The sequence below is a fragment of the Desulfocurvibacter africanus subsp. africanus DSM 2603 genome, from assembly GCF_000422545.1.
Classification (GTDB): Bacteria; Desulfobacterota; Desulfovibrionia; order Desulfovibrionales; family Desulfovibrionaceae; genus Desulfocurvibacter; species Desulfocurvibacter africanus.
On record NZ_AULZ01000023.1, the window covers coordinates 1 to 56,846 of the forward strand.

The window sequence follows — 56,846 nt, forward strand, 5'->3', positions numbered from 1 at the left end:
GATTGAGATCATCTGCTCTTCCTGGAGCCGCGTAAATATTCTATCTAGAACACCGCTTTTGCTCCAACGGTTCATGCGAGTATATATGGAATGCCAGTTTCCAAAGTGCTTAGGCAATCCGCGCCACTTGCAACCTTGTTCTAGAACATACAAAATGGCGTTAATAACTTGCAGGTTATCTAGAGAGACATTGCCCCGCTGCCGAGGGAAGCTATCCGCGATGCGTTGATACTGCTCTCTGGTTATTTGCATACCAACAAGCTAGCCAGAGATTAGACAATGACAAGTAGAGTTAACAGGCCCTAGATCACAAGGCAGCCATGGCCAACTCCGGGCGTTTATCGGAAGCCGCCTTTCGGGCTGAGCTTGTTCCCAATATTTCGGAAAGTAACGTGTCGAATTCGTCCAGATCAATTGGCTTGGCTATATACCCGTTCATGCCGCTTTCGAGCAGCAATTGCTTGTGCTCCTCCAAGGCGCTGGCCGTGACGGCGATGATGGGTATGTCCGGGTCAACGCCCGGAGGCGGCGAGCGCCGGATGATCTTGGTGGCTTCCAGGCCGTCCAGCTTGGGCATCCGCCAGTCCATGAGCACAAGGTCGAAGGGTTCCCGCTGCAGGGCCTGCAGGGCTTCCAGACCATCCTGCACTCGCAGCACCTCATGCCCCCTGCGCCTTAGCAGCTCTTCGGCGAGCAGCGCGTTGACGTCGTTGTCCTCGGCCAGCAGCACCTTGACGCCTCGCCATTGCCTTAGGATGGTCGGTTGGGCCTGGAACGCCGGTGCCGGGGCTTGCACCACGGACCCGAAGGCGGCGGTGAAGGAGAACGTGCTGCCCTTGCCGACCTCGCTCTCGACTTGGATTCGGCCGCCCATCATGCGCACGAGTTCCTTGGATATAGCCAGCCCGAGACCCGTGCCGCCCTGCTCCAGATCGGGAGCGTGATGCACCTGGGAGAAGCTTTCGAAGATCCTGTCCAGTTTCTCCGCGGGAATGCCGACGCCGCTGTCGCGCACCTCGAACAGCAGGTGGGCACTTTCCGTTTCCTGCTGCCCCTGGAGTGCGACTTTGACCTTTATGCCGCCCTTGCGCGTGAACTTGATGGCGTTGCCGATCAGGTTGGTGAGCACCTGCCGCAGCCTGCCGGGATCGCCGAGCAGTTGGACCGGGACGGCCGGGTCCATGTCGCTCTCGAAGGCGAGCCCCCTTTGTGCGGCCATGATCTGCAGGGGCTTGAACGTGGCCTCCAGGGTCTGGCCGAGGTCAAAGTTGGTATGCTGGAAATCTATTTTGCCGGCCTCGATCTTGGAGAGATCGAGGATGTCGTTGATGATGTCCATCAGGTTTTCGCCCGACTGCCTGACCAGCTCCAGGCACTCCCGGACCTGCGCCTCGCTGCTCATGTCCAGCGCCAGCCTGCTCATGCCCAGCACGCCGTTCATGGGCGTGCGTATCTCGTGGCTCATGTTGGCCAGGAATTCGCTCTTGGCCCTGTTGGCCCGCTCGGCTTCCTCCTTGGCGAGTGTCAGCTCCTCTCTCTGCTGCGCCAATTCCCAGAATAGAAAATCGAGGGGCCTGCGCAGGCTCGTCTCCACCAGGGCCTTGTAGAAGAAGAAGTACGAGCCGACCTTCAGGACGTGTCCTAGAACGTTCAGGATGCCGTAGACGTCCACGTAGAGGGTGAAGGCCAGGTGGGCAATCACGGAGAGCACCATGGAGGCCAGGAGATATCTATAGACGTAAGGGGCGAAATTCTGGCGGCGAAGGTGCAGGAATGCCGCAGCGGCCACCAGGATGAGGCTGATGATGTACTCGCTCCAGACCTTGAAGGGGGTAAGGCCGACTCCCTCCACGTAGCATTCGGGGAACCACCCGATGAATACGCTTGCGAGCAGCGCCGCGGTCAGGGCGAAATAGGTCAGGAGCACCTTTTCAGCCCATAGCTTGCGGACGAGGAACACTGGAGCGATCAGCAGCGAGACGGCCTGCATGTAGCTGGAAACGATCCACAGCTCCGTGGCCAGATTGGCCCCATGGCCGGGAAAGACGTTCATGCCCTTGTAGGCCAGGATGTGCACGATATCCAGGACGGCTATGAAGAAGAAGGAGATACCGACAAAGGTGATGTAATGGTTGCGGGCGATGGCGCGCGTGTTCCAGGCCACGAAGAAGATGCCCAGGGCCACGGCCACGCTGAACATCTCCACCAGTCCGTGGAAGAGCAGATAGCTGTGGAGTCTGGTGAGGAACAAGCCGGCGATCGCCAGAGTCGCCAAGGCCAACAGGGGCGCCTGGCGATGGCGATCTTGCCGGTGTGCGGTAATATCGTAAGCCATTTCAATTGCCTATGGATAAAATATGATGGAAAGGCCTCCCGCGACGCAAGGCGACGAAAAGACCGGATGCGGTGGTCGAGTACTCGTCAGTGCTCTTGAGATTCCTTACTTAGAAAGCCCATCCAGTTCTGGCAAGTCAATTCCATATGATTTTGGTTTTTAACTTAGCCAGCCTCGGCGGCAGGCGGGAACCAGCCGAGGTCCGCCGCTCGCCTTTCCGGCGCGTTGCGATCCATGCGGCGCCGCTCGAAGCCGGAACGCCGGTCCGAGGGCAGCAGCCCGCCCACCTGGCGCTCCACGAGGTAGGCATAGTAGCCGCATCGCGCCAGCAACTCGTCATGCGTGCCGGATTCCTCTATGCGCCCGCCGCGTATGACGCAGATGCGGTCCGCGTCCACCACCGTGGACAGGCGGTGGGCAATGACGAAGGTCGTGCGTCCGCGGATGAGCCGCGCCACGGCTTCCTGAATGCGGGCCTCGGTTTCGGCGTCCAGGGCCGAGGTCGCTTCGTCCAGGATGAGGATGGGAGGCTGCTTGAGCAAAGCCCTGGCGATGGCGATGCGTTGGCGTTCGCCGCCGGACAGGCGGCTGCCGCGCTCGCCCACTGGCGTGTCGTAGCCCTGCTCGAGGGCTGTTATGAATTCATGGGCATTGGCCATGCGCGCGGCCTCCTCGATTTCCTCCCGGCTGGCCGAGGGCCGGCCGTAGGCGATGTTGTCGCGCACGCTCTCGTTGAACAATAGAGCTTCCTGGAGCACCACGCCGATCTGGCGGCGCAGGGTCTTCTGCCTGAGTCGTCGGACATCCAGGCCGTCCACGAGCACGGAGCCCTGCTGCGGGTCATGAAATCGTTGCAGTAGCGCCATGAGCGTGGTTTTCCCCGCGCCGCTCGGGCCTACAAGGGCGATGGTCTGGTCCGGCATGGCGCGCAGGTTCACGTCCTGCAATACAGGCGCACGGCCATAACAGAAGGTCACGTGGCGGAACTCCACCAGCCCGCTCAAGATTGGCGCGTCCACGGCGTCGGGCGCGTCGCCCAAAGCGTCCTCGCGGTCCAGGATCTCGAATATCTGGGAGAGCGAGACGCCCGCGGTCTTGATCGTGCGGTATATGCCCGTGAGCCCCTGCACAGGGCCGAACAGACCGCCCACGTAGCCCAGGAATGCCACCACCGTGCCCAGGGTGATGTCGCCCTGGTACACGAGCACTCCGCCCAGCCCGATGGCCGTAATGCGCGCCGCCGCCACCACCATGCCCTGTAGCGCGCCCACGGAGGTGTCGAAGCCCACGCCGCGCGTAACCACGCGGTTGGCTTCGCGCACCCCGCGCAGGAAACGGCGCTTCTCATAGTCCTCCATGGCGAAACTGCGCACTGTCATGATGCCAGAGAGCACCTCGTTGAAGCGGGAGTAGATGCCGGCCCAGCTGTCCAGGAGAATTTTCTCGCGCCGCGTCTGGTTCGGGGCGGACAGGGCCGCGATGATGGCCGGGAGAGGCGCGAAGGCCACCACCACCACGGTCAGCAATGCGTCCAGGCGCAGCATGGCCGTTAGTGCCAGGGCCAGGTAGAACAACGAGGGCAGCACGCTGAAGGATATCTCGCTCACCGCGCCGATGAAGCCCTGGATGGAGCGGTCCAGGCGGGTCATGATGGCGCCCACGCCCTCCTTGCGCTGGTAGTCCTGGGGCAGGCGGTGCAGTCGGCTCACGGTTTCGTCCAGGAGCCGGTAGTGGATGCGCAGGCGCGTGCGCCAGGTGAGCCAGTTTGACAAGGCCTGCACGATCTCGCGGCCAAGGGCCAGCCCGGCCAGCAGGGCCACACCGAAAAACAGCCCTTCGGAGGCCTGCGGCCCCGTGAGGCTGTCGAAAATGTATTTCATGACCAAGGGGTCCACGGCGCCGGCTCCGGCCACGAGCAGGGTCAGCACGAGGATCACGGCGGCCGCGGCGGCGTGCGGTCTGGCGAAGCTCATGGCCCGGGCCAGCAGGGACCAGCTGTTCATGGGCGCTCCTTTTCCCCAGTCAGGGGAAAGGCCATGCTACACCAGCCGGTGGCCTTGGTCCAAGAGAAGACGAATCAGGGCTGCCGCCCCGAACCCCGCCCGGGGGAGGCGATTTCCCCGGACCCCTGCAGTGCGGCAAGGGGACGATTGCATGGCATGCATTGCGGCGAATCGAGGCGGACATTGCGGCCCGATCCGGTCGGGAGGAACCTTCCGGATGCGGGCTGCACGACTCTACGGCGGAGTAAATTCTTGCATTTCACGGCATATAGTTACAGAAACTTAATGGGGAGGATATTGTCAGGAAAGCTAGGATGCTTACGATTTCATCGACATGCGCTGCAAAGGAGTAGATATGAGTCCACGCGTGCACAGGTTTTTCCCTATAGCCCCGATCTTGACCCTGACCCTCGCGCTTGTCACGGCCGCGGGCGTACAGGCTGCGAGCCTCCCCGAATTCACCGACCTGGCCGAGAAAGCCGCGCCGTCGGTGGTCAACATCAGCTCCAAGGTGGCGATGCCCGAAGGCGGGCCGGCCATGCGCCAGGGCCCCCAGGGACCCCAAGGTCCCCGAGGCCGCAATCCGTTGGAGGAATTTTTCCGCGACTTCTTCGGCGAAGGCATGCCCATGCCCAGGCCCCAGGCCTCCCTGGGCTCCGGGTTCATCATCTCCCAGGACGGTTTCATCGTCACCAACAACCACGTGGTGCAGGACGCCGCCTCCATTGAGGTGCTCCTGGATGACGGCAAGGATACCTATCCTGCCAAGGTCATAGGCACCGATCCCGAAACCGACCTGGCCCTGATCAAGATCGAGCCCAAGACTCGGCTCGTCCCGCTGGAGTTCGGCAATTCCGAGCAGGCCAAGGTGGGCGAATGGGTGCTGGCCGTGGGCAACCCCTTCGGCCTGGACCACAGCGTCACGGCCGGCATCATCAGCGCCAAGGGCCGGGTCATCGGCGCAGGGCCCTACGACAACTTCATCCAGACCGACGCCTCCATCAACCCCGGCAACTCCGGCGGTCCGCTCATCAACATGGCCGGCAAGGTAATCGGCATCAACACGGCCATCGTGGCCACGGGCCAGGGCATCGGCTTCGCCGTGCCGAGCGACATCGCCAAGAGCGTGATCCAGCAGTTGCGCGAACATGGCGAGGTACGCCGCGGCCTACTGGGCGTGGCCATCCAGGACATGGACGCCAACACGGCCAAGGCCCTGGGCCTTAAGGAGGCGCAAGGCGCGCTGGTGGCTTCTGTCAGTCCCGGAAGCCCGGCCGCCGAGGCAGGCATCCGGCAGGGCGATGTCATTACCCGCGTAAACGGCCAGCCGGTGGAGGACTCCCGCACGCTTACCATGCGCATAGGCGCCATGCCTCCGGGCGAGCGCGTGAAGCTCACGGTCTGGCGCGGCGGTAAGCAGAAGGAGTACACGGTCAAGCTGGCCAAGCGTTCGGCCGAGGCCCTGGGCCAGATGCAGCCCGGCCAGCCTGGGCCGCAGCAGCCCGGCGGCGAGCTTTTGGGCATGTCCATGCGCAAGCTTACGGACCAGGAAGCCAGCGCTCTGGGCGTGGAGCCGGGCCGAGGCGTGCTCGTACAGGCCGTGGCCCCCGGTTCGCCAGCCGAAGAGAACGGCGTTGCCCCCGGCGACGTGATCCTGGAGATCAACCAGCAGCCCGTGAACAACCCGGCCGAGGCTCAGCGCATCATCAACGAAGATGCCAAGCGCAAGGGCGTAGCCCTGCTGCTGCTCTCACGGCGCGGCCAGAACCTGTTCGTGACTATTCCCATGGGACAGTAAGGCCGACAGGCCCGCACATAGCACCCCATCGCCTCCTTCACACGACCAGCGGAAGGCCCCGGGAAACCGGGGCCTTGCCGCTTTGGCGGTCCGGCAAGGAACCCATCTTGTTTGTTTGCAAAAAGAAAAGCGGGGTCCAGGGCATCCTCTTATCTTGAAAGGCTCCCGGTGGGACGGGGTCCGGGAAGGGCAAAGCCCTTCCCGGTTATCATGCGGTATGTTTTAGCCCCTGGCCACGGGCAGCGGTCCAAAGGATTGGCAGGTGGGCATGACCTCAAGGCGGTTGATGTTCATGTGCGCGGGGAGCGTGCAGACCCACCAGATGCACTCGGCGATGTCCTCGGGCGTGAGCGGCTGGCATTTGTCATAGACCTTGCCGGCCTTCTCGGCGTCGCCCTGGAAGCGCACCAGCGAGAATTCGCTCTCGGCCATGCCGGGCTCGATGTTGGTCACGCGCACGCCCTTGCCGTGCAGGTCAGCGCGCAGGTTGCGGGAGAACTGCTTGACGAAGGCCTTGGTGGCTCCGTACACATTGCCCCCGGGATAGGGATAGTCGCCGGCGATGGAGCCCAGGTTGACCACGTGGCCGCGGCCTCGCGCCACCATGCCCGGCAGGACCAGCCGGGTCATGTGCAGCAGGCCCTTGATGTTCGTGTCCACCATGGTTTCCCAATCCTCCAGGCTGCATTCCCAAGCCGGCTCCAAGCCCAGGGCCAAGCCGGCGTTGTTCACGAGCACATCGATATCCCCGAAGCCCTGGGGCAGCGCATTCAGTTCGCGCTCGCAGGCGGCCTTGTCGCGAACGTCGAACACCGCCAGATGAACGGGCACGCCGGACAGCTCGGCGCGCAGGGCTTCCAGGCGCTCGTGCCGCCGGCCCGTGAGCACGAGACGCCAGCCGCCGGCGGCGAACTTTCGCGCGCAGGCCGCGCCGAAGCCCGCCGTGGCGCCTGTAATACAAATGGTCTTTGTCATTTTTTGCTCCATTGCTGTTTGTCGAGCTACGTGGGCAGGCTCCCATAAGCCTCGGATCGCTGATCACGTGCGGAGAGGTATCCTCGCCAAGCCTTTCCAGGTTTCCGTCCCTGCGAACGGAATTAGGCCTGGAATGCCGGAGTGGCATAGCCTGACTCCTTGCCCTTCTTGACGAAAAAGCCGACTTTAGCACAATCTGTCGGGAAGCGGAACAATCAGGATGCCTTGCGAGCGACCGGGGCCGCGAAAGATCATGCAGCCCGTGCGGCCGCATGTGGCGGAGCGTGGGATCGCTGGCGGGCCAGGTTTTTGCAGCTAGAATTGTGGCCGCGTGGCGGCCTCTGCGGTTGATGGATCGGCCGCAAGCTGCGGACAGGAACCGAAAGACTGACTTTCAGAGAGGTTGAGCGACGTGCAGCGACTCGTTATGATTATTGGCCTCGTGGCGGCTCTGACCGCCTGGTCCGTTTCCCCAGGCCTGGCTCTGGCCAAGCGCTCCTTCGCAGCCATGGACAAGGACCACGACGGATGGATTTCCTTCGAGGAGGTCTTTGTCACTTACCCCGGCGTGGACGAGGAATACTTCGAGACTTTTGACAAGAACAGGGACGGGGTGCTGGACGCGAACGAGTGGAAGCGCTTCGTGCCCCGTAGCCGATAATGGCGAGCGCGCCGACAGTTCGGCGCGCTCCGAGGAAAACCGCTTAAAGGATCAGGGACAGGCAGCTGCAGACGGCGGGATCGACCTTGATGGGGCGGTTCTCCAGCAGCCTGGAGCACAAGGTCGTCAACCACGGCCGCGAGGTCTTGATCTCGCTCAGCAGAATATGACCCGTGCCGTCGCGCACGGTCATCTCGAACTTGCCTATCTCCAGGTCGATGGGCTCGGATTCACCCTCCAGCAGCACCTTGGCCTTCAATGACTTTGTCTTTGGATCGAACTCAAGCTTCAACACCTTACCGTACCCTCGCGCTAGTGTCAGGTTGAGCGCTTTGCAGAGCATAAGCTGCAGCGCCTTGTGCGGTATCAGTCTCATTGCAAATCTTGCCTTCCTGCGTGGTGCACGCTCATGGTTTCAATGACCAGCGACCGCGCAAGTTTGCGGCAGCAGGTTCCGGTCCTCGAGCAAGGCCATGAGCCCGGCGCAGTCCCGAGCCAGGAAGTCCGGCCCGCTGGCGTGAAGCTCCTCCGGCAGGGTCCGTCCGCTGGCCACGGCCGCCGTGGCCGTGCCCGCGCGCCGGCCCGTGAGCACGTCCATGGGATGGTCGCCGATCATGAGCGCGGCCTCGGGCGGCACGGCCAGCCGCTCCAGCGCGGTCAGCAGGTGCTCCGGATCGGGTTTGACCCTTACCACGCTCTCGCGTGGAAGCAGGCAATCCACACGCTGGGCGATGTCCGGGAACACGGCTGTCACTGCGGGCGTGCAGTTGCGGGTAATGACCGCGGTGCGCGCGCCGCAGCCGCGCAATCGGGTGAGCATGGAGCGAGTGGTGGGGAAAAGGGAACCCTGCGACGCGGCCTTTATCTCCATGTCCATAATCAGGAAGCGGCAGCGGGTGTGGAACTCCAGGGAGAGTTCCCGGCCGTGGCGGGACATGACCGTGGCGGCCAGCTGTTCGACCCATTCCAGGGCGGGCAGGCCGTCGGGCGAGATGGATTCTTCCAGGAAGACCTCGGCCAGGGCCGCCAGCCGCTGCTTCATGAGCGCGAAATCGATGGTCAGGGCGGCCAGGGTGCCGTCGAAATCGAAAATCAAGGCCTGAAAGGGTGTGCTGCGCATCGGACTCAATTGGCCATTAGGTCTCCCGGAGTCAAGAGCGGTCAGATGTCGAAGTCAGCCGCCAAGGCTGGCCTCGGGCCGAAAGGTGCGTTACACGAGTATGGTTGGGCCTTCGCGAACCAGAGACCGCGCGCCTTCGGGCCGCCAGGCGAGCATGTACGACCTCATCGTCATCGGAGCCGGGCCGGCCGGATCCATGGCCGCCCGTCAGGCCGCCCAGTCCGGCCTCAAGACGCTGCTCCTGGACAAGGACCTGTTTCCCCGCGCCAAGCCGTGCGGCGGAGGGCTTACCCTACGCGCCCTCGATGCCCTTGCCTCGGTGGGGCTCCGGCTTCCCGAGTCCGTGATCGAGCGTCCGCTCATGGGTGCGCGCATCACTATCGCGGGCCGCAGCGTAGAGGTGCGCAAGCCCTGGCCCGTGGCCGTGACGGTGCTGCGCGAGCGTTTCGACAGCCTGCTGCTGCATGCGGCGGCGGCCGCCGGCGCACGCGTGGAGCTGGGCCGGCGGGTGGAGGCCGTGACGCAGGACAGGAGCAGCGTCGCCATCAGCGCTGGCCGCGAGACGTGGTCGGGCCGCCTGGCCGTCATCGCCGAGGGCGCGTCCGGCAGGCTCAAGCGAGTGGTGCGGCCGATTAACGGCGAGCGTTTCTGGATCTGCGTGAGCACGGATTCGACTCTGAACGGCCAAGTGGACGACCACGGCCTCATGCACATCGAAACCGGCCTGACCCGCACGGGCTACGCCTGGATATTCCCCCGCCGCGAAAGCGCCAGCGTGGGTCTGAGCGCCATGCCCGGACATTGCCATGGTCCCCGGCGGATTCTGGGCGGCTATCTCGGCGGACACGGATTCGACGCGGACCTGCCCCTGCGCGGGCACATAGTTCCCCTGGGCGGCCTCAAGCGGCGTCTGGCTTCGGGTCGAGTGCTGCTGGCCGGCGACGCGGGCGGCTTCGCCGACGCCTTCACCTGCGAAGGCATAGCCTACGCCCTGCTCTCGGGCGCGGCAGCGGGACATGCCGCGGCCCTGGCCCTGGCACATGGAGATCTGGATAAAGAAAAGGACGGGGCGGGTGGGCTGGAACGCATCTACACTGACCTGTGTCGGCCGCTGCTGCGCCAACTGCGCCATTCGCTTCTGGCTCTGCGTATCCACGACCTGCTGCCCGCCAGCTTGTATCAGGCCATTCTGCTGGATCCGGGTTGCCTGTCGGCCTTTTTGGACGTGGCCGCGGCCAAGCGCGGCTACCCGAGCTTCCTGGCCTACATCGCCCGGCGTCTGCCCGGCTTGACCCTCAAGGCCCTGCCCGACGCGTAGCCGTTCAGGAAACCGAAGGCTGCCAGCCTGCCATCGTCCTGCGCGAGTGCCTGGCTTGCCCCAACCTCGTTCCAGCCCTATATGAATGTTCCATTGGCCTGTCGGAGAATCGTTTCCAAAACAGCCAAGGACCAAAGGAGGCCCGGCCCATGCTGAAACGAATGAAGCGCACCGTGCGCGAGGTCATCCACGACCGGCCCGGAGCGCGTTTTCGCAACTACCACCGCCGGAGCAGGGACAGCCAGATGCACCCCGCCCGGCGCACCATGTACTACGTCCTTGCCGCCGTGCTACTAGTCGTGGGTGCGGTGTTGTCCGTGCTGCCCGGCCCGGCCTTTGTCTTCTTTCTGCTTGCCTTTGCCATCCTCGCCGCCCGTTCGCGCCGCGTAGCCTGCCTGCTCGACCGCGCGGAGATCCAGGGCTGGCGCATCGTGAACAAGTTCCGCGCCAGATAAGGCGAACCGCATAAGAACTGGGAAGGGCTTTGCCCTCCCAGACCCTGATTTATTTCCCCGCCGCTGGACGCACCCGCTACGTTCCACTATAACTGGCCGATGCTGGGAATACCCGAAAGAGCCTTGCGCAACGGCATGGTCCTCCCGCCGGTCACGGAACGTCCCAGGACCCAGGGACGTTCCGGGCCGGACCGCTGGACCATGCTGACCTTGTACGGCTGGTGGAGCCTCGTCTTTTACCGAGTTTTCGCCGACCTGGCTTCCGAGGTGCGGCGCTACTACATCAGCTATCTGTGGTGGGTTTTCGAGCCTGTGCTGAACATGGCCGTGCTCTATCTGGTCTTCGGCATCTTCATGAACCGCGATACGCCGAATTTCGTGCAGTTCCTGCTCGTCGGGGTGAGCGTGTGGAAGTGGTTCGGGAGCACCGTGGCCAATGGAAGCAACTCCATCATCAACAGCAAGGGCATCGTGCTCCAAGCCTACCTGCCCAAGAGTTTCTTTCCCATGGTCGTGGCCCTGACCGACTACTTCAAGTTCCTCATCGTGCTCGGCCTGCTGCTCCTGTTCCTGTGGGCCACGGGCTTCCCTCCCACAAGAGCCTACCTGGCCCTGCCGGCGCTCATGGCCGCCCAATTCCTGGTTTGCTACGGCCTAGCCGCGGTGCTGGCTGCGGTGGTTCCCTTTGTCCCGGACATGCGTTTCCTCGTCGCCACGGCGCTGCAGGTGGGCTTCTTCGTCTCGGGCATCTTCTTCGACATCCGCACGGTGCTCCTGCCCAAGCACATGCTGGTCTTTCATCTGAACCCCATGGCCACGCTCATCGCCGGTTACCGTAGCGTGCTCATTGAAGGCGCCTGGCCAGACGCGCAGGCCCTGGCCTTCGCTGCGGCCGTCGGTCTGGTCTTGTGCCTCGTCGCCGCGCTCTTGCTTGCGCGCCTGGACCGAGTTTATCCCCGCATTCTGTAGTGCTTAGGCATCCAAGACCAGGATGATATTAGGGGCCACGGCTTCCTGGAAACGCGAATAATTGCAGTATTGCGCAAAAGGGTTTGCAGCATCCGAGGAGGAGCTCCGGGAGCGCGGCAAGACCATGCGATTTTGCCTACTCCCGCTCCATGCACTAGATCCGTTTGGATTTGACCTGGGCGAGGGCGCCGCCTCTCTTAGACTCTCTCCCGCCAAAGAAATGATTTCCCTGCACCCTCATTTTATTTGCAAGGTGCTTTAACCGTTGGTTTGGCCGAAGCCAAAAGCGTTCGCATACGAAAGAGGCGGTATCATTACGAGATGGGGAAGAGGCCGTGGAGATACATCCTGAAGGCGGCAAACCCCGTCGAGGCATAGCTTGACGGGGTTTGCCGGGGGCTGTCGCCCCCGTGGCTGTTAGAGGATGCTGGCTACTGCAGAAGGAGCATGTTCGGCACGGAAATGGGGCAAGGCCTGTGCTCGCCGCTGGCGACGGAGACCTGCTGCAGAATCACGTCGCTGGCGGTGCTGATGGTGAAGCCGATGGTCAGGTTGTTGGTGGGGATGTTCAACCCCTGCAGGCTCGTGGTGTTGAAGTCGAAGGTTACGGGCAGAGGCTCCATGTTGTAGCCTTCGGGGAAGGTCGGCCAGCCGCTGAACTGCACGGAGCCCACCTGCGCGCCCATGTAGCCGGAGCCCATGTCGGCCCATATGGGATGGTCGTAGCGCGGGCGGAAGTTAGCGGGCTTGATGGTCTCATGATACGGGTATGCGCCCGTGAACGGAGCCTGCAGCGGAGCCGTGAACCTGTGCAGCGGGTACAGCCCCGCGTCGCGGTTGAGACCGAACTGGGTATTGCTGACATACGTGTCGATGGGCGTCCAATCCGTCTTGTCCGGATTCATGACCACCACGTATTCCCACACGCCGTCGGAGTTCGTGTCCAGGAACAGGTCGCCGGGATACAGAACGAACCACACGTTGCGCCACAGCTCCTCGGTCCAGTCGGCTTCCCGCGTGATCACGATGTTGAATTGCACTGAATCGAGCCCGTCGGTGGCGCTGGCCACGCCGCCGGTTATGTCGGGCGTGCCGTAGTGGTCCTGGGTGTTGTGGTCGGTCGGTTCGGGATACGCGTCCTCGGCCTCCGGAGAACCTGGCCAGTAAATGGTCCCATCACCGAATGTCGACTCCGCCGCATAGGCTGGAGCTGCAAGGAAAGCGCCCATGATCAGGGCCAAGATGAAACGTGCCATGTTTTTCCTCCCCTAACCCTTGTGCATACGCATGGGCGCAGCCATGCGCACTGCTTTGTCGGTTTCGGGCGGAACCCAAGCGTACCCTCCTGCGCCAAACCGCTTGTGTACGGCTCCACCCGTATGCTTGTTGTATGTAAGCTCAGGGGTCGGAGCCATGATTATAAGCCGAAACCTCTTTCAAGGTCCTGCTGATCCCGAGACGACAAAAAAGAGTGAGCCCGGCCAAGGTGGCCGGGCTCACGGGGCTGGATTATACTTGGGGGCACTTTGCAAACGAGTTGCGCGGGTCCAGGGGGTCGTTACCCCCTGGTGGGTGGGGTATGGGGAGGGCAAAGCCCTTCCCAGTTCATGCTCCGTATGCTTTAACCGCAGCCCTCTCCGCCTCCGGAGCAGCCAGCGGCGCAGGTCTTGCGTTTCTTGGGCCGCAGGGCCTGCAGGGCGCGTGGATCGACCGAGTTGTACACGGCGTCCAGGGCCTCCTCGATGAAGCCTTCGGTTTCCACGGGCAACAGGCCCTGCTCTTCCATGATGGCGCGCGGGGTTTCGCCCAGCCGAGCCACGAGTACGGCGCGGCAGTCGCTCAGGGAATCGGCCAGGGCGTACCAGCGCTTGGGTCCCGCGCCGATGTCCGGGGCAGGGCGCTCCTCGATCATCTCGTAGCCGTTGTCCGTGCGCGTCCAGATCTGGAATTTCTCGGACTCGCCCAGGTGCTTGTTGACCAGCAGGCCTTCCAGCGAGGCCACGGCCACGTGCGGACGGTCAAAAGCATGTGCGCGCGCGGCGGATACGGCCGAGGCCACGGGCAAGGCTTTCAGGCCGCCGCAGGCGCTGTCCTCGGTGCGGCCGCACTCGGACAGGCAACCGGCGAACTCGCCCGAGCGGTCGTTGCCCAGCAGGCCCACGGCGTCGGCCCGGCAGCGGCGACAGTGGCGCATCTGCGGCAGGTGTTGCTCGGCGGCCTTGCGGAGTTTTTCGACAAAAGCCTTATCCGGCTCGCGGATGCCTTCGAAAGGCGTATCGGCCGTGGGATGCAGGGGCATGACGTTGAGCATGTCCACGCTCATGCTGGCCATGGCCTTGGCCAGCTCCTCGATATGCCCGTCGTTGTAACCGGGCGTGAGGATGGTGTTGACCTTGACCGTGATGCCGCGCTCCTTGAGGCCCCGGATGGATTCCAGCTGGCGCATGAGCAGCAGCTCGGCGGCCTCGCGGCCGTGCAGCGTGCGCTCGCCGTCGCGCACCCAGGAGTAGAAGCGCTTGCCCACGGCCGGGTCCACGGCGTTGACCGTCACGGTCATGTGCGTGATGCCGGCGTCCTTGACCCGGTCCAGGTATGGCGGCAGGCCCAGGCCGTTGGTGGACACGCAGAAGAGCATCTCGGGATGGCGCTCGCGGATGAGCCGGATAGTCGCCAATGTCGCCTCGGCATTGGCGAAGGGGTCACCGGGACCGGCGATGCCCACCACGGTGATGCGCGGCTCCTTTTCCAGCACGCGGTCCAGGTAGGCCGCGGCCTGCGGCGGCGTGAGCACGCCCGAGGTCACGCCCGGCCGCGATTCGTTCACGCAGTCGTACTTGCGGTTGCAGTAGCGGCACTGGATGTTGCACGCGGGCGCCACGGGCAGGTGGATGCGGCCGCACTGGCCGGATACGCTCTTATTGAAGCACGGGTGGCGCGAGATATCGGGCGTCATGGTCATGGCGAGTCTCCTCTAGATATACATGAAGCCCACAGGAGATTCCTCCTGGCGCTTCTCCAACACGGCGTTGACGATGCGGTCGAACAGCTCCTGGGTTCCGGCGTAGCCGATGTGGCGTACGCGCTGCGCGCCGAAGCGGTCGTGGATGGGGAAGCCCACGCGCACCAGCGGGATGTTCAGCTCGCGGGCAAGCACGCGGTAGCCCTTGGAGTTTCCGACCACGATATCAGGCGCGAGTGTTTTGGCCTGGTCGACGATATCGTAGAAGTCCACGCCCTTGAGCGCCAAGGGCATGGGCACGAGCCCTTCGGTCACGGCCGCGACCTCTTCTTCGAAGCGCGCGGGCTCGCCGCCCGTGGCCACGAGCACGGGATGGATGCCGACCTCGGCCAACAGGGCCGTCAGGCCCACGGCCAGGTCCTCCTCGCCGTAGACCACGGCCTTTAGGCCCGAGATGTACTTGTGCGCATCGACCATGGCGTCCACCAGGCGACCGCGCTCCTTGACCAGGGCCTCGGGCGCTGGGCGGCCGGAGATGTGCTCCAGGGTCTGCACAAACTCGTCGCTGGCGCGCAGGCCCATGGGCAGGCCCATGCGCTGCAACGGCACGGCGTGCGTGTCGCGCAGCACGCTGCCGGCCAGGAGCGAATCCTTCTGGCAACGCGAGAATTCGATACAGGCGCGCGAGCCGCCCAAGGCCTTGATGGCAGCCACGGGCGTGCCGCCGGGGGGCAGCTTCTCGTAATCGGCCGCGGCCGTGCCATCGAGAGACTCGGAGTAGTCGGGCAAAAGCGTTATGGGCAGGCCGAAGTCCGCGAACAGGGCCTTGAGCCCGCGCAGGTCCTCGGCCGAGACGAAGCCGGGCAGGCAGGCCACGGGACCGTGCTTGGGGCCGAAATCAGACTCGGTGAGCTGCTCGACCACCGCGCGCACGGCGGCGTGGAAGCCTTCCATGTGCGTGCCCTCGTAGGAGGGCGTGGACACGTGCACCAGCTCGGGCAGCTTCAGCTCCTGGCCGAACTCGGCGCGGAACTCGCGCAGGATCTGGCCTACGTCGTCGCCGATGGTTTCGGTCAGGCAGGTCGTGGCCACGCCGATGACCTGCGCGCCGTACTTCTGCATGACGTTGAGCAACCCCTTCTTGAGGTTCGGGCCGCCGCCGTAGACCGCATGCTTCTCGCCGAGAGCCGAGGACGCGATGTCCACGGGCTCGCGGAAATGGCTGATGACGTAGCGCCGCATGTACGTGGCGCAGCCCTGGGAGCCGTGCAGGAAGGGCACGCAGCCCTCGATGCCCCGGAAGGCTACTGCCGCGCCAAGGGGCTTGCACAGCTTGCAGGCGTTGGTGGTGGAGACGTAGGGCTTGCCGTCCTTCATGGCCTAGGCCTCCTCGTTGGTTGCGGTAAATGTTTCGCTGGCTGGGGCCTTGCCAATGGGCACGCCGGAGCGGCGGGGCGTGAAGCGCCAGACTGGGCAGGTTACGGTGCGGTGGACCTCCAGGGCGAAGTTGTACATGCCCTCGAAGCCCTCCAGGGCCAGCTTGCGTTCGTGGTTGTGGTCGCAGAAGCCCACGCCGAGCTTGTAGGCGATGGGCCGTTCCTTGACCCCGCCCACCAGGATGTCCACGTCCTTGTCCTTGACGATGCGGGACAGTTCCAGCGGGTTGGCGTCGTCGATAATGATCGTGCCCTCGTCGGTGATCTCGGCCAGCTCTTTGTAATCTTCCTGGGTGCCGGTCTGGGAGCCGACCATGACGGTCTTCATGCCCAGGTGGCGAAAGGCCTTGACCAGGGAGAAGGCCTTGAACGCGCCGCCCACGTAGATGGCGGCCTTCTTGCCTTCCAGGTCCTTGCGCAGGGCCTTGAGCCTGGGCATGAGCCCGGACAGCTCGTTGCGCACCAGCTCCTGGGTGCGGCGCAGGATGTCGGGGTCGTGGGGCAGGAAGACCTTGGCGATGTCGTACAGGGCCTGGGCCATGTCCTCGATGCCGAAGTAGGACACGCGCATGAAGGGCACGCCGTACTTGTCCTGCATGATCTTGGCGAGGTCCATGGTCGAGCCCGAGCACTGCACCACGTTGAGCCCCGCGCCGTGGCAGCGGCGGATGTCGTCTACCCGGCCGTCGCCCGTGATGTTGGCCACGACCTGGATGCCCATCTTCTTGAAGTATTCGCGCACGAGCCAAATTTCGCCGGCCAGGTTGAAGTCGCCCAGGATGTTCACGGACATGGGCGATATGCCCGTGGTGTCGCCCGTGCCCACCAGCCTGGCCATGGCCTGGCAGGCGGCCAGGTAGCCGGCGCGCTTGTTGCCCTTGAAGCCTTCGGACATGACCGGGATGACCGGGATGCCTTTCTCCGCTGTGACCTTGCGGCACACGGCCAGAATATCGTCGCCAATAAGGCCCACGATGCAGGTCGAGTAGACGAAAGCGGCCTTGGGCTGGTGGCGGTCGAGGAGTTCGACCAGTGAGGCGTACAGCTTCTTCTCGCCTCCGAAGATGACGTCCCTTTCGCGCAAGTCGGTGCTGAAGGACAGGCGGTGCAGCTCCGGCCCCGAAGACAACGCGCCGCGGATGTCCCAGGTGTAGGCCGCGCAGCCGATTGGCCCGTGAACCAGGTGCAGGGCGTCGGCGATGGGGTAGAGCACCACGCGCGAGCCGCAGAACACGCAGGCCCGTTGGCTGACCGCCCCGGCGAGGCTGTCCTTGTTGCAGGCGATCTCGAAGGCCGTCTCGGCGTTCGTGACCTGTATCTGGTCCTGGCGTTCCTCGAAGATGGTTTCCATTTTCGGCTCCTTGGGCCGCTTTTCCGGGTCGACTCCCGCAGGCAGGCTCGCCTGCCGTCACGAACCCCCCGGCCCTTGCGACATCCTGTTAGTACAAGGAGCGTTCCATGCAGGTTTTTGCCTGTAATTAAAGGATATTTTTGATATGAAGGCCGTGGGCTAAATTGAAGCCCTACATTTGTGAAGGTGGAAGCCTTCAAAAACGTAGCAGATGCATTGCCTGGCGGTTTCCTATAAAGGCAGGACTTGGATTTTCGGTTGGGCAGGGTTCTTGCTGTCATTCCGGCGCGAGCCGCGACAGTCCGGGACCCCCCTGTCAATCGACAATGGATCGCGGCTCCGCCATCCCGCTCCGCAGCGACGCATGGCGGCTCATGCCGACAAGCCGCCATGCGTCGGCTGCGTTTCGCCGTCCGCACTCAGGACGCCAGCCGGCCTTTGGGCAGAAGCCATGAGCTAGCCGCACCAGCGGAAGGAGATCAGGCACATGACCAAGCGCGTGATAACCACCTGCACCCGCGACTGTCCCGGCTGCTGCGGCCTCGTGGCCGAGGTGCGCGGCGGGCGGGTGGTTTCGCTCACGGGCGACCCGGACCATCCCGTGACCCGCGGCCGGGCCTGCGGCAAGACGAACGCCTACGTGAAACGGCTGGCGCACCCCGAGCGCGTGCTGCACCCGCTGCGTAAAAGCAACGGCAAGTCCGGGTCATGGCTGCGCGTATCCTGGGAACATGCCCTTGACGAACTGTCCGAGCGGCTGCAAACGGCCTTGGACAGCCACGGGCCCGAAAGCATCCTGAACTACCAAGGCTTCGGCGAGCGCACGGCGCTCACGATCCTCAACGCCCGCTTCTTCGCCCTGCTCGGCGGAGTAACCACCCTGACCGGCACCCTGTGCAGCGGCACGGCCATCGCGGCCCAGAACCTGGACATGGGCCGGCGCATCTCCCACGATCCCCTGGACCACATGAACGCGAGGGCCATCGTGCTCTGGGGCCGTAATCCGGCCGTGACCCAGGCCCCCATGATGCCGCTCTTGCGCGCCGCCAGAGAGCGCCGGCAGGCGCCCATCCTGCTCATCGATCCAGTGCGCAGCGAGACCGCCAAGGCCCTTGCCGACCACTTCATCCAGCCCAGGCCGGGCACGGACGGCTTTCTGGCCCTGGCCGCCGCGCGCATCGTCTTGGACGAGGGGCTGGAGGACGGCATCTTCCTGGCCAACCACGCGGACCATGCCCATGAGTACCTGGATCTGCTTAGGCAACAGGACCTGGGCCGGCTGCTGGCGGCCTGCGATGTGCCCGAGGCCGACGCGCAACTGCTGGCCAGGACCATGGCCCGGCGACCGGCGGCCGTGCTGCTGGGCTGGGGCCTGCACCGCCACAAGCAGGCACACCACAGCGTGCGGGCCATCGACGCCCTGGCCGCCCTCACGGGCAACATCGGCCTGCCGGGCGGCGGCGTGTCCCAGGGCTTCGACGAGTACGGCCCCTACGATCAGTCCTTGTGGGGCGAGGACCTGCACCCGCCGCGCAGGAAGCTGTCCATGCCGCGCATCGGCGCGGAGATCCTGGCCGCCCAGCAGTCGGAGACGCCCCTGCGGGTAGCGGTGGTCAGCGCGGCCAACCCCGTGTGCATGGCCCCCAACTCCGGACTTGTGGCCAAGGCCCTGGACTCCATCCCCTTCGTGGCCCATCTGGGCCATTTCCTGGACGACACCTCGGACCACGCCGACCTGTTCCTGCCCTGCGCGGCCTTCCTGGAGGAGACGGACATCGTGACCGGCTACGGCCACAACTATGTCGGGCCGGTGAACAAGGCCATGGAAGCGCCGGGAGAGTGCCGGCCCATGTTCCACATCTTACGCGACCTGGCCCGGCGCAACCCGGCCGCGGGCCTGCTCGACCGGCCCGACGAGGAGTGGCTGCGCCGCCTGGTGCGGCCCCTGGAGGACGCCGGCGTGAGCTTTGAAAGCATCATGGCCGGGCCGGTGCGCATTCCCTGGGCGCCCATGGCTCCCTACACTGACCGGCGTTTCCCCACGCATACGGGCAACTTTCGTTTCCTCACGGAGTTCGGCCTGCGGGAGCCCGCCAAGGATGGCGGCTACCACTTCCTGACCACGGGCGGGCCGCGCCAGATCTGCTCCGAACGGACCTTGGACAGCCACACGCCCCTGCCCGTGGTGCGCGTGCACCCCGAGGAGGCTGCCCGGCTGGGCTTGGCCGACGGCGACGAGGCCATGCTCGGCAACGACAAGGCGGAGTTGCGTGTGGCGCTCAAGCTGGACGCGGGCCTGCGCCGGGACACCCTGGCTGCCGAGCGCGGCGGCTGGCTCAAGGCAGGCCACGGCGTGAACCTGCTCACCACGGACGAAGAGAGCGACCTGGGTCGGGGCACGCCCTACTACGGGGCGCGGGTGCGGTTGCGTCAGGGCTGAGGCGCGTCCGCGAAGCTGTTGCAAGTCGAACCTGCTCTCTATGTCGTAATACGCATGAGTTGGTAATCCCCTGCGTCTAGAGCAGATTGCTTTTAAGACGCCCGCTCCGGCGTTGACGGCGCAAGTGAATTGCGCCTACGCCGAAGCTAGCGGCAAGCCATGCCGAGGCATGGCTTGCAGAGCATTTTCAAAAGCAAAATGATCTAACGTAGCATGAGCGATCAAGCCACAGGCAGGCTCTTTGGCAAATCTGGCGATGCATCCATCGTTGTTGCAAAATTTCGGCTTAATGAATCTTTTCGCTTGTTGCTTTTTCCTTCCGCATCATATGATCACGCACCCCTGTCATGCAGCCATTGGAGATTCGCATGCCTTTGCAGCACCCCCGTACGCACATGCGCGGACAGGATAAGTCTGGCCCGCAAACCGAGCAGCGCGCGGCCTCGCCCATATGGTCCCGCCCGTGGGGAAGCTATGCCGCGTTCGTGGGCTTCACTACTTTTACCTTTGCCGCGTTTATCGCCGTGCTCTTCATCTGGATCCATCGCGAGAGCCAGAACCAGATGCGCGAACTCGTGCTCGCACAGGCCCGCTCCCTATTTGAAAGCATCCTCGTGACCCGGCATTGGAACGCCAACCTCGGCGGTGTCTACGCCGTGAAGACCGACGGGGTGCAGTCCAATCCTTACCTGGAGCACCCGGACGTTCAGACCGCGGACGGCCGCACGCTGACTCTCAAGAACCCGGCGCTCATGGTCGTGGAAATTTCTGAACACTCGCGGCAGGAACGGCTGTTTAGCTTTCGCATGGTCGGCGACAGGCCCCTAAACCCGCGCAACGGCCCGGACCAGCTGGAGCGCGTAGGACTGGAGGCCTTCCGGGCCGGGGATGCCGAGTTCTGGCGCATGGAGGATCTGGGGCCGGCCGCGCCGGCCGTGCTGCACTACATGGCGCCCTTGCGCATCGATGCGGGCTGTCTGTCTTGCCATGCCAAGCAGGGTTATGAGGTCGGCGATATCAATGGCGCCATTAGCGTGCGCCTGGATATCAAGGGCGCGCTCGCCCGCCATGATCAATGGTTCCGGCAAGCTGCGACGGCCGCCGCGGCTGCCTCGATGCTCCTGCTTGCCCTGGTGCTGCTTTATTTCCGCAGGCTCAGGAGGCAGATCGCCCAGGCCCAGGACCTTTGCGAGCTGCTGGCCAACACGGACGTGCTCACGGGCGTGCCCAATCGCCGTCAGCTCATGGCCCGCCTGGAGGAGGAGTTGGCTCGCGCCATGCGCACCGGGCAGCCGCTGGCTTGCGCGCTCATGGATGTGGACCACTTCAAGCGCGTCAACGACACTCACGGCCACCAGAAGGGCGACACGGTGCTCAAGGCCTTGGCGCGCATCGCGCGTGAAGCAGTGCGCGGCTACGACGTGGTTGGGCGCTTTGGTGGCGAGGAGTTCCTCCTCGTGCTCCCCGGCACGGACTCGGAGCACGCGATGGAGCTGGCCGAGCGCGTGCGTCTGGCCGTGCATGATCGCCTGGCGACCGAATCCGGCCTGCCGAGCGTCGTGACCATCAGCCTCGGCGTTGCCATGCTGCGGCCCGGCGACAATGTGGAGTCCTTGGTCAAGCGCGCCGACGATGCCCTGTATCGGGCCAAGGAGAAGGGCAGGAACAGGGTCGAGCGGGAAGAGTAGGGCCCCGGGCCTTCATCAGTTGTCTTCCACAAGCATCTCCTCCAACTCCTCCGGCTCGACCTCCTCGTCCAGGTCCAGGTCGAACTCGTCGAAGCTGCGGTCGTCCAGGCGCGGATCGGCCGCGCGGGTGAACTCCTCGCGCGACAGCCCGCCGCTCAGGTCGATGTCGTAGGCCGAGAACTCGTTCATGGGCCCGCGCCAAGCTTCGACTTCGCTCTCGGGCAGTTCCTGGGCCGAGGCCTGCGCAGCCCAAATAGGCAGAAGCAGGCTTGCCGTTAAAATAATGCTCATCGTGCGTAGCATGGCTCCTCCTGTGCGGGTATGGCTTGCCCAACATGCCTTTAGAGCATTTTGCTTTTGAAAATGCTCTGCAAGCCATGCGTCGGCATGGCTTGCCGCTAGCTTCGGCGTAGGCGCAATTCACTTGCGCCGTCAACGCCGGAGCGGGCGTCTTAAAAGCAATCTGCTTTAGTCTAGCGCGGCATGCGGCGATGTCGAACTTTTTCGGGCCAAGGAAGCTGTCTGTCTTCGAGCCAATTTTTATTCCGGGCACGAAAATGCCCGGCCCCCTGAGGAAGGGGGCCGGGGCGGGGGGAGGGGTTAGGGTAAGGGAGCTATCGAAAGCTTATTGCTGCTGGCTGCCGCCGGTGGTCATGCCGTCGGTTTGGCCAGATGTCTGGCTGTCCGTCGAGCTTGGCTGCTCCTCGGTGCTCATTTCCTGCTGGCCTTGAGGAGAATCGGTCATGCCGGGCTGGCTGCCCGTCTGTCCCTGCTCCTGGGTACCCATCTCCTGCTGACCCTGCTGGCCGCCGCCTTCGATGGGAATGGCTTGCTCCTGCATCTGCATCTTGGCCTTGTCGAACTCTTCCTGGTCAAGCACGCCATCCTTATCCACATCGAATTCCTGGTAGAGCCGCTCGGCCTCGGTCTGCTGCTGCGCGGGCACGGCCATCTTGAACTCTTCCTGGCTGACATTCTGATCCTGGTCCACGTCAGCGTCATCGAATTCCATGTCCTGGATATTCTGCTGGCCCTGCTGGGATGCGGCGTCGAACTCGCGCTGGCTGATGACGCCATCCTTGTCCGCATCAAGCTCCTGGAATTCCTTCTGCAGCGGCCCGCTTTGCTGGCCTTGCTGGGTCTGCTGCCCTGCCGGCTGCTCCTGAGCGCCCATCTCCTGCTGTCCTTGCGGGGCTTGGCCGCTTTGCTTGGCCTTATCGAACTCGTCCTGGGAAATGTTCTTGTCCTGGTCAAGATCGTAGGTGGAGAAGTCCGACTGATCCTGACTCTGTTGCTCTTGTTGCTCTTGCTGATCAGTCTCTTGCTGGCTGCTTTCCTTGTCCTCGCCGATGCCGAAGAGCGCGGCGTAGGCTGGAGCCGAAATGAGCATAAGAGCTGCAAGGATGCTGCACAGTTTGGCAAGTCGTTTCATATGACACCTCCATGGATTCGCTTCGATCCGGCTACATGTCTACTTTAGCGTGATAGTCCAAAGCGAATTACAGGGGAAATGATAAAGTCATTGCCGATGAATAAGCCTGTCGGAGAATGGCGGACATTATAATAAGAAAAAATATCCATGCAGTTAATATGCTCCACATGCGTCTAGAATATATCCTGATCGCCAAATAAAACATCCCCATGTCAAAATGAATTGGAATATGTGTTGATATACCAAAATGCTTGCAGAGTGAAATGACGCGTCAATGAAATGATCAAGGCAGTTCGGCGTGTAGGATGCTCAGTATGCGTTAGAGCACCATGCTGCTATCGGAAGGTGGGCTGACTACGGCCGTCAGTGGCGCATCATGGCAAGTCCAAGGCTGGCGAGGGACGATTCTGGAGGCGAGAGGGTTCGACCTTGTCGGCAATCTACGCGCCACGGGCGGCGAAAGGCGCGCCCAATGGCTGTAATGCTGCATGGGCCGCACTGGTAAGGGCTGTGAGCCCTCCAGGCTTGGGGCTTGGGCTGCAGCTGATCACCGGCAAGGGACGCAAAAAAGCGAGCCTTCGGAAGGCTCGCTTTATATGCAGCTTGTCTGTCTCGTTGGCGGAAAGCCCCGGCGGGCTTCCCGACGATCCGTCAGGCCATGGCGACCTTTGCTTGCAGGACTTGGGTCGGAGACACGGCTCGGCCAATGCGTCTGCCGCGCGGCAGGACCTTCATGGAGTGGCCTTCGGCGCGCAGAAACTTGCAGAGCAGATCGCAGGCCTTGGAAGGTCGCGCGGCGTCGCCGGACGTGAAGATGTCCACGGCGGCGTAGCCCAGGGTAGGCCAAGTATGAATGGATATATGGGATTCCGCCAGAAGCCCTAGAGCCGTGACTCCTTGGTTCGGGATCTTGTGGCTGCTCAATTGAAGCAGGGCGGAAAGGGAAGATTCGCTGACCTTGGCGATGGCTTCGCGAATGCGCTGCTCATCGCTCAGAATATCGACCGGGCAGCCGGTCAGTTCGAGAATGCAGTGATTCCCGAGGCTGGCGCTTTTCATCATGGGAATAACCTCCCAGTGCTTAAGTTCGGGGCAAAATCACCCCCTTGAAGATGGGACCTGCCGACACGCGTCGGGGGCTGGGACTGTCTACGTCCACGAATGCAACTCCCTGTTAAAGTTCACAAGCTTCCGGCGGAGGGACTTTCCATCCGTCCGGACGCCGGTTACAGCCGGCTCTGGCGCAACGGACGCAAAAAGGCATCACGTCGCCGCTTCCGATTTTTAAGACATAATTTGGATTGAATCAAGGCGAAACATGGCCTGCGGCCTGTCCAAGCAGATTGTGTAGCATTTCCAGATTCACGCGGTCCTGCTCCAGCCCGTCACCCGAGTCCTTGGGCGTCTCCAGGACCATGGGAAGGTTTACGAAGCGCGCGTCGTTCAGCAGCCGGCGAAATGCCTCCAGCCCAATATTGCCCTGCCCGATGTGCTCGTGACGGTCCACGCGTGAGCCCAGGCTCGTCTTGGCGTCATTCACATGGAACAGGCGCACGCGTTCCAAACCGAATGTCCCGGCAATGGCCGCGAAGGTAGCGGCGTAGCCCTCGTCTGTGCGCAAGTCGAAGCCCGCGGCAAAGGCGTGGCAGGTGTCCAGGCACACGCCTAGCCGTGCGGAATGACGCGAGCAGGTCATGACCTCGGCCAGTTCCTCGAAGCTGCTGCCCAGGCTGCTGCCCTGGCCGGCCGTGTTCTCCAGCAGCACCGTCACGCTTTCCGTGTCTTTGTTCAGGCTGGCCGCTTGCTCCAGGGCGGCGTCCAGGTTCTCCGTCAATTTGGCCAAGCCGTCTGCCACACCCGTTCCCAGGTGTGCGCCGGGGTGCAGCACGAGCAGGGGGATGCCCAACTTGCCGCAGCGCGCCAGCTCCTCGGCAAGGGCCGCACGAGACTTGTCCGCGATCTCGGGCTGGGGCGAGGCCAGGTTGATGAGGTAGGAGTCGTGGCTGGCCATGTGGTGGCCATATCCCCAGGCCTGCACGGCCTGGCGGAAGGCCTCGGCCTCATGGTCCGTGACGGGCGCGGCCTTCCACTGGCGCTGGTTGCGCGTGAAGACCTGCAAGGCCTGGCCGCCAATGGCGGAAATGCGCTCCACGGCCTTGTGCAGGCCGCCGCTCGCGGACATGTGTGCGCCAAGAAACGGCATTGCTGTTCCCTTGTCCTCCTCGGCTCAACCATGCGTTAGGGCCGGGCGGTTTCTCGTTTAGTCGCTCAAAAGGCGGGGATCCGGGGGCCAGGGGTAGTCAATTGCAAGCGCCGAAGGCGAAAGCTGCGACTTACAAATGACTACCGGAGGACCCCATGGTTTCCAAGGCCTTTTCGTATCTGAAGTCGGACATGTATGTGGGGTGAGGTAGACGAACGATGGGGGAATTGAGGTTCGTCCAGGTAACCACGTTACACTTTTTATTCGTTGTTATCTTTTCTTGCCTGATATGATCCATGCATAATTATCTGAATGTCCCAATACATTAATATCAATTGCCTTCAGTTGAAATGATAATCAGAGTAGCTACAAACCAGGCAAGGCGATTACGTTTTTCTTACTATACAGTTAGATACAAATCATAAAATAATCATTCAAAAAATTATGCATCCTTGCTACTGATTAATTAATTTCCAAACTTTTCAGCGCACTAGGAGGTTCTGTAGCCGCGTTATCAGCTCAACCGATTGCCTTGAATCAGAACGAATGCCGAACGCATGGGAGGAGCAGCTTAAAACCCTTGCTGGGGAACGGATTCGATGCTAGGCGGTGTGTGGCTACTATTGTACGACTTCAGTGTCGATAGCCGGCAGCGCAAAAGCCCTCACTCCCCCTAGTAAGGCTCTCTTGGGCCTGGTTATTTATCCAAACAATTAGTGCCTGGTATTTCAAAGCAATTCTTTGCATGCATTTCCATGCTGGGATGCAAATGAAAACCATGATTGCAGATTAAGCATGTCGTCATGCGTATGCTCGAGGCGCAAACTCTGTCTGTATCATTTACAGGCCCTGCTACAGCATTATGTTTCTGAAATACTTTTTATTTAACCGACTTGCCTGGACGAGTTCTGGAGTATGCCGAGTATCGAAACCAATTCGCAAGGCATGCGCTAATTTCCTTGTATCGCCACATTTTGAATACTGTTTTTTATACAGCCACTGCTCTCCTGTAAACGAGCAGGCGTGTCATGACTAATCTAAAAGAAATCAACTCAACGGAACGGCTGCTCAAGGTCATTCGTAATTCCGGGCCGGCGCCGCAGGGCATGTCTCAGCTAGGTTCCAAGTCCGAAGCCGCTGGCCGGACAGGATTCGCGCGGCGAATCATGGATGACGTGCGAGATCTTTCAAGTCGCTTTGCGCTGCGTTCCGCCTCGGCAGTGGGTGTGGAGGTCGAGGACGGCGAGCTGCGCATGGTTAAGATGACAGCCAAAGCCGGCACACGACAGGTCGCCGCCGTGTGCAGAGTGGCGCTGCCGTCGGATATGACCCAGGAAAGCCAGCGTTATCCGGCCTTTCTGCGCGAGCAACTCTGCAGGCATTGCGGTTCCGCGCGCGGGCTTGCCGTATGGACAACCATACCCTCGGACAAGGTTGATGTATGGAACCTCAAGGTTCCGGCGTTGTCCGGCGCGGAGCTGGCCAATGCGGTCTACTGGACGGCCAAGAAGGAACGCTCCTTCGCCGAGGAGCAATCCATTTTCGATTTCGAGGTTCAGGGCGAGGCTGGTGAGCCCGGCAAGTTGCTGGTCACGGCCTATTCGGCCCCCAAGGCCACGGTGGAACGCCTGCGCGAAACATTCGCCAAGGCCGGCTATCCCCTGGCCGGCATCGCCATCCCGGCCTTCGCTCTGCAGAATTACATCCGCTCGGGCTGTCTGGATGATCAAGCCGAGTGCATCGCCATTGTCGACATCAATACCCGCTTTACGCGTATCGACATCGTGCGCCAGGGCAGGCTCCTGCTCAGTCGGGTCATCACCGCAGGCCTGGGCAGCATCATGGAAGAGATCGCCCAGGGCTATGCCGAGCAAGCCAGGGCCAACGACAGCCACTTCAAGGCTCCGCCCCTGAACATGCAGCAAGCCGAGCAGATTTTTTTCCGCGGACTCGGGATTGTGCAAGAGCCGAAACCTGAAGTAGTCGGCAGCGAGCTCACGTCCCAGGAGGCCTTGGAATTGGCCGCTCCTGCAGTGCAGCGGCTGTCGCGCCAAGTGGAACGCACCTTCGACCATTCCCTGCGCATCATGGGCAACCCCCAGGCCACCCGGCTCCTGGTCAAAGGCACGGCAGGCCTGCATCAAGGTGTCATGGACATCCTGTCCGGTCATCTCGGGCTGCCCCCGGAAGTCCTGGACCCATTTGCCAGCCGTTGCCGGCTCATGCCCACGGCCGCCCAGCGGCGTGCCACTGATAAACCTGCCTTGGCCATAGCCTGGGGCCTGGCTCTGGCCAGTGACCGCTGGACGCCCAACCTGCTGAACACCTTCGCCGGCCGGGAGAGCGCCAGGAGGCGGAAGCGCATGGAGGGCCTGGCCACAGCCGCCTGTGTGCTGGGCATGCTGGTCGCCGGCGGATTCTACACCCTGGAGCGCATGGAGCGTTTCGGGCTGGCCCAGGAGGTTCGCGCGCTGGAAACAAGATTTGCGGCCGCCGAGCAGGGGCTATCCCGGAACGAGATGCTGAGCTTGGCCAGCGAGATCAGCCGGCAGCGCAATGAGCACCGGGACGTCCAGCGCAAGCTTTTGCCGGCTGCGGCCGTGGGCGAACTGATCGCTTCCGTGCCGCCTGGCGTAGCCTTGCTGGGGCTGCGCCTGGAGCCCGGCCGGGATACGGAAGGCAAGCCTCAGGAGGGCGTCGTTGCAGTGACCCTGGAGGGCTTGGCGCAGGGCGACCCGGCGGCCAGGGAATCGGCTTTGGCCGTCTATCTGTTGAATCTGCAGGGCTCGTCTCTGTTGCGCGAGACGACTCTTCGCCGCCGGGATGCCGGATCGATGGAGGAGGCCGCTCTGCGTTTCACGATCGCAACCGCCCTATAGAGCCCAAGAACTGTGAACGTCGTTAACATGCGTATCTCCAGGCAAAGCATGGTTCTGGTAGGGATCAGCCTCGTTCTGATCCTGGCCGTCATCCTGTTCGGCATCCTGCCCGAGCGGCACAGCCAGGACGAATTGCGTGCGCGCATGGTCGAGCTCCAGACCGAACTCGACGCCCGCAAAAAACTGCGTCCCCTGCGCAAGTCCCTGGAGCGCGAAAAGGTCGAGGCCAAACTCTTGAGCAGCCTGGCGCTTGCCAGCGAAAAGCGGCCCAGCCTGCCGGTGCAGGATATCGTGTCGACCTTGGCGAAGCTGGCCGACAAAGCCGGATTGAAAGACGCGCGTATCCTGCCGCAACCGGAAACTCTCGATGCCGCGGCCCTGACCATGCGAGTCACGGCCGTCCTAGGCGGCGATCTGGAGTCCTTTCGGAGATTCCTGCTGGTTCTGGCCGCAGCGCCTTTCGTGCAGGATGTGGAAACGCTGGAAATTAGCCGTCCGGATCAGCGGCTGGAATTCGCGGTGGGGCTTCGGCTCAAGCTGGAAAACACGCGACCGGGCAAGGACAAAGCGATCGGGAACGCACGGTCTGGGCAAGCAAATGACCAAGCGTGAGAAAGTGCTAGTCGCCCTGACCATCTTCGCGGCCCTTGGCAGCGGCGCGATGTTGCTGGCCAGCCCCGCAAGCAGGCCACCGGATGTCCGCCAAGAGACCCAGGCCGAAGCCGGCCAAGCATTGGATATCATGGCCGAGCTGCAGTCGCTCGCGGGCCGGCGACAAACCGGTGTCAGACAGCCAGTGGAACTTCAGGCGGCTCTGGAATCCTGGGCCGCCACGGATCCATTCCGATCGCTACCCGCACAGCCGGACGCCCAGGCAGGTAAGCAGGACACTCATGCCGAACCCAAGGCGACAATGGCTTTCAACGGATACATGGAAGCTGGCGCTTTCAGGTTGGCCATCATCGACGGCCTGGAATACCAGGTCGGCGACCTGCTTCCCGATGGCGAGTATCACGTGGCGGTCATCACCAAAAAGGCCGTGACCCTGAAGCGCACTCATGGCGGCGAGCGCGTGACCCTGCCCTATACGGGCGATGAGTAGCCGCAGGAGCATTGATAAAGACATATGACGACCGTAAACCGCGCTCTCAACATGCTGCCGGGCTGCCCGGCCATGCTGACCTTGCTGGTCCTGCTGGCTTTTGTTGCGGGCTGTGCCGATAAGAAACCCGAGCCCGATCCTTTCTTTTCCAAGTGGCAGACCATGGCCCAGGAATCCAGGGGGCACTCGCCCAGTCCCAAGCCGCACGCGCCGGAAATCACCGACATCGGCTCCGAGGGTGCGAGCGCCAAGCCCGCGGCCGTACAGCGGAGCCTGCCGGACGCGCTGGTGACCCTGCGCCTGCGCGACACCGAGGTCTCGGCGGTCCTGCGCGCTCTGGGCCGTCTGGCCAAGGTGAACATGCTGCTGTCCCCGGGCGTGCAGGGTAAGGCAAACCTGGACGTGCGCAACGCGCCCTGGAGCCAAGTCTTCGAAGGCCTGCTCAAGAGCCATGGGCTGACCTGGGCCTGGCAAGGCCAGGTGCTGCGGGTCATAAGCGCCGAGGATCTCCAGCGCGAGGCCTCGGTATCCAACGCCATGGGCGGCAACCTGGCCCTCAGGCAGACCTCGGTGGTCGCCGTGCGCTATGCCGACGCGGCCAAGCTCAAGGAGAACCTCCAGCCCCTGATGACCACCGGCCCCACCGGGCAGCCCATGGGCACCCTCGTGGTGGACGAACACAACAACGCGCTCATCATTCAGGCCGCTCCCGAGGAATCCCGGCGCATACTGCGGCTCGTGGAGCAGCTGGACAAGCCCAGGGCCCAGATCCTGCTCAAGGCGCACATCGTGGAAACCACCAAGGACACGGCCAGGGATCTGGGCGTGCAGTGGGGTGGAGTGTACCAGACCTCCGGCAGCGGGAACAACCTCTTCGCCATTCCGGGCGGCACCAACGGCCGTCTCGAAGACAACAAATGGGTGTATGACAGCACGCTTGGCACAGGCATAGGCGGCCAGGGCTTCGGCGTGAACCTGCCAGCCGATTTGGCGGCAGGGGGCACGCAGCTTGGCCTCATGTTCGGCAAGCTCGGCGGCAGCATTCTGGAGTTGCAGCTCTCCGCATTGCAGGAGAACGGCCGGGTGAACATCCTTTCCTCACCGTCCATCTCGACCCTCGACAACCAGATGGCCTTCACCGAGAACGGCGAGCGCGTGCCTTACGTGGCCACCGATGAAGAGGGCGATCTGAACGTAAAGTTCGAAGATGCCGTGCTGCGCCTGGAGATCACCCCGCACGTCATCGACCGCGAACAGCTCAAGCTCAAGATCCTGGTCAGGAAGGATGAAGTCGACACCTCGCGCACGGTGCAAGGAAACCCGTTCATCATCAAGAAGCGGACCGAGACCGTGCTCGTGGTGGACGACGGGGAGACCGTGGTCATCTCCGGCCTGTCGCGCGACTTTGATTCAAGCCGCGACCAGAAGGTGCCTTGGCTGGGCGACATCCCCCTGCTGGGCCGGCTGTTCCAGCGCAACGTGGACAAGGCTGAAATGGAAGAGGTGCTCATCTTCATCACCCCCCACGTGCTGCCTTTCCGCGCCGCGGCCGCCCCAGCCGGTGCTCCGGCAGCCGGCAAAGCTCCGCGGATGAGGTAAGCCATGGACTACTACACGCTGCTGGACCTGGAGCGGGAGCCTTTCTCCAATTCGCCGGACCCGGACTTTTTTTATGCGACCGCGCAGCATGCAAGCTGCCTGCAGCAGCTCGAAATAGCTCTGCGCCTGCGCCGAGGGCTCAACGTGGTGCTCGGCGAGGTTGGTCTCGGCAAGACCACCCTTTGCCGCCGGCTCCTGTGCGATCTGGCCAGGGACGAGGGCGTGGACGCGCACCTGATCCTGGACCCGGCTCTGCCCAGCGCCGAAGCCATGCTGGCCATGTTGGACGAGATGCTGAGCGGCGCGCCGCCCGTGGGCGGACCCAAACGCAGCCTTGGCGCAGCGCAGCTCAAGGAGCGCATCAAGAGCCGGCTCTTCCGTCTGGCCGTGGACCAGGGGCGCATCGTGGTCCTGTTGGTGGACGAGGCCCAGGAAATTTCGCCCGAATGCCTGGAGGCCCTGCGCGAGCTGCTCAACTACGAGACCAACGAGCACAAGTTGCTGCAGATCGTGCTCTTCGGGCAGCCCGAGTTGGCCGATCTGCTCGCGCGGCAGGAAAACGTGGCTGATCGCGTGAATCTCTTTCTGCGCCTTGCGCCGCTCAGCCAGCGTGAGACGCGCGACCTGATCCTTTTTCGCCTGGCCCAGGCCCGGCGACAGAACCCGGCCAGGCCGGCACTGCGCTTCTCCTTCGGAACCATGCGCGCCATCCAGGCCGTAACGGGCGGCTATCCGCGACGCATCGTGACCTTGTGCCACCGCCTCGTGCTCGCGCTCATCGTTGCTGGCAGCGTCCGCGTCACGCCGCGCCTGGTACACACGGCCAGCCTGGGCATGCCGCCGGCGAGCGAGGCTCGACTGAAGCGCGAGCGTCCGCGCCGCATGCTTGCAGCCGCAGCCAGCATCGTCTTGATCGTCCTGCTTGCGTTGGCCGCCGAGCCAGTCATGCGCCAGCTCATTGCAACCGACACGCTGATCCAGCACTCGACAGGACCGACCTCGATCCGTGCCGCCATTCGAAAGGACGCATCATGAGACGCAAGGCCCGCCTGGGCGAAATGCTCGTGCAAAGCGGCCTGCTGGACAAGGCGACCCTGGATAAAGCCTTACAGGACAAGGCTCGCGGCAAGCGGAAGCTGGGCGAATACCTGGTGGCCAACGGCATCTGCCGCGAGGGCGACATCATCGGCTGCATCAGCCGGCAGATGGGCATAGAGAAGTACCACCCGAGCCGCTTCCCGGTGGACGTGTCCCTGTCCGGGCACATCCCGGCGGACATGGCCCGGCAGCTCAAGCTGGCTCCACTGTCCCTGAACGGCCGGCTGCTACTGCTGGCCATGGTCGATCCCCTGGACATCGAGGCCATGGACAGCGCGGAGTTCGCGTCCAAATGCGAGGTGGATCCGGTCATCTGCTCCGAGCAGGAGCTGAACCAGCTGCACAGTACCATATATGGCCTGTACTCGGGCCTTGGCGACGTATTGGATGGCATGGAAGAGTTGCGCCTGGAGGGTTCGGGCGACGAGGACCGCACGGTCCCGCAGCTTGATCTCAAAACGCGTGACGACCAGGCCGACGTGCCGGCGGTCAAGCTGGTCAACTCCATTCTGATGCAGGCCGTGCAGGAAAGGGCCAGCGATGTGCACATAAGCCCCGAGAAGGAGCGCATGCAAGTGCGTTTCCGCATCGACGGAAAGCTGCAGGAAGTTCCGGCCCCGCCCAAGCGTTTCCTTGCGCCCATGCTCTCGCGCATCAAGCTCCTGGCCGGCATGGACATCGCCGTGACGCGTGCGCCGCAGGACGGCCGTTTCTCGGCGGTCATGGATACCCGCGAGATCAACATCCGCGCATCGTGCATGCCGACCATCCACGGCGAGAACATGGTGCTTCGCCTGCTGGACACCAGCTCCGGCGGCTACGGGCTGGAACAGCTCGGCATGCTTGGGGAGGATCAGGACAGGCTCAAGGCCGCCTGCGCCAGACCGCATGGCTTGATCCTGGTCGCCGGTCCCACGGGCAGCGGCAAGACCACCACGCTCTACGCCATGCTGCGCCTCATCAACACGCCCGAAGCGAACGTCATCACCCTTGAGGACCCGGTGGAGTACCGCATCGCCGGCATCCGCCAGGTGCAGCTCAACCGCAAAGCGGGCATGACCTTCGCCGGCGGCCTGCGCTCCATTCTGCGCCAGGACCCGGACGTGATCATGGTCGGCGAAATACGCGACGCCGAGACCGCCGCCATCGCCGTGCAGGCCGCCCTTACGGGCCATCGCGTGCTGTCCAGCGTGCATACCAACGACGCGTCCGGAGCCATCACCCGCCTGCTGGACATGGGCATTGAGCCGTTCCTCGTGTCATCCGTCCTGCTGGCGGCCGTGGGGCAGCGGCTGTTGCGCCGGGTCTGTCCCACCTGCGCCGAGGAGTACGATCCTGGTCGGACGGCCCTGCGCCAGCTCGGGATGGAAGCTGACAAGACAGCGACCTTCCGGCGCGGGCGGGGCTGCACGCAGTGCATGCAGACAGGCTATCGCGGCCGCGTGGGCATCTACGAGATCCTCATGGCCGATCAGCAGGTGCAGGAGATGATCCTGCGCAAGGCCTCGGCCGGCGAGATCGCCCGCGCCATGACGGCGGCCGGCAAGCTGCGCACCCTGCGCCAGGACGCAATGGACAAGGTCCGGCGCGGCGAGACGACCATCGAGGAAGCCCTTTCAGCGGTCATGTTCTAAGGAACGCGAATGCAGGATTACAGCTACACGGCCATCGACCAGAACGGCGCGCGCGTCACGGGTCGCATCTCCGCCGCGAACGCGGCCGAGGCCATGGAAATCGTGGCGGCCAAGGGACTCATTCCGGCCGGGGTAAGGTCAGGCACGGACTGGAATCCGTTGGCCGGCCTGTTGGGCGGCCTTTTGAGTGGAATCAAGGCCGGCGAGCTGATCCTGTTCACCAAGCAGCTCAAGACCATGTTCGCCGCGGGCGTGCCCGTGCTCACGCTCTTCGAGGTGCTGGAGGAGCAGGCGGCCAACCCGCGGCTCAAGCGCGTCGTGGCCGGCCTGCACCAGGACGTGCGCGCGGGCCGCACCCTGCACGAGGCCTTCTCCAGCCATCCGCGCATCTTTTCGCCGCTGTACTGCAGCATGGTCCGCGCCGGCGAGGTCAGCGGCCGGTTGGGCGACGTGCTGGATCGGCTCATCCGCCTGCTGCAGCACGAGCACAGGATCAAGTCCGACATCCGCAGCGCGCTGCGCTACCCCATGTTCGTGCTGGCCACGCTGACGGCCTCGTTCTTCTTCCTGCTGACCACGGTGGTGCCCAAGTTCATGGGCTTTTTCGACAAGCTCGGGCTGGAGCTGCCCCTGCCCACGCGCATCTGCATCATGCTCTACCAGCTCATCAGCAACTACTGGCCCATGCTGCTGGCCTTGCTGGTCCTGGCCATGGTCAGCCTGCACGCGGCCCTGCGCACTAGGCGCGGAAGCTACGTCAAGGACGCCCTGCTGCTCACGCTGCCTCTCATCGGTCCCGTGCTGCGCAAAGCCGCCATGTCGCGCTTCGCCAGCACCTTCGCCATCCTGCAGGCCAGCGGCGTGTCCGTGCTGGAGTCCCTGGACATCCTGGCCGGCACCATCGGCAACAGCGCCGTCAGCCAGGAGTTCGAACGGCTCAAGGAACAGCTCCAGCAGGGCCGAGGCATAGCCGCGCCCCTGCGCCAGGCGCGCTTCTTCACGCCCATGGTCGTGAACATGGTGGCCATCGGCGAGGAGTCCGGCAATCTGGAAGAGATGCTGCGCGACGTGTCCGCGCACTACGACGAGGAGGTCGGCTATGCCGTGGCGGCCATGTCGCAGGCCATCGGGCCATTGCTCATGATCTGCATGGCCGGCGTGGTCGGCTTCTTCGCCATGGCCATCTTCATGCCCATGTGGGACCTGACCAAGATGGTGCGCTGAGGATGAAAACCGCTGTTCAGGCGGAGTCTATACATTTGGCAAGCTGGGCTTGATCATGCAAAAACGCATCAACATCGCTGGAGGACAACTCATGACCGCTCGCAAACGCGACATCGACAGAAAGGCGCAGGCCGGTTTCACACTCATCGAACTTATCGCCGTCATCGTCATCTTGGGCATTTTGGCTACTGTGGCAGTGCCTAAGTATATTGATTTGCAGAAAGAGGCACGTGCCGCAGCCGTTAAGGGTCTTGCTGGTAATCTTGGCTCTGCTGCAGCCTTGAACTATGCCGCTGAAGTAGCTGGGAACGCATCAGCCGTATCACTTACGAAATGCGCTGAGATTACTAATGTCGCCAACGTAGATTCGAACTTTGCTACGGCCTATACGCTTACGGATACCAGCACGGGTGCAAAGCTTGGGGATACCTTTACCTGCACGATCGTGGATGCCAAGGATTCTGAAGCCACTGCGACTTTTACTGGAATCTACGTTCCTTAATCAGGGTATGCGTGGCCGCGCCAGAGCGTGTTCAGCTTTGGCGCGGCCTCCGGCTTCTGTTCACGGCAGACTCTGTTGACTTATGTTATGACAGACAACTCCGGTTTCACTTTTATCGAACTCATCGCCGTGATCGCCATCCTCGGCATCCTGGCGGTGACGGCCATCAGCTCTATTTCGCCCGATGCCGAGCCAATGGCGGTCGAGGACGCGCTCAAGGCGCACCTGCGCTTCGCCCAGGCCAGGGCCATGAGTGAGGACCCGCAAGGAAGCTGGGGCATCCAGCTTAACGCGAATTCCTACGTGCTCCTGGACAACGGCGCGACCGCCACTTCCACTGTCTTCCCCGGCACGGATTCGGCTACGTACGCTTGGCCTGCCGGCGTGAGCATCGCCGGCGGGAACGGAGCCCTGACCTTCGATTACCGTGGCGCGCCCAGCTTCAACGGTACGCCCCTCGCCGCCAATCACGTCGTGACCTTCTCAATCGGCCGCAGCATGACCATCACCAAGGGCACGGGGTACGTGCAGTGAAATCCGTCATCAGGACCGATTGCACGCGCCGTTCAGCGCGCCGCTCCCTGCCGCGCTTCACATCCTCCACATCAGGGGGCTTCACACTCATCGAGATGATCGTGACCCTGACCATTACGGCCTTGGCCGCGACCATGCTGTTCACCTTCATGGGACCGGCCGTGACCCGCAGCCACGAACCCGTGGGCAGGCTGGATGCGGACATGGCCCTGGCGGCGGTGGCGGCCAACGTGCGGATGCGCTACGCGGCGCTGGGCACGCCCGGCGACACCGCCTGGGACAACTTCACCGACGGCCTCGGCGCGGAAGGATCGGACCAGAACAACACCTATGGAGCGTATACGGTTGTCCAGAAGCGCTGGATCACCTTCGACACTTCGGGCATCGAGGTCGACCTGACGGGCAACACAGGCCATGCGGCTTACGGCAAATTTCTCAAGCTGATCATCGACAACGGCGGACAGCCGCTGGTGCTGCTCCTGAGCAGGCAGGGCACTTGAGCATGCGGCGCGACGCAGGCTTCACCCTCCTTGAGCTTATATTGGTCATCGCACTGGTCGGCATATTGTCCGTGCTGGGCAGCTTGGGGCTATCCGGCGTCTTTCAGGGTTATTTCCTGGCCGAAGGCAATGCCGAACTGACGCAGAAGGGCCAACTCGCGCTCATGCGCCTGACCAAGGATTTGTCCTACACCGTGAAGAGCGGTATCACCGCCGGAACGGACACCTCCATCACCTTCAGTGTTCACATTCCCAACACCGTGGGAGGTATGAGCAGCGAAACCGTCAGCGTGGAATTGGATCCGGGAAACGCCACACGCCTGCTGCTCAACGACGACTTGCTGGCGGATGGGGTCACAAGCTTCCAACTGCGCTACTGCAACGCCATGCTCTCCTGCACGGCGGCCCCGAGCACGGATACCCGAGCCATCGAAATCACCTTGGAGTTGACCAGCCAGGGCATCTCGGAATCCTTCACCACCCGCGTGGCTCCGCCGGGCCTGGCCGAGTAGCGGGATGAGCATGGACGCACGCAGCCCGCGACATTCCCGTTCCTCAGCCGGCTTCATCCTCATCTATCTCATGGTGGCCATGGCCCTTGTCGCCGCTCTTGCGGCCGGCGTGATGGTCCTGTCCACTTCATCCGCCACCGGTCAGGTGGAAACCGGGCGGCAGTTGCAGGCCATGCATCTGGCCCAGGCCGGAGTGGATTACGCCAAGGCGCACAAAAAAGCCTGGTTCACGGACATGGCGACCAAGGGCGGCATGTCGTTCGACCTGGGAGGCTCTGGGCTCTTCATGCTCCAAGTCGCCAATAACGGCGACGGCACTTTTGATATGGCTTCCACGGGCATAAGTGGACAAAGCACGTCCTTCGAAGCAAACTACGAAACGCATGCGACGGGTTATACACCGGAGGACGACTCCGGCACCCCAGGCGACCCATCGGACGAATACCCCACGCCCACCGAAGTCGTCGACTACACCCTTTTCACTTCGGACACGCCCCTTTCCGTCAGCAATCAGGGCACTATCGACGGCAGCGTTGCGGGAGCCAGCGTCACGCTCGGCAACCAGGTCGAGGTCACGGGCAGCGTGCGTTCCGAATCCACTGTCAGGCTGATCAACCACTCTTCGATCGGCGGCAACATTTGCGCGGCGGATGATGTGTTCATGGAAAACCATACCGAGGTGGGCGGGGAGATCCACACCCAAGGCGACCTCGAAGTGGGCAGCAACGAAGCCACCGTGCACGGGAGCGTATATGTCGCCGGCAACGTGATCCTGCGCAACCGAGCCAGGATCCTGGGCGACGTGCATGCAGGCGGGGACGTCGAGCTGGGCTCCAACAACAGTCTCGTGGCGGGGAACATATACTCCGGCGGCAATGTAATTCTCAACAACGCCGCCACCGTGGTTGGAGACGTGCATGCGGCCGGGAACATCAACGTCAACTGGGGCGGCACCATCGAAGGCGACGCCATCGCGGGCGGCACGGTCACGGTCAATTCCACGGGTGGGCAGGTGAATGGCTCGCGCTCTCCGAGAATGCCGTCCCCGCCGAGGATCATGCCCACGCCACCCAAGTCTTGCGGCGCGGTCACCATGCCCAAGCTGCAAACCTTCTTCTCCGATCCCAGCAATAACGTGACTATCGGCTGGGACAAGGACAGCTCGAAGCCCCTGGCTCCGGGTACTTATGGCGCGTTGACTCTGGGTGGGCAGAACAGGCTCTATCTGTCCTCGGGCGACGAGTGCGCCGACCCGTGCGCCTCCAGCTGCGTGGATTACGTCTTTTCCTCCGTCTCCGCCGGGACGCAGCCTGATCTTTTCCTGGATCTCTCGGGCACGGACGGCGCATGCAATCCGGACAACTCACGAGACTTCTTGACAATACTCGTATCCGGCGATGTCACCTGGGGTGACGGCATGACTATTCAGGTTTCCTGCGACGGCAAGAACTACAAGCCGTTTGACTCCGCCGACCCCAAGCTGGCCGCCCTTGTCTACATCGAGAGCCACGGCAGCTTTACGCTCAAGAACCAGAGCCCATGGTTCGGCACCATCCTGACCAAAAACAACCTTACCTTCGTCAACCAGACCAAGCTCATCGGCTCGTATCACACCCTGGACGGCACCGCGGATACAGGCAACCAGCCGTACATCAAGTACGTCAAATCTGTCTTTGCCGACCAGTGCTGGGACTGATCAGCCGTCCCGCTCCAAAACCACGCAATCGAAGGAGTATCCCTGTGCCGCGTATCGAAGCCTTCCTGCGCAAGCTCATCGAAGAGGGCGGTTCTGACCTGCACCTGTCCAGCGGCGCGCAGCCCATCATTCGCCTGCACGGCAAGCTGGAGCCCCTAGGCCGCGAGCCCATGGTTCCAGCGGAGTTGGACGAACTGCTGCGCGAGATCGCACGCGAGGACAAGATCCGGGAATTCGAGGCCTGCGGTGATGTGGATTTCGGCTACGAAATCAAGGGGCTGGGCCGCTTCCGCGTGAACTACTTCCGCCAGATGCGCGGCATGTCCGCGGCGTTTCGCGTGGTGCCCGAGCGCGTGCCGAGCATGGACGAACTGCGCCTGCCGGCAATCCTCAAGGACTTGGCCATGCTGCCCAAGGGGCTTGTGCTCGTGACCGGGCCAACGGGCAGCGGCAAGTCCACCACCCTGGCGGCCATGATCGACCACGCCAACCAGCACCGCCGCGAGCACATCATCACCATCGAGGACCCGGTGGAGTTCGTGCACCAGAGCAAGGGCTGCCTGGTGCAGCAGCGCGAGGTCGGCCGCGACACGAAGAGCTTCCAGGCCGCCCTGCGCGGAGCCCTGCGCGAGGACCCGGACATCATTCTTGTGGGCGAGATGCGTGACCGCGAGACCATCGCCCTGGCCCTGGAGGCCGCCGAGACGGGCCATCTGGTCTTGTCCACCCTGCATACCGTATCCGCGGCCAAGACCGTGGACCGCATCATCGAGGTCTTTCCCGGCGACATGCAGAGCCAGATCCGCTCCAGCCTGTCCGAGTCGCTGCGCGCCGTGGTCTCGCAGGTGCTGTTCACCCGCGCGGACAGGCCCGGCCGGGTCGCCGCGCTGGAACTGCTGCTGGCCGTGCCGGCCGTGCGCAACCTCATCCGCGAGAACAAGACCTACCAGCTGCCTTCGCTCATCCAGATGGGCAAGGCCCAGGGCATGCAGCACCTGGACGAGCAGATCCAGAAGCTCCTGGACAGCGGCATGGTCACCCCCCAGGACGCCCTTGTCCAAGCCGTGGACAAGAAGCGCTTCGCGCGCCAGGGCGACGGAAGGCTCATGGGCTCCATGTTCAGCGAGTAGCCGGCGCGTGTCATCCCGGTCAGGCGCCGGTTGCTTTCCTATGTATTGGCTATTGATTTGAATAACTTGTGAGGATAAAGAACATCTGCCTGTGCGTAATGCGTCTTTGTCGTTGAATTATCAATAGAAATTTATTGTTCCCATTGTCCAGGAAGCTGCTAGCCTGGACTTTTCGGCATGTGGTTGCCGTCGGCTTTCGGCGGCTGAAAGCAACGTCTACGTTTTATTCATCGCCTATGTTCATGGACCTGCACATCCGCAGGGCAACAAAGCCCGACATATCGATCTTGGCCGCCATCCTGGACTGCTCCTGGTTGGCCTCATGCCCGAATTTTCTTCCCGGCGAGTGCGTGCGCCGCTGGGTGGAAGACGGCCGGGCGCGCCGCCAGGCCGAGGCGATCCAGCCCCGCAGTCTGCTGGTCGAAAATGGCGCGGGAGAGCCGCTCGGCTTCATCTCCGTGCGCGGCGGACTGCTGGAGATGCTCTGGGTCGTGCCCCAGGCTTGGGGCCGCGGCATCGGCTCCGCATTGCTGGGCCAGGCCGAGGGCTTGATCCGCGGCCGTGGGCATCGGCGCGGGCAACTCATGACCTATCGCGACAACACCCGCGCCCTGGCCTTCTACCAGGCCAAGGGCTGGCGGCCGATCAAGGAGTTCGTGGAGATCGCGCCCGGCGGGGTGCTGCTGCCCGTGCTGCGGCTGGAAAAGGACCTCTACGGCGCCGAGACCGCCGCTCCCAGGGCCGGATCATCCCCAAGCACGTCATTGTCCGCGGCCTCGAAGCAGAGCGCCACGGTTCCGCCCTCGGCCTGTGCTCCGCGCGTGCGGTGACGAACCCCTTTGGGCACCATGATAATCTGCCCCGGCCTCAATTCCTCGGTGAGATCCTCGAAATCCACGCATAAGGTTCCCTGGACCACGTAGAAGACTTCGTCGCTCTTTGTGTGCACGTGCCAATGGTAATCGCCGCGCAGCACGCTCACGCGCAGCACGTGATCGTTGACCTCGGCGGCGACGAAATTCCTCCAATCCTCATGCACATCGCGCACGAGTGTGGCTATGTCCAGCTTGCGGGGGGTCTCCACGCGCTCCTCCTTTCCGGCATCGGTTGCAGCGGTTGTGTTGAATTGCCGCACCTGCGGACGATCGGTCCGTGAGCCTCGGCCAGGAGCGTCGGGATCTTGGCCGCCATGTCGAAGCAAAGGAACACGGCAGTGTGCGGATTTGCATTAAGTATTTAACATTCATCGTAAATTGTCATGTTCGTTTTATGGCTTAAGCTCCCTTGGACAGACAGGTCTGTTGTCCTTCAAGCCAGGCGGTCGCACCATGCTTCGCCATATCAAGCGCTTAAAAGTTTTACGCACTCAAGTCTGTGTACAAGTACGTCAACTACTTGAAAAAGCATATAAAAATACATGTTCCTTGCGCACTTCGCGCCGTACTGGCATGCTTGGGCCACGGGGGAAGCAATGGAGAATACGCGTTTGGCCGCCAAGCTCGATTTGCTCAGGCAGCGTCTGACCGCATTGTCACCGGGGCTGCTGGCCCTGTCCGGCGGACTGGATTCGCGCGTATTGGCGCACCTGGCCTGGAGTTGGGAACTGGAGTTCCGTGCCGTGCACGTGCGCGGGCCGCATGTGCCGCCGGCCGAGACCGCGTATGCCCTGGCCTGGGTTGCAAGCCTGGGAAAGACGTTGGAAATCCTGGACGTTGATCCGCTTGCGCACGAAGGCGTGTGCGTAAATGATAAAACTCGTTGTTATCATTGCAAAAAAGCCATGTTCCAAACTCTTGGCGCATTGGCCGAGCGCTTGGGCCTGAGCTGCATGATCGAGGGCAGCCAGGCTTCGGATGCCATGGTTTATCGGCCTGGTCGCCAAGCCTTGGCGGAGTTGGGCATTGTCAGCCCCATGGCCGAAGTGGACTTGTCCAAGCCCGAGCTGCGCGCCATCGCCCGCTCAGCTGGCATGGCCGATCCGGAGCAGGCCGCGCGGCCCTGCCTGCTGACCCGCCTGGAGTACGGCCTGCGGCCCACGCAAGACATGTTGGCGCAGCTGGCCGCCTGCGAGGCCGAGCTGGCCGTTATGGGTCTGCTTGATTTCCGCTTGCGCATGCACCGTGCCGGCCGTGCCGTGCTGCAAGTCTCCATGACCGAAGCCGGCTTGGCCGAGCGCCTGGCCCGCCCGATATCCGAGGCCTTGCAGCGCCATGGTCTCGGCCATGCCGAACTGCTGGTCACCGGCTCAGTGAGCGGCTATTTCGACAATTGAGGTGCTTTCGTAAGGATTGGGCGCAATGGCACCTGGCTTGGGCGGGTCGCAAGGGCGCGCCGCTGGCTGATCGTCAATAGCCCTCCTGAAACCATCCAGCGGACAAATGCGGAGCCCAGGGGACTATGGTCCCTGACGGGGTGGGTTGTGGAGAGGAGCGAGCCACCCTGGCAGGGCGGCGCGCTCCTCTCCATAAAACAGCTTCCGGAAAAACCCTACGTAGGGCGCAATTTGCTAGGCTTGTCCATGGGCGCGGGCTCTTCCTGGGCCATGTTCTCGGAGCGCGGCCGCGTGTCGCCCACTGTCGGGTGGCCCACTCCGGGGGATGAGGCACCCCGCCATTCGGCGGACGTGCTTGTGCCCGACTCGGCGCTCATGCGGCTTTCGGCCTCTCCGGCCTTGGCTTCCATGCGCTCGCGAGCCTCGTGGACCTTTTCCGTAGCCTTTTCGGCAGCATGATGCAGCCGCTCGCTGCCCGCCTCCTGCACCGAGGAGAGCATCTTGTCGCGATAGGGGCCCATGGTTTCGTGCTCCCAGCGCGACTCCTTGAAGGCCAAGCCAGCCAGAGCGCCGGCAGCCATAACCGCCAGGCCCATGCCCAGGGGGTTGTGTTCGTAACGGCTATGCAGCGATTGACCAGCGTGCGCGGCCCGCTCGCGGCCCGACTCGTAGTAGCGCCTGGCCGATTCGCGGTACTGGCCGGCCTTGTCGCTCATGCGCGCCCGGTACTCTTCGGCTGTCTCGCTCAAGCGCTCCCGGTATTCGTGGGCTTTCTCGCCCATCTGCTCGCGCATCTCCTGGGCCTTTTCGCCCATGCGTTCGCGATACTCTTGAGCTGTCTCGCCTATCCGCGCGCCGGCGCGCTCTTGCTCGGCCGGGCGGCCGGTCGCCATGGAGGAGTAAATGCCCACTGTTCCGCAGGGCGAAGCCGTGGTTTCCATGCGTTCAGGATAGTCAGAGCGCAGGCCCTGCGAGGAAACCATGTAGCCGTAATCATAGCCATGGCGCTCCTCGCGTGCCTTCTCGCGCGAGCCCCACATGAGCCAGCCGATGCCGATGGCGGTCATGGCGGCGGGAATGGGGTTGTCCTTGATGCGTTCCTTCATCGAGCGACTGTAGCCTTTTGCTTTCATGCTCATGTTCTCCGCCATGTTTTTGGCCCTGCCCACAGTCGCCTCACGCACCTGCTCCTTGGCTTGGGCCTTGAGCCGTTCCGGATCGAGCCGCGTGCGAACCTCGCCGGCGGTCACGCTCATCTCGGCGCGCGCGCGGCGAATATCGGCCATGATCTCGTCGGGGTCTCTTTTGTGATTGCCCGCTTGCCGTGCGCGGGTCAGCTCACTTGGCTCTTGAGCCATTCCCTGTCCTCCTTGAGCGATTGAACCGTGCGCTCTGGTGTCAGATCCACTTTCTTCATCTTGGAGTAACCGGAGGCCGCCAAGGCCGCGCCGATTGCGCTGACCAGCCCGCCCACGATGAGCGCGGCGGCCCAGAAGGGCATGGCCAGGGCCAGAGCGGCCGTCAGGGCCAGCAGCAGGAACAGGAAGCCGGCAAAGCCCAGCACTCCGCCCACGGCCACCAGCACGCCATCCTTGGCCAGCTTGGATGTCTTTTCCGACATTTCGGCCTTGGCCAGTTCCACGGTCTGAGTGAGGACGCGTTGGAAGTCGTGGTATAAATTCGAGATCAACTCGCCCACTCCGCGCTCGGGATAGTCTTGGCGCAGCATATTGCTATCCTCCTGCCGACCCGATTACGCGGGCCGTCGGGTTACATCCGGCTCGGCAGGCGCCGAGCCTCCATATAGACCAGATCCGGCATAGCCTGCGCTGGGCGCGGGCCCGACCGGCGGACCTCCAGGCGTTCCTGCGTAGCCGCCCTGCGCCTCGCCGCGGGCAAGATAGCTGGATTCCCCTGCGTAACCATAGCCGGCTTCACCCTGGGAACTCTTGAGGAAGCGCGTCAGGGCAAAGCCCAGGGCGAAGGCTCCGCCGAGGAATAGGGAGGGATTGCGCCGGGCCATCTGTCTGGCTTCGCGCAACATGTCCCGCATGTCCCGGTCGCGCAGCATGTCGGCATAGGAGTCCAACCTTTCCGAAGCGCGATCGATATACTCGGCCATCTGTCCTTCCTGCTTCTGGCGCAGCTGCTCACCAGAGGCCCGGAGCGCGTCGGCCAGAGCGTTGACCTTGCCGATGGCGCGGTCCTTCTGCTCGGAGGCCATGCGCAGGGCACGCTCTTTCTGGGCTTCAGCAGCCGAACGCGCTTCCTCCTTCATGTGCTCCGCCGATTGCTGCACCGTTGCCTGCGCCTCTTGTGTCCGTTCTGATTTCTCCACATTCTGGGGGCTCATCGAGTACCTCCTCTCTTCTGTCGGATGGAAAGAGCTTCGGCTTCTTTAACATGTCTAGTACGCAAAGCCGCCAATGGAATCTGTAGGACAAACCCCAAAAAACGAGTCAGGCTATTACCAATGCCAAGCGTCACGGAGTAACAGTCGTATGTACTTTCCAAGATGGGCGTTGTGGACGACCAGCCGTTTCCTGGCCTGTTCGAATTACTAGGCCTAGACCGGTCTGGCCGTTGTCGGTCCGCTCCGGGCCGATTCCGGATATCCACAAGGTCGCCTATGTGCTAGGATGCCAGCCTGCCGTCCAGCGGGGCGGCGCCATGACATTGTCGTGGCATCATGGAGGGTGAACGCGCATGCGCATCCGTTGGAAACTCCTGCTGCTCTTCCTGGCCATTTTCCTGCTGCCGATCGGCGCTGGGCGCTACATTGCCGAGCGTTCCTGGTTGCGCTTGGGGCTGGAGCTGGGCGAGCGCAGCAGCGACGAGCTCGTGCGGCGCACGGGCGCGGAGCTGGGCAGGATGGTGGATGATCACGCGCGCATCCTGGCCAGGGATCGAGCGATCTTGGAGGCCCTGGTGCGCGTGCAGGCCCTGGAGGCCGCCCGCCTGCTGGGTGCGCCTCCTCCGGGTGCGCCTGGGGACATTCTGGTGGCGGAGCCGTTGCACATGGGATCCGAAGGCGAGGATGCGGCCATGGATCCTCGCTTCTGCCGAGTGGAAGAGCAGGTGGAGAACTGCTTGCCGCTGGAAGTTGATTTCGACCGCTCAGCCGTGCGTTTTTTGGGGCAAATGGGAAAAATGGGGCAGCTGGGGCCTGCCGAGCGTGCCGATGCGGCCAGGCTGTCCTCACTGGCCCCGGTTCATGTTGAAGCGAGCCGAAAGCAGCCAGGTCCGCTGCTGTGGCAGATGATCGTGCTGCGGAATGGAACGATGACCATATACCCGGCCTTGGGCGGTCTGCCCGCCATGTGGGATCCCAGGAGGTCGGAGTGGTACGCGCGCGCCTTGAAGGCGGATAGCGTGCTTTGGACCGGGCCCGTGATCGATCCTCTCACGCGCCAGCCGACCCTGGTTGCTTCCCTGGCAGTGCCCGGTCCGGATGGCGCGCCTGCCGGCGTCGCGGCCATGGTCGTGCCGGCCGCGAGCCTGGTGCACGAGAACGAGCACATAACGGGCATCTCGCACGAGGCGTCCTCCTTCGTGGTCCGGCCCGAAGCCCAGCCCGAAGCCGAAGCTGAATCCGAAGCCGGCGTCGGGGCCGTGGACCGGACCAAGGCCAAACCCCGGCTGCATGTCTTGGCCGGCGAGGATTCTCAACCCATGCCCGAGCGCGTGCACATGCTCTGGCTGACCCGGCAGCCCAGGTTCGTGGAATCCGAGGATGACGCAGGGCTGCGCACAGTGGCCGAGGATATGCGCGCAATGCGCTCCGGCGTACGCGTGCTGCCCTTCGAGGGTCGCAGAAGCTTGTGGACCTACGGACCCGTGAGCGGGGAAGGCCTGGCGCTCCTGCTCATCGTGCCCATGGCCGACGTGATTGCGCCGGCCGCAGCAGCCGAGCAATACGTGCTGGAGCAGGTGCGCCACCAGATCAACATCACCGGCCTGGTGATCCTTGCCGGTGCTGGGATCGTTACGCTCGCGGCGTTTCTGGCCTCGGGCTGGATCACGGCCAATATATCCAAGCTGGTCGGTATGACACGTCGCCTGAGCCAAGGCGATTTCGAGGCGCGCGTGGATATCCGCACCCATGACGAGCTGCGCGAGCTGGGCGACTCGTTCAACGCCATGGTCCCGGCCCTGCAAGAGCGCCTGGCCATCAAGGAGTCCCTGGATCTGGCCCGTGAAATCCAGCGGAATCTTCTGCCGGCCGAAGCGCCGCATACGCCGGGCCTGGAAGTGGTCGGCGCAAGCCACTCCTGTGAGGAGACCGGCGGTGACTACTACGATTATCTGGATGGTTGCTGTGAAGGCAGGGGCCTGGCCGTGTGCGTGGGCGACGTGTCGGGCCACGGGTTGCCCGCGGCCCTGTTCATGGCTTCGGCCCGCGCATTCCTGCGTGCGCAGGCGGGAAGCTCGACGTCGCTGGCCGAAGCCATGAGTCGAGTCAACCAGTTGATTTACCATGATACCTATCGTACCGGCCACTTTATGACCCTGCTGCTCATGGAGTTCGACCGGGACGGCGTGAGCTGGGTCCGGGCCGGTCATGATCCGGCCCTGGTATACGACCCGGCCACGGACAGCTTCGAGGAGCTTTCCGGGCCCGGTCTGGCCTTGGGGCTCCTGCCGGACTACCAATACAGCCAGGAGCACCGCACGGGCCTCAGGCCCGGCCTGCTTTTCTGCCTGGCCACGGACGGCGTGTGGGAGGCGCGCAGTCCTCAAGGTGAATTCTACGGCAAGGAGCGCTTGCGGGAGTGCATCCGGGCCAATGCGAGCCGACCGGCGGCCGAGATCGTGGAGGCCGTGGCCGAGGAAGTGGCCGTGTTTCGCGGACGCTGCCCCACGGAGGACGACGTGACCCTGGTCATCGTACGCATTCGAGCTGACTGTCGAGAAAACCTTGCATAGGTTTCAATTTAGTAAACATTTGGCAATAATCAATCATTACGGTAGTATGCTCTCCGTGTGGGCGGATGTCCTGGTTCGCCTGGCCCGTTTATGCGGGCTGCCTCGGATTTGAACGCGACAGCAGAGCGTTTTCGCCTGCCACGCTCAAGGCCTCGGAGTAGTGATGCACCTGTCTGTAAAGGCCTTCCCGCGAAGCCGCTCCTATGCTATCAGCTACCATATCCGGAAAATTACCGGCCAGCCTGTCAGCACGGAGATGCCATGAGGAAGTCCCCGCTTTTGCAGCAAGTCTTCGATTATCGGGCCCTCCCCGAGTCGGATCGTTTCAAGCAATTCGCCTTGAAGATGGAAGCGCACAACCTGCCGCCCATAGTCATAAATATATTCAAGTATTACTACAGTCTGCTTCTTTCGGGTTCCCAAGGCAAAATGGCCGAGGCTGATATAAAGCCCATCAGCCCGGACGACCTCAAGGACTACCTGGAACTCGACGCCTACGAGGCCGCAGGGCGCAAGGCCCTGCCCAAGGTGGCCATCATCAAGCTCAACGGCGGCCTGGGCACGAGCATGGGCCTGGAGACGGCCAAGTCGCTCCTGGCGATCAAGGCCGAGACCTGTTTCCTGGACGTGATCATCGAGCAAGTGGAGCGGCTGCGCGAGCGCTACGACATCCCCGTGCCGCTCACGCTCATGAACAGCTTTCACACGCACAGCGATTCCATGCTGGCCATCGAGGGCTTTGACAACGGACGCACCCGCGTGCCTCTGGCCTTCATCCAGCACATGTACCCCAAGATCATGCGCGACACGTTCCTGCCCGCGCGCTGGCCCAAGAACCCGGAGCTCGAATGGAACCCGCCGGGCCATGGCGACCTCTACACGGCCATGGTGACCTCCAAGACCCTCAAGCGGCTCGAGGAGAGCGGCTTCGAGTACGCCTTTATTTCCAACTCGGACAACCTGGGCGCGGTCATGGACCTCAAGATCCTGGGCTACATGGCCTCCGAGGATCTGCCATTCCTCATGGAAGTTGCCCAGCGAACTCCCGCGGACAAGAAGGGCGGCCATCTATGCAAGGTCAAGGAATCCGGCCGCCTGGCCCTGCGCGAGGTGGCCCAGTGCCCGGATGAAGAGCTCGCCGAATTCCAGAACATAGAGAAGTACGCCTTCTTCAATACCAACTCCATCTGGATCAACCTTAAGGTGCTGGAGAAGGTCTTCGCCTATCACGGCATGATGCCGCTGGACCTCATCGCCAACCACAAGACCCTGGACCCGCGCGATCCCGACTCGCCCCCGGTGATCCAGGTGGAAACGGCCATGGGCTCGGCCATTTCAGCCTTCCACACGGCCGCGGCCGTGCGCGTGCCGCGCACGCGCTTCGCGCCGGTCAAGACCTCCAACGACCTGCTCAACGTCATGTCCGACAACTTTATCCTTTCCACGGACTACGAGATTGTGCCCAATCCCGAGCGCAACCGCAGCCCCGTGCTCGTCGATCTCGATCCGACGTTCTACAAGAAAGTGGACGATTTCCAGGACCGCTTCCCCGCAGGCGTGCCTTCGCTGCTCAACTGCACCACTTTCACTGTCAGGGGCGACGTGCGCTTCAAGGGCGGCGTGGCATGCCGCGGCAACGTGCTCGTGGAAAACCGCACCGGCCATCAGGTCGTGGTCGGCCCCGAGGATCTCGCGGACGAGAACGCCCGGCTGGTGTTGGAGTAGCGCCGGACAAACGCGGCCACTTTTCTCGAGGCTTTCAGCCAAAAAGAACCGCCTCCGGATTGATGTCCGGAGGCGGTTTTGCATTCGCTAGGCACTTCGAGCAGATGGCTTTTAAGACGCCCGCTCCGGCGTTGACGGCGCAAGTGAATTGCGCCTACGTCGAAGCTAGCGGCAAGCCAAGCCGACGCATGGCTTGCAGAGCATTTTCAAAAGCAAAATGCCCTCAAGGCTGCCCTGCGCCGGCGGATCTACGTGCGGCGGCAGGAGTTCTTTACGTTCACGCCCTTTACGATGAACTGCACGTATTCGGCGACGTTCGTGGCCAGGTCGCCGATGCGCTCAAGGCACTTGCCGAGGATGATCATGTGCACGGCGCGCTCCACGGCACGGCTCTCCTGGATCATGAACTCGATGTAGTGCTTGAGCACCTTGAGGTTCAGGGTGTCGGCCCGGGCGTCCATCGCGCAGACCTGGGCGGCCAGTTCGGTGTCGCTGGTATTATAGGCCTGCAAGGCCTTGCGCAGCATGTCCAGGGTGATCTCGGCCAGCTCGTCGAACACGGGGTAGCGTTCCAGCGGCTGCCGCTGAGCGAAAAGCACGGCCCGCTCCGCGATGTTCACGGCCTGGTCGCCGGCGCGTTCCAGATTGGTCACGATATGGATGCTGCCCACGATAAAGCGAAGGTCCTTGGCCATGGGTTGGTCCAGGGCCAGCAGGCGCAGGCTTCTCTCGTCCACCTCGCACTGCAGCTCGTTGACCCGCGCGTCGCCCTCCATGACTTCCTCGGCCAGGACATAGTTGCGCTCGGCCAGGGCGCGCAGGGCTTTCTCCACGGCCTTGTCGGCCAGGGCGCCCATCTCCAGGACCCTCAGCTTGAGGGTTTCCAGTTGGTGATGAAAATGAGTTTCCATTGTTTCTCCTGCCTGAATATCCCGAAACGGCCAAAGCCGGGCCGCGTGTCGCGGTAATCCGCCAACAAACCGCGCTGGTTCAGGGACGCGCCTCCGAAAGTCGAGGCCCTGTGCGGTTCGGGTCGGCCCTAGCCGAAACGCCCGGTGATGTAGTCCTCGGTCTGCTTGTTCCTGGGCCGCGTGAACAGGGTTTCGGTGCGGTCCACTTCGATCAGCTTGCCCATGTAGAAGAAGGCGGTCATGTCCGACACGCGCGCCGCCTGCTGCATGGAGTGGGTGACGATGATGATGGTGTAGTTCTTCTTCAGCTCGAAGATGAGTTCCTCGATTTTTTGCGTGGCGATGGGGTCAAGGGCTGAGGCCGGCTCGTCCATGAGCAGCACTTCGGGTTCTACGGCCATGGCCCTGGCGATGCACAGGCGTTGCTGCTGTCCGCCGGACAGGCCCAGGGCGTTGTCGTGCAGGCGGTCCTTGACCTCGTCCCACAGGGCCGCGCCGCGCAGGCTCGTCTCCACGCGCTCGGCGATGAAGGCCTTGTCCGTGAGTCCGTTGACCTTGAGGCCGTAGGCCACGTTCTCGAATACTGTCTTGGGAAAAGGGTTGGGCTTCTGGAAAACCATGCCCACCTTGCGCCGCAGGTCCACCACATCGACCTTGGGATCGTAGATGTCCTCGTTGTCCAGCGTCAGGGAGCCTTCCAGGCGCGTGCCGGGTATGAGGTCGTTCATACGGTTGAGGCAGCGGATGAAGGTGGACTTGCCGCAACCGCTGGGGCCGATGAGCGCCGTGACCTGGAATTTCTGGAGCTCGAGGTTGATGTCCATCAAGGCTTTGAAATCGCCGTAATAGAAGTCCAGCTTGCGGGCTTCCATCTTTATGTTGTTTGGTGCTGGCATGAATTGGGCTCCTCGCGAGCTTGTGGTAAGAGGCATGTGCACTTCCGTTCTCCGGGCTCAGTCCTGGGCCTTGGCCGCGTCCTGGCTCGCCGGGGGCATGGTGAAATAGAAGGTTGCGCCGGTGTCTTCGCCCGTTGCGGGGCTGACGACCCAGATCCTGCCGCCGTGGCGCTCGACAATGTGCTTGGCGATGGCCAGCCCCAGCCCCGAGGAGCCGCCCATCTTCAATCTGTGCTTTTCCACGCGGTAGAAGCGCTCGAAGATCTTGGCCTGCTCGTCGCGGGGAATGCCCGGCCCGCGGTCGCTCACGCCGAACAGGACTTCGCCGTCGCCAGTCTGGTGGAACACGGTGACGCTGCCGTGCTCGGGACTGTAGCGCAACGCGTTTTCAATGAGGTTACGGAACACCTGCACCAGCCGATCATAATCCGCGAGTACAAACACGGCTTTCTCCGGGATGCGGCAGACCAGGGCGACGCCTCGGCCGCGGCCCAAGGACTCGCACTCGCGGTAGGCTGACATGACCGCTGCCTGCGCGTCCACCGGCGCCAGCTCGAAGGCCTGACGGTCGGCCTCCAGCCTGGAAAGGTTGAGCAGGTCGCCCAGGATCTTGGTCATGTGGTTCGCGTTCTTGACGATGATGTTCAGGAAGCCCTTGGCTTGGGGCGAAGCGGCCGGATCGCTCTGCAGGGTTTCGGCGTAGCCCTTGATGGAGGTCAGTGGGGTGCGCAGCTCGTGCGACACGTTGGCCACGAAATCCCGGCGCACGCGCTCCAGATGCTTGAGCCTGCTGATGTCGTGGAAAACGACCACCGCGCCGAGGCCGGAGCCGCTTTCCTTCAGCGGTACGATGCCCACGTCGTAGAACACCCCGCTGCGCGGTTCCAGAAGCAGCGAGACCGGCGCGCCGGTCTCACGGTTTTCCAGGGCCCGCTCGCATTCCTGGTGCAGGACCGGGTCCATGATGGCCTCCAGGGGCGTCTTGCCCTGGCAGTGCTCGATGCCTGGGAAAATGAGCGTCATGGCTCGGTTGACGGCCTGGATGCGGCCGTCCGCCGAGAGCAGCATGACGCCTTCCTTCATGTTGTCCAGGATGGCAACGAGCTGCTGCTTCTGCACCGTGATGGTCTCGATCTGGATCTGGATGCTCTCGGCCATGCGGTTGATGGACTTGGCCAGGGGAGAGAATTCCTTGCCCGGATAGAGGCGCAGGCGTTGGGAGTAGTTGCCCTTGCCGATGGCCTCGGCCATGTTGCTCATGGTGCCGACTTGCGTCGAAAGCTGTCGTGCAAGCAGGAAACTGATGAGCGCGGCCAGGGCGAAGGTCGCGCCAGCGCCGATGAGCAGCCCGCCCAGGGTGCGCTCAAGGCGCGCGTCCAGGTGAGCGTGCTCCGTGGACACGCGCAGGAACCCCTCAGGCAATCCTCCGCGTGGCTTGACCATCTGGGCGGCGTAGACCAGATTCTTGTCCAGGGTATCGCTGTGGCGTATGGCCACGCCCGCTTCCCGGTCGCGCGCGGCGATGATTTCCGGCCGCTGGCCGTGGTTGTCAAGCAGGGGCACCCGGTCGAAGGGAACTGAGGAATCGGCCAGCACACGGCCGTTCTCGGCCACGAAGGTCAACCGCGAGCCTTGTCGCTCCGAAACTTCCACAAGCCAGGCGTGCAGCTCCGCCGGAGTCTCGAAGGTGAGATCCCGCTCCAGGAGCAGCGTGAGCATGCGCACCTGGCGCAGAGTGTCCTGCTTGGCTTCGTCCAGGAGATCCTTGCCGATGACGTGGCGCGAATACCACGTGGACACCAGCAGGGACAGGGCGATGACGACGATGAAGGACAGGATCAGGCGGGACCTGAAGGAGAAGCTTTGCGGCATATCCTACTCTTTGAACCTGTAGCCCACGCCGCGTACTGTCTCCACGAACTTGGCGTAGTCACCGAGCTTCTGGCGCAGCCTGCGCACGTGCGTGTCCACCGTGCGGGCGTATCCTTCGAACTCGTAGCCCCAGACGGTGTTCAAAAGCTGTTCGCGGGTCAGCACCCGGCCGGGATTGCGGATGAGTTCGGACAGCAGCTTGAACTCCGTGGCCGTGAGCAGCAGCTCCTGGTCGTCGATCTCCGCCCTGTGCGCTTCCATGTCCACGCTGAGCCTCTCGCGGCGCCAGCTCTGGCGGACGTCCTCCTCGCCCTTGTTGCGCCGCAGCACGGCGCGCACGCGCAAGATGATTTCCCGCGGGCTGAAAGGCTTGACCACGTAGTCGTCGGCGCCTAGCTCCAGCCCCACGATGCGGTCCACTTCCTCGCCGCGCGCCGTAAGCATGAGGATGGGAATCCGGCCCGTCTCCGAGCCGCGCTTGAGTTCCTTGCATACCTCGAAGCCGTCCATTCCGGGCAGCATGAGATCCAACAGGATCAGGTCCGGCATGTGACGCCGGGCCTTGTTCAGGGCTTCCAGCCCGTCGCTGGCCGTGATGGCGTCATATCCCGCGCTTTCGACATTGAACTTGATGAGCTGCAGGATATCCTCGTCGTCCTCGACGATAAGTATCGTTTCCTTGGCCATGTTTGCCTCTCAGCGTTTGAACTCAGCTTTCATCACGGTTTCGTTACGATTTGACGGAAGATACATGGCAAATTGGCGACGCTTGGATTTATCGGACCCCGATTCCCTTGGTTTGGAGCCGCTTGGGTCTGACATGGAGCTGTAACATTTCGACCGCCCAGCTGGAAGTGCTCGCCGGTTCCGTGCGAGTTTCGCTCTTGTACCGAGGATGCGGGCGAGGGAGGGCCTGCGCAATTGACAGCTCTTATCAACAAGGATAACCAGACCCACAGCCAACACCACCGGCAAGTGAGCTGTCATGACATCAAGTACGCAAGAGAATCCCTTGGAGTTATTCTCGGAGTTCCTGGCCGAGCACGGCTTGCGCATGACTCCGCAACGGCGGCTCATTCTGGAGGTGTTTCTGGAGCATGGCGGGCACTTGGCCGCCGAGGAACTGTACGACTGCGTACGACAGCTCGACCCTTCCGTGGGTCAGGCCACGGTCTACCGCACCGTGAAGCTTCTGGCCGAATCCGGCCTGGCCAAGGCCGTGCGTTTTGACGAAGGCGTGACCCGCTACGAGCCCAAGCACGGCCGCGAACACCACGATCACCTCATCTGCGTGCGTTGCCGACGCACCGAGGAGATACTCGACGAGCGCATCGAGAAGCTGCAAGAGGAACTGGCTCGCAAGCTGGGCTTCGTGCTCACCGGTCACAAGATGGACCTCTACGGCATCTGTTCCAAGTGCAGGCGCAAGGAACAGGAGAAAGACTAGCCGATACGTCGGAAGCCTTTCGAGGGCCACGAGACCGCTGTCCCTTGCATGCCTGCCCGATTATCCCGCCCCTGAATTTCACAGGCGCCTGCCTGCATCATGGAAGCGTCGATTTGGAGGAAGCAGAGGCGTCCAGGACTTGATTGACAATGATTATCATCATCCTTATTATTGAAAATATAAGCATATTCAACAGAGGCTCTCATCCATGACGCAAGCGCAACCGTTAACCAGCTTCGCGGCAGGCAGCCGGGTCAAGGTGGTCAATTTTGATTCCTGCAACCATGCGCGTTGCCGCCTGTGTGCCTTGGGCCTTACGCCCGGCGTCATGCTGGAGATCGATTCCGGCGGACCCGGCCCGTTGCGCATCCGCGTGCGCGGCTCCAGCCTCGTGCTGGGACAGGGCCTGGCCAGCCAAGTATTGGCTTCGCGCGTCGAGTAGCCCAAGAAAGAGCGATACCATGCAAACAGCTATTGTTATTATCATACTGGCCCTGGCCGCGATGTACGTTATTTGGCGGTTTTGGCGGGCAAGACAGGGCGCGTCCTGCTGCTCGGGCTGCGGGGGCTCGTGCGGCTGCTCCGACAGCAAGCCCAGGCTGGAGCCGCTCAGATCCGTGAACCCAAGCAATTCGGGCGGCCAACCCAAGGGTTCCTGCACGTCATGCGGCTGCGGCTCCCGAGAGCCTGCCGACAACCAAAACAGCTAGGAAGCAAAAGCGTTTATGCCCACACAGCAAGCGCTGCGTTCGCTCAAGGTCGGCCAGAAGGCCGTGGTCAGATCCGTCAAGGCCTCGGGCGAGCTTGGCCGCCGTATCCGCGACATGGGCCTGGTGCCCGGCGTGACTGTTGAGGTTGTGGGCCGTGCGCCCCTGAAGGACCCGGTGGCCCTGCGCATCCTGGACTTCACGCTCACCCTGCGCAACAACGAGGCCGACTGGATCACGGTGGAGATCAAAGACTAAAGCATTTTGCATTTTAGACGCTCCCTTCGGCGTTGACGGCGGAATTACATTCCGCCTACGCCTGCGGGGCGGCAAGCCATGCCGACGCATGGCTTGCAGAGCATTTTCAAAAGCAAAATGCTCTAAAAAGCCGGAAGAGGGCGCTGCCCTCTTCCGTGCCCTCACCTGCCAAGGTCATTCTCGGATAAGGCACGCCCCTGGACCCGTGAATCCGCGCGGTTCGTTTTTGGCCACCATGCGCACGCTCTTGGCCGGCGCCACGGCCTGCATCCGCCTCATCTCGGGGTCGCGGTACTTCCCGGCTCGCCGCCTGATCAGAAAGCCGCCGATGTTGATGCCCTGGTCCGTGATCTCCACACGGATCTTGGCCGTGGTCCTGGAGTTCTCGGCCAAGCCGAAGAGCACGTTGTACACGTCGCCCAAGGCCTGGGTCTCGACCTCGCCGCCGTAGCCCTCGGCTTTCAGGGGCTCCCGTATGGCCGTAAGCGCCTCGAAAACATCGTCCAGCTTGACGCCCCGGCGTCCCACTTCTTGGCTGGGACACCGCTATGCGGGTTGCTGAAATCGATGACCCAGCGCTCGAATCCTCCAGCCTCCATCAACACGGCCCAATCGCTCTTGCCGCGTGAACCTGCTCGACCCAGCTAAGGCCGGGTCGAGCAGGGCCGGATGGACGAAGACGAGCTGGGCCTGGCGCTTGGCCGGGTCGTAGGAGGCGGCAACCTTGGCTAACTTCTTTTAGGTAAGGTCCACTTCCTGGCCATTCATGGCCTTGAAGTGACCTACGCGGGCGATGTTGATCCAGCTGATGTGAGCCGGTTTAGCGGGTCAGGAGGGATATTTCGAGGGCGTTTTGCACAATATGAGCATAATTACGAGCCGTTGCAGGCTAACAAGTAAGGGGCTGCGTACCTGGAGGCAAGACGACAGCGAAGTCAGTCCGGCGGCTCGACATATTTCCTGGTGATGCTTCCGTTCCTTTTTAATTGACTGAACAATGATTTGTTGTCTTGCACTGGCTTCGTCCATTAGTGTGGTTATACGAAATACTATTGTCTACCACCTGAAACCAGTCAGGAGCTATGCCCTTTGCCTCTGGCAGCAATGTCAAAGAATGAAATGGAGAAGGCGTTAAAGCGCGCCCAGGAGCAAAATGCTCGCTTGCGGAAGCGCCTGGCTGAGGCGGAGAAGTCCGAGCAGCTCCTGAAATCCATTTTCGAATATATCCCCGAGGGCTTGATCATCGCCGAAGTCCCGGATGCCTCGATCCGCGCCATCAGTCGTCATGGGCTGTCGCTTTTTGATCGGCCGCGCGAAGCTATTTTGGGCTGCACCGGACCCGAAGTCATGAAGGAATGGAAGGTCTTTCATCCTGATGGCGTTACTCAGGCCGAGAATGGCGAATTGCCTCTGATTCGCGCCATGACCACCGGAGAGAACGTGCGCGAAGAGGAGTGGATCATCCTCCGGCCGGACGGCGAGAAGATGCCGGTCCTCATCAATGCCGGACCGATACGCGATAAAGAGGGCACGATCACCGGCGGGGTGCTCACTTGGATCGAAACGGAAAAGCGCAAGCAGCTTGAAGAGGCCCTGCGCGAGAGCGAGGCGCGCTACCGCTCCTTTTTCGAGGCAAGCCAGGACGCGGTCTTGCTCACCTCCCCGGATGGTTCGATCCTGGCCGCGAACAAAGCGGCGCAGGAGATGTACGGCGCGACTGAGGAGGAGCTCATCGAGAAAGGGCGCTCCGCATTTGTGGACACCTCGGACCCCAGGCTGGAAGCCTTCCTGGAGGAGCGGATCCAGACCGGCAGAGCGAAAGGCGTATTCAGAAGCCGACGCAAGGACGGCACGATCTTTCCAACCGAGGGATCCTCGGGCGTCTTCACCTCCATGGATGGGAACCTCCGCACAAGCACCATTCTTCGCGACATCACCGAGCGCAAGCGGGCCGAGCAGGCCCTGCGAGAGAGCGAGGATTTGCTCTCCAGGGTTCTGGACGCCCTGCCCGTGGGCGTGTTCATCGCCGACGAACATGGTGGCATCGCGCGCGTCAACCCTGCGGGCGAGCGCATTTGGAGCGGCGCGCGCCGCGTGCCCCTGGACCGGCTCAACGAGTACAAGGGCTGGTGGGCCGACAGCGGCAGGCGCATCGAGGCCCGCGAATGGGCCTTTGCCCGGGCTTTCAAGCGCGGCGAAACATCAATGAACGAAATCATCGATATCGAGTGCTTCGACGGTTCGCGCAAGACCATCCGCAATGCGGCCGTACCGGTGCG

52 protein-coding genes (1 of these 52 running past the window's edge) are annotated in these 56,846 nt (G+C 62.8%); 29 read left to right on the forward strand and 23 right to left on the reverse strand.

The window, feature by feature from the left end:
- From H585_RS22665 to H585_RS0114925, 3 genes are all read right to left on the reverse strand, one after another.
- Positions 1–252: transposase (locus tag H585_RS22665; RefSeq protein WP_138708205.1), on the reverse strand; the 252-nt coding region annotated here is incomplete at its 3' end.
- Positions 253–307: 55 nt separating this feature from the next.
- On the reverse strand, positions 308–2,335 hold the full coding sequence (locus H585_RS0114920; protein ID WP_027368394.1) for an MASE3 domain-containing protein: 2,028 nt from the start codon (positions 2,333–2,335) through the stop codon (positions 308–310).
- Positions 2,336–2,499: 164 nt separating this feature from the next.
- Entirely contained in the window at positions 2,500–4,338 is a 1,839-nt protein-coding gene (locus tag H585_RS0114925) for an ABC transporter ATP-binding protein (RefSeq protein WP_027368395.1), read from the reverse strand.
- A 355-nt stretch (positions 4,339–4,693) separates the two neighbouring features.
- Here H585_RS0114925 and H585_RS0114930 point away from each other — a divergent pair, with 355 nt between their 5' ends.
- Positions 4,694–6,136 (forward strand): DegQ family serine endoprotease, encoded by a 1,443-nt coding sequence (locus H585_RS0114930; protein ID WP_027368396.1) that lies wholly within the window; start codon positions 4,694–4,696, stop codon positions 6,134–6,136.
- A 222-nt stretch (positions 6,137–6,358) separates the two neighbouring features.
- Here the strand turns inward: H585_RS0114930 and H585_RS0114940 are convergent, their stop codons facing one another.
- Positions 6,359–7,111 carry an SDR family oxidoreductase gene (locus H585_RS0114940; RefSeq protein ID WP_005984842.1) on the reverse strand — a complete coding sequence of 251 codons (753 nt, stop codon included), beginning with the start codon at positions 7,109–7,111 and terminating at the stop codon, positions 6,359–6,361.
- Positions 7,112–7,523: 412 nt separating this feature from the next.
- Here H585_RS0114940 and H585_RS0114945 point away from each other — a divergent pair, with 412 nt between their 5' ends.
- Positions 7,524–7,772, forward strand: a complete 249-nt coding sequence (locus H585_RS0114945; protein ID WP_027368397.1) for an EF-hand domain-containing protein — start codon at positions 7,524–7,526, stop codon at positions 7,770–7,772.
- 43 nt (positions 7,773–7,815) lie between these two features.
- Here H585_RS0114945 and H585_RS0114950 read toward each other — a convergent pair whose 3' ends face one another.
- Entirely contained in the window at positions 7,816–8,148 is a 333-nt protein-coding gene (locus H585_RS0114950) for a hypothetical protein (protein ID WP_027368398.1), read from the reverse strand.
- Positions 8,149–8,187: 39 nt separating this feature from the next.
- Entirely contained in the window at positions 8,188–8,892 is a 705-nt protein-coding gene (locus H585_RS0114955) for an HAD family hydrolase (RefSeq protein ID WP_027368399.1), read from the reverse strand.
- Between the two features lie 154 nt (positions 8,893–9,046).
- On the opposite strand from H585_RS0114955, the gene H585_RS0114960 reads away from it, so the two are divergent.
- The 3 genes from H585_RS0114960 to H585_RS0114970 all read left to right on the forward strand — a co-directional run bounded on the left by H585_RS0114960 (position 9,047) and on the right by H585_RS0114970 (position 11,634).
- Positions 9,047–10,210: a geranylgeranyl reductase family protein gene (locus tag H585_RS0114960; RefSeq protein ID WP_027368400.1), complete on the forward strand. Its 1,164-nt coding sequence runs from the start codon at positions 9,047–9,049 to the stop codon at positions 10,208–10,210.
- A gap of 149 nt (positions 10,211–10,359) precedes the next feature.
- Positions 10,360–10,665 carry a PGPGW domain-containing protein gene (locus H585_RS0114965; RefSeq protein ID WP_014259078.1) on the forward strand — a complete coding sequence of 102 codons (306 nt, stop codon included), beginning with the start codon at positions 10,360–10,362 and terminating at the stop codon, positions 10,663–10,665.
- Positions 10,666–10,800: 135 nt separating this feature from the next.
- Complete coding sequence (locus H585_RS0114970; RefSeq protein ID WP_244432567.1) at positions 10,801–11,634, forward strand: ABC transporter permease; 834 nt, start codon at positions 10,801–10,803, stop codon at positions 11,632–11,634.
- Positions 11,635–12,065: 431 nt separating this feature from the next.
- On the opposite strand, the gene H585_RS0114980 is transcribed toward H585_RS0114970, so the two are convergent.
- The 4 genes from H585_RS0114980 to nifE all read right to left on the reverse strand — a co-directional run bounded on the left by H585_RS0114980 (position 12,066) and on the right by nifE (position 17,380).
- Positions 12,066–12,890, reverse strand: coding sequence for a hypothetical protein (locus tag H585_RS0114980; protein WP_014259075.1), 825 nt, complete (start codon positions 12,888–12,890; stop codon positions 12,066–12,068).
- A gap of 365 nt (positions 12,891–13,255) precedes the next feature.
- Positions 13,256–14,593: a nitrogenase cofactor biosynthesis protein NifB gene (nifB, locus tag H585_RS0114985; protein ID WP_027368402.1), complete on the reverse strand. Its 1,338-nt coding sequence runs from the start codon at positions 14,591–14,593 to the stop codon at positions 13,256–13,258.
- A gap of 12 nt (positions 14,594–14,605) precedes the next feature.
- Positions 14,606–15,970, reverse strand: a complete 1,365-nt coding sequence (locus H585_RS0114990; RefSeq protein ID WP_027368403.1) for a nitrogenase component 1 — start codon at positions 15,968–15,970, stop codon at positions 14,606–14,608.
- Positions 15,971–15,973: 3 nt separating this feature from the next.
- The gene (nifE, locus tag H585_RS0114995; RefSeq protein ID WP_027368404.1) at positions 15,974–17,380 is read right to left on the reverse strand and encodes a nitrogenase iron-molybdenum cofactor biosynthesis protein NifE; all 1,407 of its coding nucleotides are present in this window, start codon (positions 17,378–17,380) and stop codon (positions 15,974–15,976) included.
- Between the two features lie 487 nt (positions 17,381–17,867).
- Here nifE and H585_RS0115000 point away from each other — a divergent pair, with 487 nt between their 5' ends.
- Entirely contained in the window at positions 17,868–19,820 is a 1,953-nt protein-coding gene (locus H585_RS0115000) for a molybdopterin-dependent oxidoreductase (RefSeq protein WP_027368405.1), read from the forward strand.
- Between the two features lie 368 nt (positions 19,821–20,188).
- Entirely contained in the window at positions 20,189–21,508 is a 1,320-nt protein-coding gene (locus H585_RS0115005; protein WP_027368406.1) for a GGDEF domain-containing protein, read from the forward strand.
- Between the two features lie 15 nt (positions 21,509–21,523).
- Here the strand turns inward: H585_RS0115005 and H585_RS0115010 are convergent, their stop codons facing one another.
- The 4 genes from H585_RS0115010 to H585_RS0115025 form a co-directional block, all read right to left on the reverse strand.
- Positions 21,524–21,811, reverse strand: a complete 288-nt coding sequence (locus H585_RS0115010) for a hypothetical protein (protein WP_027368407.1) — start codon at positions 21,809–21,811, stop codon at positions 21,524–21,526.
- Positions 21,812–22,133: 322 nt separating this feature from the next.
- Complete coding sequence (locus tag H585_RS0115015) at positions 22,134–22,940, reverse strand: EF-hand domain-containing protein (RefSeq protein ID WP_027368408.1); 807 nt, start codon at positions 22,938–22,940, stop codon at positions 22,134–22,136.
- A gap of 651 nt (positions 22,941–23,591) precedes the next feature.
- Positions 23,592–24,002, reverse strand: coding sequence for an adenosylmethionine decarboxylase (speD, locus tag H585_RS0115020; RefSeq protein ID WP_014259067.1), 411 nt, complete (start codon positions 24,000–24,002; stop codon positions 23,592–23,594).
- A 244-nt stretch (positions 24,003–24,246) separates the two neighbouring features.
- A complete protein-coding gene (locus H585_RS0115025; protein WP_027368409.1) occupies positions 24,247–25,143 on the reverse strand; it encodes a deoxyribonuclease IV in 897 nt (298 codons plus the stop codon).
- A gap of 1,028 nt (positions 25,144–26,171) precedes the next feature.
- On the opposite strand from H585_RS0115025, the gene pilM reads away from it, so the two are divergent.
- The 14 genes from pilM (at position 26,172) to H585_RS0115095 (ending at position 40,383) form a co-directional block, all read left to right on the forward strand.
- On the forward strand, positions 26,172–28,022 hold the full coding sequence (gene pilM / locus H585_RS0115030) for a pilus assembly protein PilM (RefSeq protein ID WP_027368410.1): 1,851 nt from the start codon (positions 26,172–26,174) through the stop codon (positions 28,020–28,022).
- Positions 28,023–28,070: 48 nt separating this feature from the next.
- Positions 28,071–28,634: a hypothetical protein gene (locus H585_RS0115035; RefSeq protein WP_244432568.1), complete on the forward strand. Its 564-nt coding sequence runs from the start codon at positions 28,071–28,073 to the stop codon at positions 28,632–28,634.
- Positions 28,621–29,124: a hypothetical protein gene (locus tag H585_RS0115040; protein ID WP_027368412.1), complete on the forward strand. Its 504-nt coding sequence runs from the start codon at positions 28,621–28,623 to the stop codon at positions 29,122–29,124. Before H585_RS0115035 ends, H585_RS0115040 begins: the two co-directional genes overlap by 14 nt.
- Positions 29,125–29,148: 24 nt before the next feature.
- Positions 29,149–30,723: a type IV pilus secretin PilQ gene (pilQ, locus tag H585_RS0115045; protein WP_027368413.1), complete on the forward strand. Its 1,575-nt coding sequence runs from the start codon at positions 29,149–29,151 to the stop codon at positions 30,721–30,723.
- Between the two features lie 3 nt (positions 30,724–30,726).
- Positions 30,727–31,758, forward strand: coding sequence for an ExeA family protein (locus H585_RS0115050; RefSeq protein WP_027368414.1), 1,032 nt, complete (start codon positions 30,727–30,729; stop codon positions 31,756–31,758).
- Positions 31,755–33,455 carry a GspE/PulE family protein gene (locus tag H585_RS0115055; protein WP_027368415.1) on the forward strand — a complete coding sequence of 567 codons (1,701 nt, stop codon included), beginning with the start codon at positions 31,755–31,757 and terminating at the stop codon, positions 33,453–33,455. Before H585_RS0115050 ends, H585_RS0115055 begins: the two co-directional genes overlap by 4 nt.
- Before the next feature lie 9 nt (positions 33,456–33,464).
- Complete coding sequence (locus tag H585_RS0115060) at positions 33,465–34,679, forward strand: type II secretion system F family protein (RefSeq protein WP_027368416.1); 1,215 nt, start codon at positions 33,465–33,467, stop codon at positions 34,677–34,679.
- A gap of 91 nt (positions 34,680–34,770) precedes the next feature.
- Positions 34,771–35,181 (forward strand): pilin, encoded by a 411-nt coding sequence (locus tag H585_RS23850; RefSeq protein ID WP_051183179.1) that lies wholly within the window; start codon positions 34,771–34,773, stop codon positions 35,179–35,181.
- A gap of 87 nt (positions 35,182–35,268) precedes the next feature.
- Complete coding sequence (locus H585_RS0115070; RefSeq protein ID WP_034628214.1) at positions 35,269–35,715, forward strand: pilus assembly FimT family protein; 447 nt, start codon at positions 35,269–35,271, stop codon at positions 35,713–35,715.
- Positions 35,712–36,215, forward strand: coding sequence for a PulJ/GspJ family protein (locus tag H585_RS0115075; RefSeq protein ID WP_027368419.1), 504 nt, complete (start codon positions 35,712–35,714; stop codon positions 36,213–36,215). Before H585_RS0115070 ends, H585_RS0115075 begins: the two co-directional genes overlap by 4 nt.
- 2 nt (positions 36,216–36,217) lie before the next feature.
- Positions 36,218–36,727, forward strand: a complete 510-nt coding sequence (locus H585_RS0115080) for a PulJ/GspJ family protein (RefSeq protein ID WP_027368420.1) — start codon at positions 36,218–36,220, stop codon at positions 36,725–36,727.
- Between the two features lie 10 nt (positions 36,728–36,737).
- The gene (locus H585_RS0115085; protein WP_027368421.1) at positions 36,738–38,423 is read left to right on the forward strand and encodes a polymer-forming cytoskeletal protein; all 1,686 of its coding nucleotides are present in this window, start codon (positions 36,738–36,740) and stop codon (positions 38,421–38,423) included.
- Between the two features lie 44 nt (positions 38,424–38,467).
- Positions 38,468–39,553, forward strand: a complete 1,086-nt coding sequence (locus H585_RS0115090; RefSeq protein WP_027368422.1) for a type IV pilus twitching motility protein PilT — start codon at positions 38,468–38,470, stop codon at positions 39,551–39,553.
- A 242-nt stretch (positions 39,554–39,795) separates the two neighbouring features.
- Entirely contained in the window at positions 39,796–40,383 is a 588-nt protein-coding gene (locus H585_RS0115095) for a GNAT family N-acetyltransferase (protein ID WP_027368423.1), read from the forward strand.
- Here H585_RS0115095 and H585_RS22670 read toward each other — a convergent pair.
- Positions 40,266–40,637 (reverse strand): cupin domain-containing protein, encoded by a 372-nt coding sequence (locus H585_RS22670; protein WP_138708206.1) that lies wholly within the window; start codon positions 40,635–40,637, stop codon positions 40,266–40,268. The genes H585_RS0115095 and H585_RS22670 overlap by 118 nt on opposite strands.
- Before the next feature lie 387 nt (positions 40,638–41,024).
- On the opposite strand from H585_RS22670, the gene larE reads away from it, so the two are divergent.
- Complete coding sequence (larE, locus tag H585_RS0115105) at positions 41,025–41,825, forward strand: ATP-dependent sacrificial sulfur transferase LarE (RefSeq protein WP_027368425.1); 801 nt, start codon at positions 41,025–41,027, stop codon at positions 41,823–41,825.
- Between the two features lie 215 nt (positions 41,826–42,040).
- Here the strand turns inward: larE and H585_RS0115110 are convergent, their stop codons facing one another.
- From H585_RS0115110 to H585_RS0115120, 3 genes are read right to left on the reverse strand one after another with little or no spacing between them, the layout of a single operon-like run.
- Positions 42,041–43,183, reverse strand: coding sequence for a DUF3618 domain-containing protein (locus H585_RS0115110; RefSeq protein WP_027368426.1), 1,143 nt, complete (start codon positions 43,181–43,183; stop codon positions 42,041–42,043).
- Positions 43,159–43,554, reverse strand: a complete 396-nt coding sequence (locus H585_RS0115115; protein WP_014259047.1) for a phage holin family protein — start codon at positions 43,552–43,554, stop codon at positions 43,159–43,161. The genes H585_RS0115110 and H585_RS0115115 overlap by 25 nt, the downstream gene beginning before the upstream one ends.
- Before the next feature lie 24 nt (positions 43,555–43,578).
- On the reverse strand, positions 43,579–44,178 hold the full coding sequence (locus tag H585_RS0115120; RefSeq protein WP_027368427.1) for a hypothetical protein: 600 nt from the start codon (positions 44,176–44,178) through the stop codon (positions 43,579–43,581).
- A 353-nt stretch (positions 44,179–44,531) separates the two neighbouring features.
- On the opposite strand from H585_RS0115120, the gene H585_RS0115125 reads away from it, so the two are divergent.
- Positions 44,532–46,751 carry a SpoIIE family protein phosphatase gene (locus H585_RS0115125; protein WP_027368428.1) on the forward strand — a complete coding sequence of 740 codons (2,220 nt, stop codon included), beginning with the start codon at positions 44,532–44,534 and terminating at the stop codon, positions 46,749–46,751.
- A gap of 261 nt (positions 46,752–47,012) precedes the next feature.
- Positions 47,013–48,476, forward strand: a complete 1,464-nt coding sequence (locus H585_RS0115130) for a UTP--glucose-1-phosphate uridylyltransferase (RefSeq protein WP_027368429.1) — start codon at positions 47,013–47,015, stop codon at positions 48,474–48,476.
- A 248-nt stretch (positions 48,477–48,724) separates the two neighbouring features.
- On the opposite strand, the gene phoU is transcribed toward H585_RS0115130, so the two are convergent.
- The 4 genes from phoU to H585_RS0115150 all read right to left on the reverse strand — a co-directional run bounded on the left by phoU (position 48,725) and on the right by H585_RS0115150 (position 52,842).
- Positions 48,725–49,387 (reverse strand): phosphate signaling complex protein PhoU, encoded by a 663-nt coding sequence (gene phoU, locus H585_RS0115135; protein ID WP_027368430.1) that lies wholly within the window; start codon positions 49,385–49,387, stop codon positions 48,725–48,727.
- Positions 49,388–49,515: 128 nt separating this feature from the next.
- Positions 49,516–50,283, reverse strand: a complete 768-nt coding sequence (gene pstB, locus H585_RS0115140) for a phosphate ABC transporter ATP-binding protein PstB (protein WP_027368431.1) — start codon at positions 50,281–50,283, stop codon at positions 49,516–49,518.
- Between the two features lie 57 nt (positions 50,284–50,340).
- Positions 50,341–52,155, reverse strand: a complete 1,815-nt coding sequence (locus H585_RS0115145) for a HAMP domain-containing sensor histidine kinase (RefSeq protein WP_027368432.1) — start codon at positions 52,153–52,155, stop codon at positions 50,341–50,343.
- Positions 52,156–52,158: 3 nt separating this feature from the next.
- Positions 52,159–52,842, reverse strand: a complete 684-nt coding sequence (locus tag H585_RS0115150) for a response regulator (protein WP_014259040.1) — start codon at positions 52,840–52,842, stop codon at positions 52,159–52,161.
- A gap of 298 nt (positions 52,843–53,140) precedes the next feature.
- Between H585_RS0115150 and H585_RS0115155 the strand changes: the two genes are divergently transcribed.
- The 4 genes from H585_RS0115155 to H585_RS0115165 all read left to right on the forward strand — a co-directional run bounded on the left by H585_RS0115155 (position 53,141) and on the right by H585_RS0115165 (position 54,567).
- Positions 53,141–53,602: a Fur family transcriptional regulator gene (locus H585_RS0115155; RefSeq protein ID WP_014259039.1), complete on the forward strand. Its 462-nt coding sequence runs from the start codon at positions 53,141–53,143 to the stop codon at positions 53,600–53,602.
- A gap of 208 nt (positions 53,603–53,810) precedes the next feature.
- Positions 53,811–54,044: a FeoA family protein gene (locus tag H585_RS22675; protein WP_014259038.1), complete on the forward strand. Its 234-nt coding sequence runs from the start codon at positions 53,811–53,813 to the stop codon at positions 54,042–54,044.
- 19 nt (positions 54,045–54,063) lie between these two features.
- On the forward strand, positions 54,064–54,312 hold the full coding sequence (locus H585_RS23960) for a FeoB-associated Cys-rich membrane protein (RefSeq protein WP_081678693.1): 249 nt from the start codon (positions 54,064–54,066) through the stop codon (positions 54,310–54,312).
- Between the two features lie 15 nt (positions 54,313–54,327).
- Positions 54,328–54,567 carry a FeoA family protein gene (locus H585_RS0115165; RefSeq protein WP_014259037.1) on the forward strand — a complete coding sequence of 80 codons (240 nt, stop codon included), beginning with the start codon at positions 54,328–54,330 and terminating at the stop codon, positions 54,565–54,567.
- 174 nt (positions 54,568–54,741) lie between these two features.
- On the opposite strand, the gene H585_RS0115170 is transcribed toward H585_RS0115165, so the two are convergent.
- A complete protein-coding gene (locus H585_RS0115170; protein WP_027368434.1) occupies positions 54,742–55,095 on the reverse strand; it encodes a hypothetical protein in 354 nt (117 codons plus the stop codon).
- A 633-nt stretch (positions 55,096–55,728) separates the two neighbouring features.
- Between H585_RS0115170 and H585_RS0115175 the strand changes: the two genes are divergently transcribed.
- Positions 55,729–56,846: the 5' portion of a PAS domain-containing hybrid sensor histidine kinase/response regulator gene (locus H585_RS0115175; RefSeq protein WP_244432569.1), read on the forward strand. 1,651 nt of this gene lie beyond the right edge of the window; only the first 1,118 of its 2,769 coding nucleotides appear in the window; its start codon is at positions 55,729–55,731; its stop codon lies off the right edge, out of view.

Coding starts and splice junctions, on each gene's coding strand:
- H585_RS0115125 (WP_027368428.1), top strand. CDS start 44,532: ATGCGCATCCGTTGGAAACTCCTGCTGCTCTTCCTGGCCATTTTCCTG.
- H585_RS0114970 (WP_244432567.1), top strand. CDS start 10,801: ATGGTCCTCCCGCCGGTCACGGAACGTCCCAGGACCCAGGGACGTTCC.
- H585_RS0115005 (WP_027368406.1), top strand. CDS start 20,189: ATGCCTTTGCAGCACCCCCGTACGCACATGCGCGGACAGGATAAGTCT.
- H585_RS0114920 (WP_027368394.1), bottom strand. CDS start 2,335: ATGGCTTACGATATTACCGCACACCGGCAAGATCGCCATCGCCAGGCG.
- H585_RS0114940 (WP_005984842.1), bottom strand. CDS start 7,111: ATGACAAAGACCATTTGTATTACAGGCGCCACGGCGGGCTTCGGCGCG.
- larE (WP_027368425.1), top strand. CDS start 41,025: ATGGAGAATACGCGTTTGGCCGCCAAGCTCGATTTGCTCAGGCAGCGT.
- H585_RS0114950 (WP_027368398.1), bottom strand. CDS start 8,148: ATGAGACTGATACCGCACAAGGCGCTGCAGCTTATGCTCTGCAAAGCG.
- H585_RS0114930 (WP_027368396.1), top strand. CDS start 4,694: ATGAGTCCACGCGTGCACAGGTTTTTCCCTATAGCCCCGATCTTGACC.
- H585_RS0115040 (WP_027368412.1), top strand. CDS start 28,621: ATGACCAAGCGTGAGAAAGTGCTAGTCGCCCTGACCATCTTCGCGGCC.
- H585_RS0115130 (WP_027368429.1), top strand. CDS start 47,013: ATGAGGAAGTCCCCGCTTTTGCAGCAAGTCTTCGATTATCGGGCCCTC.
- H585_RS0114965 (WP_014259078.1), top strand. CDS start 10,360: ATGCTGAAACGAATGAAGCGCACCGTGCGCGAGGTCATCCACGACCGG.
- H585_RS0114960 (WP_027368400.1), top strand. CDS start 9,047: ATGTACGACCTCATCGTCATCGGAGCCGGGCCGGCCGGATCCATGGCC.
- nifE (WP_027368404.1), bottom strand. CDS start 17,380: ATGGAAACCATCTTCGAGGAACGCCAGGACCAGATACAGGTCACGAAC.
- H585_RS0115025 (WP_027368409.1), bottom strand. CDS start 25,143: ATGCCGTTTCTTGGCGCACACATGTCCGCGAGCGGCGGCCTGCACAAG.
- H585_RS23960 (WP_081678693.1), top strand. CDS start 54,064: ATGCAAACAGCTATTGTTATTATCATACTGGCCCTGGCCGCGATGTAC.
- phoU (WP_027368430.1), bottom strand. CDS start 49,387: ATGGAAACTCATTTTCATCACCAACTGGAAACCCTCAAGCTGAGGGTC.
- H585_RS0114955 (WP_027368399.1), bottom strand. CDS start 8,892: ATGCGCAGCACACCCTTTCAGGCCTTGATTTTCGATTTCGACGGCACC.
- H585_RS0115080 (WP_027368420.1), top strand. CDS start 36,218: ATGCGGCGCGACGCAGGCTTCACCCTCCTTGAGCTTATATTGGTCATC.
- pstB (WP_027368431.1), bottom strand. CDS start 50,283: ATGCCAGCACCAAACAACATAAAGATGGAAGCCCGCAAGCTGGACTTC.
- H585_RS23850 (WP_051183179.1), top strand. CDS start 34,771: ATGACCGCTCGCAAACGCGACATCGACAGAAAGGCGCAGGCCGGTTTC.
- H585_RS0114980 (WP_014259075.1), bottom strand. CDS start 12,890: ATGGCACGTTTCATCTTGGCCCTGATCATGGGCGCTTTCCTTGCAGCT.
- H585_RS0115055 (WP_027368415.1), top strand. CDS start 31,755: ATGAGACGCAAGGCCCGCCTGGGCGAAATGCTCGTGCAAAGCGGCCTG.
- pilM (WP_027368410.1), top strand. CDS start 26,172: ATGACTAATCTAAAAGAAATCAACTCAACGGAACGGCTGCTCAAGGTC.
- H585_RS22675 (WP_014259038.1), top strand. CDS start 53,811: ATGACGCAAGCGCAACCGTTAACCAGCTTCGCGGCAGGCAGCCGGGTC.
- nifB (WP_027368402.1), bottom strand. CDS start 14,593: ATGACCATGACGCCCGATATCTCGCGCCACCCGTGCTTCAATAAGAGC.
- H585_RS0115070 (WP_034628214.1), top strand. CDS start 35,269: ATGACAGACAACTCCGGTTTCACTTTTATCGAACTCATCGCCGTGATC.
- H585_RS0115155 (WP_014259039.1), top strand. CDS start 53,141: ATGACATCAAGTACGCAAGAGAATCCCTTGGAGTTATTCTCGGAGTTC.
- H585_RS0115095 (WP_027368423.1), top strand. CDS start 39,796: ATGGACCTGCACATCCGCAGGGCAACAAAGCCCGACATATCGATCTTG.
- H585_RS0115060 (WP_027368416.1), top strand. CDS start 33,465: ATGCAGGATTACAGCTACACGGCCATCGACCAGAACGGCGCGCGCGTC.
- H585_RS0115115 (WP_014259047.1), bottom strand. CDS start 43,554: ATGCTGCGCCAAGACTATCCCGAGCGCGGAGTGGGCGAGTTGATCTCG.
- H585_RS0115165 (WP_014259037.1), top strand. CDS start 54,328: ATGCCCACACAGCAAGCGCTGCGTTCGCTCAAGGTCGGCCAGAAGGCC.
- H585_RS0115000 (WP_027368405.1), top strand. CDS start 17,868: ATGACCAAGCGCGTGATAACCACCTGCACCCGCGACTGTCCCGGCTGC.
- H585_RS0114990 (WP_027368403.1), bottom strand. CDS start 15,970: ATGAAGGACGGCAAGCCCTACGTCTCCACCACCAACGCCTGCAAGCTG.
- H585_RS0115110 (WP_027368426.1), bottom strand. CDS start 43,183: ATGGCTCAAGAGCCAAGTGAGCTGACCCGCGCACGGCAAGCGGGCAAT.
- H585_RS0115015 (WP_027368408.1), bottom strand. CDS start 22,940: ATGAAACGACTTGCCAAACTGTGCAGCATCCTTGCAGCTCTTATGCTC.
- H585_RS0115085 (WP_027368421.1), top strand. CDS start 36,738: ATGGACGCACGCAGCCCGCGACATTCCCGTTCCTCAGCCGGCTTCATC.
- H585_RS0115120 (WP_027368427.1), bottom strand. CDS start 44,178: ATGAGCCCCCAGAATGTGGAGAAATCAGAACGGACACAAGAGGCGCAG.
- H585_RS0114925 (WP_027368395.1), bottom strand. CDS start 4,338: ATGAACAGCTGGTCCCTGCTGGCCCGGGCCATGAGCTTCGCCAGACCG.
- H585_RS0115010 (WP_027368407.1), bottom strand. CDS start 21,811: ATGCTACGCACGATGAGCATTATTTTAACGGCAAGCCTGCTTCTGCCT.
- pilQ (WP_027368413.1), top strand. CDS start 29,149: ATGACGACCGTAAACCGCGCTCTCAACATGCTGCCGGGCTGCCCGGCC.
- H585_RS0115050 (WP_027368414.1), top strand. CDS start 30,727: ATGGACTACTACACGCTGCTGGACCTGGAGCGGGAGCCTTTCTCCAAT.
- H585_RS0115035 (WP_244432568.1), top strand. CDS start 28,071: ATGGTTCTGGTAGGGATCAGCCTCGTTCTGATCCTGGCCGTCATCCTG.
- speD (WP_014259067.1), bottom strand. CDS start 24,002: ATGATGAAAAGCGCCAGCCTCGGGAATCACTGCATTCTCGAACTGACC.
- H585_RS0115145 (WP_027368432.1), bottom strand. CDS start 52,155: ATGCCGCAAAGCTTCTCCTTCAGGTCCCGCCTGATCCTGTCCTTCATC.
- H585_RS0115150 (WP_014259040.1), bottom strand. CDS start 52,842: ATGGCCAAGGAAACGATACTTATCGTCGAGGACGACGAGGATATCCTG.